Raw genomic sequence first — 53,232 nt, 5'->3', positions numbered from 1 at the left:
ACATCCGCGCCATGGCCGGTGAGGCCGAATGACGCTCGCTCACTTCCTCGACGGCCTGCGCTGCGCCTGCTGCGGCCAGCTCAACGCCCTCTGGCTCGACCCCGTCCGCGCACTGGTCGAGTGCCGCGAATGCGGTCAGGCCGCGCTCATCGTCCTCGACGAAGGGAGGCCCGTATGACACCACGCCCTGTGCGAATCACTCAGCCTCTGGCCCGCGAAGTGGCCGAAGAGGTCGCCAAGCTCCATGGCGCCTGCATCCGCCCCATCGCCCTCAAGCGCCTCGACACCCGCAACGGCAAGCAAGAGATCATCGACGTTCCATGTGGCGCCTCGCTGGAAAGCAAGTGCCCGCCTTGTGCCAAGCGCAACCGGCACCTTCGGATGGCCCAGTGTCGCGAGGGCTGGCACCTCGCTGAAGAGCCCGTCACGAGTGAGACAACCGAAGAACAGCGCTGGCTGGTCGAGTTCCGCGCCGACATGCAAGCTCAGCGCGACGCGGCGGCCCAAGCCGACCAAGACACCACCGACCTGGACGCCATCCTCGACGGCCTCGACGCGGAGATCACCGCCTCGGGCACGCGCGGCTCAGTCCTCGGCCGCACGACCCCGAAGCGATCTCGGTCCACGAAGCGGCGGCAGGACGCCCCTGACCTGCCCAAGCGCCGCATGGTCAAGACGACGCTCGGCCGTACCTTCGAAGCGCCGGACGGGAACGTCTACCGGCCGTCCCTGTTCGTCACCCTGACGCTCCCGTCCTACGGCAGGGTTCGCAACGGCGCTCCCGTCGATCCGGACGCCTACGAGTATCGGCGCGCGGCCCGCGACGCGTTGCACTTCTCCAAGCTCGTAGACCGCTTCGTTCAGAACCTCCGGCGCGTGGCAGGCTACGACGTCCAGTACTTCGCCGCTGTCGAACCACAGAAGCGCCTGGCCCCGCACCTGCACATGGCCATCCGGGGAACCCTGCCTCGCGCCGAGATCAAGCAGATTGCCGCGGCGACGTACCACCAAGTGTGGTGGCCACAGGCTGATGAGGTCCGCTTCGACGGCGACCACCTGCCGGTCTGGGAAGACGGTTACCTCGACCCCGAGTCCGGCGAGTACCTGCCCACCTGGGACGAGGCACTCGACGACCTGGGCGCCGAACCCATGCACGTCATCCGCTTCGGCGACCAGGTGGACGTCAAGGGTGTGCTGTCCGGAACCCCGGACGCCGACCAGTGCATCCGCTATCTGTCCAAATACCTCACGAAGTCACTCGGTGAAGACTTCGCGGGACGGCAAGACCACGTGGACCGGTTCGTCGATGCCCTGCGCTACGAACCGTGCTCACCGACCTGCCCCAACTGGCTCCGCTACGGCGTCCAGCCCAAGAACGCCCGGCAGGGGATGCTTCCCGGCCACTGCCGCTCCAAGGCCCACAAACCCGACCACCTCGGCTACGCCGGCCGCCGCGTCCTGGTCTCCCGCAAGTGGTCCAACAAGACCCTCACCGTCCACAAAATGGACCGCCGCACCTGGGCACTGGAGGCCCTCGGTCAACCCGATGAACCCAGCGACCCCCATCGCTACATCTGGCGCCCGGTCAAACCCGGCGACCCCGACCTCCCCCCGCTCGGCCTGCGCCTGCTACGCAGCATCGCCCGCCGCCAACAACAACGAGCAGAACTTTCGGCAACCGAAGGGGAGGCGGCATGAAGCTCTTCTACCGCCCCAAGGAAGCCGCCGCCGTCCTCGGCATGAGCCGGACGGCGATCTTCCGCCTCCTTAGCTCCGGCGATCTGCGCTCGATCAAGCACGACGGTTACCGCCTCATCCCTGCGAACGCGCTGATCGAGTTCGCCGAGTCCCTCGAATCCAAGGAGGTCGCGTGATGGCCAAGAAGCCGGATGGCCGTTCCTCGATCTACTTCGGCAATGACGGTTACTGGCACGGCTGGGTGACAGTAGGCACGAAGCCTGACGGCTCTCCCGACCGCCGCCATCGGATGGCGAAGTCCGAACCTGAGGTGACTCGCAAGGTCGCCGAGTTGGAGACTCAGCGCGACACCGGCCAGGTAACCAAGTCCGGCAAGGTCCCGACGCTGGCCGTGTGGATGGGGGAGTTCCTCGATGTCATCTGCGAACGCCTCGTGGCCTCGAACAAGATGGCGCCCCGCACCCTGGACGACTACCGATCGAAGAACCGCCACTGGATCGTCCCGCTTCTAGGTCGCCACCGGTTGAACCGGCTCGAAGCCGAGCACCTCGACAAGGCGTACACGATCATGCTGGAACGCGGGCTGGCACCGGCGACCGTGCTGAAGATCCACCGCATCCTCTCCAGGGCGCTCAAGCTCGCCCTGAGGCGCGGCAAGATCACGCGCAATGTCGCGACCCTTCTCGACGCGCCGACCGCGGAAGAGAGTGAGATAGAGCCACTGTCGCGCGAGGAAGCGCGCCGCATCCTCGACGTCGCGAAGACCAGGCGGAACGGCGCGCGCTGGTCCGTGGCGCTGGCGTTGGGCATTCGCCAGGGTGAGGCTCTTGGTCTGCGCTGGTCGTTCGTTGATTTGGAGACCGGAGAGATCCGGGCCTGGTTCCAGGTGCAGCGGCGCCCATGGCTGCACGGCTGTGACGACCCGCAGAAGTGCGGCGAGAAGTGGCACCGCCGCCCCTGCAAGAAGCGCTGCCCTATCCACAAGCACCGCTCGACCTGCAAGCCGGACTGCGCCCAGTCGGGTCATACCTGCTACAAGCGACCATGCCAGAAGGATTGCGCAGCACACGCGGACAAGTGCCCTCTGCGCAAGGGCGGCGGCATCGTGTTCCGGCAACGCAAGGGCAAGCGCAAGCTGACCCTCCAGTGCCCGGCCGCGCTCCTGGGCGTGCTTCGCGAACACCACGCCATGCAGCTCAAGGAACGTGAGATAGCCGGCGACCGATGGACCGACCTGGATCTCGTGTTCCCGACCAGGTACGGCGGGCCGGTCGAACGCACAGAGGACTGGAAGACCTGGAAGGCCATCCTCAAGGAGGCGAAGGTGAGAGACGTCCGGGTCCACGATGCCCGCCACACGGCGGCGACCCTCCTGATAGAGCAAGGCGTCCACATCCGCGTCGTCCAAGAGGTCCTCGGCCACACCCGCGTGACGACGACCGAGCGCTATACCCACGTCGCAAGCCCGCTCATGCGCGACGCCGGCGAACGACTCGCGTCCGCCCTGTGGGGAGACAGTTGCAACTAGGTCTGCAACTACGACAGCCATGAAGATCAAAAGGCCCTCCCTCGGTGTTCGAGGAAGGGCCTCTGTACTGCGGAGGCTCGGGGATTTGAACCCCGGATGGGCGGTAAACCCAAACCGCATTAGCAGTGCGGCGCCATAGACCTGACTAGGCGAAGCCTCCCGGTAGCCACTTGGCTCCCGACAGCGTACCGGCCTTCTGCCAAGGCAGCAAAGCGGTTACGTGAGGCATGTTGTCCACCGCCTGTGGATAACCCTGTCCACACCTGTGGACAGGGCACGCACCGAGCGCCGGCTACGCGGGATTCGCCTCGCCCTCGATCTCGATCTTGATCTTCTTGCCCACCAGGACGCCGCCCGCCTCCAGCGCCTGGTTCCAGGTGAGGCCGAACTGCTCGCGGTCGAACTCGGCGCTGATGCTGAACGCCCAGAGCTGCTGCCCCCAGGGGTTGGTGCCGGCGCCGTTGTACTCGACCTTGAGCTCGATCTCCTTGGTCACGTCGCGGATGGTCAGGTCGCCCACGACCGTGAACTCGTCGCCGGAGTGCCCCGTGACCCGGGTGGTCTTGAAGGTGAGGGTGGGGAACTTCTCGGCGGCGAGGAAGTCTTCGCTGCGGAGGTGGTTGTCGCGGTCGGGCTGGCCCGTGGTGATGCTCTCGGCCTTGATGGTGAGCTCGGCGGAGGACTCCAGCGGGTTGTCCGCGATGGTCACGGAGCCGTCGAAGTCGGTGAACTGGCCGCGTACCTTGCTGACCATCATGTGCTTGGCCGTGAAGCCGACGTTGGTGTGGGCGACGTCGAGCTTGTAGGTGCCGGCGGCGGGGATGTCCAGGCCGTCCCAGGTGCGGGTGCTCATGGCGGGTCTCCTTGCGAAGTGTTCTTCCGGGTAGATGCTTGCGTCAACAAATGTCTACACGAGGAATATTCCTCACGTCAACTATCGTCGGGTAAGGTATGAACGTGAGCCCCTTCGACGACCCCCGACTGACCGCCATGGGCCTGATCACCGAGGTCCACGCAGGTCTGGCCGCACGTATGAATCCGGTGTTCCAGGCAGCCGGCCTGTCCTGGATCGACTTCGAGACCTTGATCCGGCTGTCGCGCTCTCCCGAGCATCGCCTGCGGATGACCGATTTGGCCACCCAGACCGGCCTTTCCACCAGTGGCGTGACGCGTGTGGTCGACCGGCTGGAGCGTGAGAACTTCGTGGCCCGGATGGCGTGTCCCACTGACCGCAGAGCCTCCTACGCCGTGCTGACCGACGAGGGACGGCGCCGGCTGGCCGAGGTTCTGCCGCGCCACCTGGCCGACATTGACGCGTGCTACACCAACCTCCTGGATGAGGGCGAGCGCGCGGCGTTCCTGTCCGCGCTCAGGAAGATGCGTGCCGTGGTACGGCCCGGCGCTACGGCAGGGGCGTCTGCTGCTCGGGAATGCACAGCTCAAGCCTGAGCTTGGCCATGCCTCGCGAGACGGTGCTCTTCACGGTCCCCACGCTGATCCCGAGCGCGTGGGCGATCTCGGGCTCGCTCATGTCCTCGTAGTACCGCAGCATGATCGCCTCCCGCATACGGGTGGGCAGGCGGTCCAGGGCGTCCTCCAACCGCAGGTGAAGCTCGCAGAACGCCTCCTCGAAGCCCGGGGCGGAGGTCTCCGGCAGTTCCTCCGACGGGTACTCCTCCACCCGGCGCCGCCGCCACTGCGAAATGTTGATGTTGACCATGGCCCGCCGTACATATCCGTCAAGCGCGCCCCTGTCCTCGATGCGGTCCCAGGCCAGGTAGGTCTTGGCCAGCGCGCTCTGCAGCAGGTCCTCGGCGTCACACGCGTGGCCGGTGAGCTGGTGGGCCGTGCGCAACAGGGCAGGACCGCGAGACCTCACGTACTCGCGGAACTCCTCTTCCCGGCTGGCAGTCTGCATCGTGGCCAGAATCGCAGGGCAAGCCCCTCTTCGGGCTGAACCGGAATTCACGATTCGGTCCGTCAAACCTAAAGGTCACCCCATGCCGGTGGCGGATTGTTCGCCACCGGGTGTCTACACCTTCCCCCGGGGTTGCGTATTTTGCTCTCATCTGGGATGTCCAGACCCTGCCGTACCGGATCTCGTGTGAGGCTATGCCTGTGGGGTTTCCGAGTGTTGAGCGGCGCAGGGCACTCGCCGCGGCCGCGCTGGGGCGCGAGGCGGGCGTGCCGGGCCCGGATCCCGGGGACGGCGCGCAGTTAACCGCGGTGGCGGGTGAGATTCTCGACGTCAGCCCGCATTTGATCATTATCGAGACCGCAGACGGCGCCGAAGAACGGCTGGTCATCGCGCCGTGGGCGACCGCGTGGCGGGGCGGCGACGTCGCGCCCGCCGATCTTCCGGTGGGCCGGCGGGTCATGATGCGGGCCCTGCGCGACGGGCGGGTGGTCGATCGCATCTGGGGTGATACCACCCGGATGACCGGCACCATCGTCTCCGTCGAAGGCCGCAAGGACCTCACGGTCGAGCTCGACTGCGGCACCCACCGCGGCCGCCGCACCGTCGTCATCCCCTACCGCGCCACCGGGCGGCTGCGGGTGCGCCATCCGCAGTTCGAACCCGGCTATCTGTTCGACGCCATCGGCATCAGGGACGCGGGCGAGGCGCGCGCCCTGCTGCCGGCCACCTCGCAACCCGCTTATCCGGCGAAGTCGGTGCCCGCGCCGCCACCCGCCTACGCCGGGCAGCAGTCGCGGATCTCGGGGACCGCGACCTGGGCCGACGCCTTCGACGAGGACGAGCGGGGCGCGGCCTACCCGATGCTGGAGCGTTCCGACGCCAGTTGTCCGGATTCGGCCGTGAGCTGCATCGGCCTGCCGTACCTTTCGATCGGATCGTTGGTGCAGGTCAAGAACCTGTGCTCCGAGCGCAGCGCGAACGTCCCGATTGTGGCGTGCGGTTGCCTGGCCGGTCGGTTTTGCGACCGTTGCGTGGAGTGCGGCACCTCTCCGCGGGGGCGGATCATCGAGTTGTCGCCTTCGTCCTTCGTGGAACTCGGGGGAGAGTTGACCAAGGGCTGCTTCAACGCGCAGATCGGATTGGGGTGACATACGTGCTGGAGTCTCAGCTACCAGTACTGATCGTCCTTCTCGTCATGGGTACGGTGGCCAAAGTCGCGACGGTCCGGACCGGCGGCGAGCCGGGCGCCCTCAGCCGGCTGGGGCCTGCGGTTCTGGTGCCGGACAGGCTGCAGGCCCCGGCGCTGCTCACCTGCGCGGCCGGCGAGGTGATGCTGGCGGCGGGGCTGCTGCTGACCACGAACCAGTTGTTCCGCTGGGGAACGGTCATCTTCTTCGCACTCTCCACCTACGTCCTCCTGGAACTGCGCAGGCGCCGCCCGGACGTGGGCTGCGGCTGCTTCGGCGAGGTCAGCTCGGCCCCGGTGGGCCGCCGCTCGATCGGCCGCACGGTGGTGCTGACCGGCATGGCGCTCATGTCGGTCTGGGCGCCGGTGCCCGGTTGGATGGTTTTCGCCCATCCCTCGACGCTGATGCTCGCCGGGGTGGCGGTGCTGGCCGTACTCTCGCCGGAGATCGAGGAGACGATCAACCGCATCCGCTTCCGCGCGCCGTGCGAGCAGCGCCCCGGCCCGCCGGAGAGCCAGACGCTGTCGCGCCTGCGGGCCAGCAGCGCCTGGCGCGCACATCGCGACGAGCTCACCTCGGCCGAGCCGTACGACAGCTGGCGCGAACTGTGCTGGCGCTTCTTCGCCTTCCGCAACCGCGCGGAGGACGACGTGGTCTTCGCGGTGTACCTGAGCGGCCGCCGCCCCGCCGTCCGCATGGCCGTGGTGAGCACCACGAGCATGCCGGAATATACGCCTGTATCGGCGCAGCACTAGAAAGCCCTATAGAGCGGTAGGACGGCGTGACGATGTAGCTCTATTGGGTTGTCTAGCTTCCCCACTAGACAACCCAATAGAGGTCTAGGAGTGCCGGCTAGATCGGTTGCGCACGTAGGAACCTCCCGAAATGCGGCACCGTAAACGCGATCTGACCACGCTCGGCGCTGTAGATGAGACCCTTCTTGATCAAACTGTCGCGAGCCGGCGACAGGCTGGACGGCTTACGGCCCAGGGCGTCGGCCACGTCGGAGGTGGCCACCGGCTCGTCACCGATCTGTGCCATCGCATGCATGTAGTCACGCTCGGCCGGGGTCGCGCGTTCGTAGCGGCTGCCGAAGAAGCCCACCGCGAGCTCCTCCTCCGCCTCCGGCGCCGCCACCTTGACGTCCTCGGCGGTGATCGGGCTGCGCGGGGCCAGATCCCACGCCACCTTCCCGTAAGCCTGGACGAAGTACGGATAGCCGTCGGCCGCCTCGTAAAGGGCGTCGAGCGCCTCCGGGGTGAACTCCACCTCTTCTTCTCTGGCCGGGAGGATCAACGCCAGATCTGCGGCATCGCGGTCGAGCTTGTCGATACGGGCATAGCGAAACAGGCGCTCGGAGTAGCTCTTGCTGGCCGACAGCACGCTCGGCAGGTGCGGCAGCCCGGCGCCGACCACGATCAGCGGCCCGCCGGTCTGCGACAGCTCGTGACAGGCGGCGCAGAGCGCGGAGATGTCGGCGGGCTGCACGTCCTGCATCTCGTCGATGAACAGGGCCACGCCCACGCCGAGATCGGTGGCCACGCTGGCCGCGTCGACGAACAGCTCGGTGAGGTCGATCTCGAGGTCGCCGGAGTCGGCCCGGCCACGGCTGGCCGGCACCTCGATGCCGGGCGACCAGTGCGAGGTGCCCTTGGCGGCGGCCGGATCGCGCATCGCGAACGCCTTGAGCACGCCGAGGAACTCCTCGATCCGCTCGGGCGCCCGATGGCGCGGGGCCAGCTCGCGAATGGCCATGTGGAGCGCGGCGGAGACGGGGCGGCGGATCGACTGATCGGGCCTGGCCTCGATCTTGCCGGTGCCCCACAGCCGCTGCATCGCCATGGACTTGAAGGTGTTGAGCAGAACGGTCTTGCCGACGCCACGCAGCCCGGTGACGACCATGCTGCGCTCGGGGCGGCCGCGGGCCACCCGCTCCAGCACGACCTCGAACTGCTGCAGCTCTCGATCACGGCCGGCCAGCTCCGGAGGACGCTGCCCGGCCCCGGGGGCGTAGGGATTGCGCACGGGGTCCACGCTCTCGGACTTTATTGCGGGGTATAGCGGTCGTCGTAGATTTGGGAAGAAACAGCTACGGCGTGTCTGGACGAGCATGGCACCCCCTCTCACCTGGCCGAACCCGTGTTCGATTCGATACCCAGAACTGTAGCGCGCACTCGAACACCTGCGCGATGCTTTCGAGTAAAGATCTTCGCAACAGAACCCCCGCACCGGCCCTGCCTGCCGCCCGAGCCGCGGGACGCAAGGGAGATCTCACCGGCGGGCCACCTGAACTTGGCACCCATCCCGGCCGCCCAATAGCGTTCCGCCCATGCGGACCTTCGCGAATGTTCAGGAACTCAAGGCGAGCATCGGCGAGACGTTCGGCCCGACCGAGTGGCGCACCGTCACCCAGGACCAGGTCAACCTCTTCGCCGACGCCACCGACGACCACCAGTGGATCCACGTGGACGTGGAGCGCGCCAAGGAGAGCCAGTTCGGCGGCACGATCGCCCACGGATACCTCAGCCTGTCCCTGCTGCCGTCGTTCATGGTCGAACTGCTCGACGTGCAGAGCATCGCGATGGCGGTCAACTTCGGGCTGAACAAGGTCCGCTTCCCCAAGCCCATCCCCGTCGGCTCGCGCATCCGCGCCACCGCGGAGCTGGCCGACGTCAAGAACAGCCCCGCCGGCCAGCTCACGACGCTGAAGGTGAGCATCGAGGTCGAGGGCGAGCGCCGCCCGGCCTGCACCGCCGAGGTGCTCTTCCTCTACATCCCCGCCTAAACCGTGCAACAGAAGCACCCGCTCGCCGGTCCCTGGATACGTGGACCACACTGCTGATTTCGACGAGTTCGTCCGAGCTCGGGGGATGCCCTCCTCCGGTACGGCTACGTGCTGTCCGGCAACTCGGAGGACGCGGCGGATCTCGTCCAGGAGGCGCTGGCACGCCTGGGTGACGCCTGGCATCGCGTGCAGAACAAGCAGAACCCCGAGGGGTACGTGCGCACGACGATGACCCGGCTGCACATCAACGCCTGGCGCCGGCGACACAGGGAGGACCTTGTCGCCGACGTACCGGAAGAGGGCAGATCCGACAGGTACGGCGACGCCGACCTGTGGGCCGAGCTCCAGGGGCTGCCGCGCAAGCAGCGAGCGGTGCTCGTGTTGCGCTACTACGAAGACCTCTCCGATGCCGAGATCGCCGACATTCTCGGCGTCTCGCGGGGAACCGTGCGCAGCCAGGCGGCCCGTGCCCTGGACAAGCTCCGCATCAAGCGAGTGCTTCAGGAGGCACGATGAGAGACGAACAGGACCTGCTCAGAACCCTGCACTCCGCCGCCGACCAGGCCCGATCCGTGCCGGGCGGCCTGACGGAAGCGGTCGCGGCCCGCCGGCGCCGGCGCCGCGTCCGCCAGCGGGCGCAGGTGACGCTGGCCGCCGCCGCGGTGGTGCTGGTCGCGGGTGGTACGGCTGTCGCCCTGTCGCGCGGGGGCGGACAGCCGGCGGACCCGGCGGCCCAGGCGACCACGATCGCCACGGCGGTCCCCTCTTCGGACGACCCGGCGCCCACGTCGGCTCCGCCGGAACACGTGACGAAGCTCTGGCCAGAAGCCATCACCAAAATCCCGAAAAAGGCGGACAACGGGTGGAAGTACCGCGTCGCCACCGCCCTCAGCCCGACCGAGATCCTGCTGACGACCGAGAAGTCCTTCGAGAAGGCGGGCCAGGTGCTGATCTACGACACCCCGGCCAAGTCCGCACGCCTGCTGGGTGAGGTCCCCTCACCACGCAAGGGCTACTTCGCCCAGGATTTCGTGGCCGACGACCAGTCCGTCGCCTGGTGGGGAGAGACGCCCAACAACGACGACGTCTGGGCGGATCTGTGGGTCATCCCCCGGGCCGGCGGCGAGGCCCGCCAGCTCAAGGAACTGACCGGCGACGCCGCGGAGATCGAGAACCTGAACGTCACCGCCGACCACGTCGTCTGGTCGGCGCGCAAGGGCGGCGTGTACCGGATCCCGCTGGCCGGAGGCGAACCGGAGAAGATCCAGAACAGCGACGACCTCCACCTCGGCCGGTGGCCGTGGGCGTACGCGCTCGGCCCGGGCAAGCTGGGCGAGCGCAACCACTCCCGCCTGGTCAACCTGGAGACCGGCGCGACGATCGCCGTCAAGGTGGGCGAAGGGGACAGAGGCGTCCTCTGCACCCCCGAACAGTGCGTCGGCTCGAACGGCGACACCTCGTTCACGCAGCGGCCGGACGGCAGCGACCGGCGGAACCTGCCGACCGAAGTCGGCATGCAAGGCCCCGAGGAACGACTGGAGGGCGACGTCATTCCCGCCATGGGCACGCACGACGCGATCCCCCTGGCCTACGACCTGAAGAGCGACCGGATCTTCAGCTTCGGCAAGTCGGGCGTCAGCTACGGGCGCCTGCCGGGGGTCCTGTGGTGGGACGACGACGCCAGGATGGTCGAGACGTGCGACACCTCGTGCACGAGCACGGAGAAGGGCGGCAAGGAGTACACCGTCGTCAACCTGCTCGCCATCCCCAGGTAGCTAACTTCCCTCCGAGTAGTAGATGGCCGCCTGGACCCGGCTGCGCAGCCCCAGCTTGCTGAGCACCCGGCTGACGTGGGTCTTGGTGGTCGCCTCGGCCATGTCGAGTTCCTTGGCGATCTCGGCGTTCGACAACCCGCGCGCCACGCAGGCGAGAACCTCTCGCTCGCGTGGCGTCAGGTTGCCGAGTTCCTCGGGTTCACGCTTCTCGGGTTGCTGGGCGAAGGCGGAGATCAGCCGCCGCGTCACCGAAGGCGAGATGAGCCCGTCGCCCCTGGCCACGAGGCGCACCGCGGAGACCAGGGCGTCGGCGTCGGTGTTCTTGAGCAGAAACCCCGCCGCACCGGCCCGCAACGCTCCGAAGACGTACTCGTCCAGATCGAACGTCGTGAGGATGAGGACATCGCACACCCCGGCCAGTTCCCTGGTCGCCGAAATGCCGTCCATCCGCGGCATCCGCACATCCATGAGCACCACATCCGGCCGCAGCTCACGCGCCATGTCCACGGCCTGAACACCGTCGGCCGCCTCCCCGACCACCTCGATGTCATCCGTGCCGCCGAGAATCAGCACGATTCCCGTCCGCACCGCCGCGTGATCGTCGGCCACCAGCACTCTGATGCCGCTCATCCAGCCTCCTCCACCGTGGGCAGCCTGACCTTCACCCGCCATCCGCCGGCCCGCGGACCCGCCTCGATCTCGCCACCCACCAATGCGGTCCGCTCCGACATCCCGACCATCCCCGCCCCGGCCCCCGGCAGCCGCGCCTTCCTCCCGTTGACCGGATTGTCAACGGTCACGACTACATGCCGGGGTTCGTACTCCACCCGCACCCGGGCCGACAGGTCCCCGTGCTTCAGCGCGTTGGTCAGCGCTTCCTGCAAAATCCGGTACCCGGCCAGATCCACCGAAGCGGGCAACTCCCGCGCCTCCCCCACGACCTCGAGCTCCGCGGCCATCCCCGCCTGCCGTACCCGATCCACCAAGCCCTCGGCGTCGGCCAGCCGCAACCGCATGGCCTCGCTCTCCTCGCCGTCCTGACGCAGGAGCCCGATCATGGTGCGCATCTCGTCCAGCCCCTTGACGCTGTTCTCCCGGACCGACTCCATGATCGTGCGAATGGTCTGCTCGTCGAGATCCCGCCGCGACAACGCCGCCGTCGACTGGATCGCGATCGCGCTGAAATGGTTGGCGATCATGTCGTGCAGCTCGCGCGCCATCCGGTTACGCTCCGCCGAGATCGCCGCCAGCCGATCCAGCTCCGCCAGCCTGGCCACCTCCTCCGCCCGGGCCCGCTCCGCCGCCGCCCGATCCCGCTGCTGCCGCAACACCTGCGCCGTCGTCACCGGAACCACGAGCAACAACCCGAGCTGCACCATCATCACCGGCAGCCCCCACAGATTGGTCGCGATGAAGCCCCGGTTGAGCAGGAAGGCGGCCCCCGCACCCCCCAAGATCGCGACCGTGGCCGTGACCACCAGCAACCACCGCGACAACCGCGCCGGCCCGTACAACGCCGCCGCGTAAAGGTTGTCCGTGAACACCAGCGCCGTAGCCAGCGAAGGCCCCACCACAAGATCCATCCCAAACCCGGCGACCCCCAGCGCCAGCGACAGAACCGGCGCCCGCGTCCGCACCACCACACCCGCGCAGACGATGGCCAGCGGGATGAACAAGATCCACTGCGGGTCACCCCGGAAGTACGCGCGCCCCTCGATCAGCACCACGCCCACGACAAAGGCAAGGCCCGCCCCGAGTGCCGCACGTTTCATACCCTTATCCCATCACTCTCCGTCGGCACTTCCCTCCTTCGCCCGGCCACCCTCGGGGTACACCGTTCGATGTACGCACAGGCGCTGGGGCGTTGGCGTAACTGGTTCGAGGCACACCGCAGAGTCCGGTATGCTTTCTAACGAAGCAGGCAGCCGTAGCTCAATGGATAGAGCATCTGACTACGGATCAGAAGGTTGGGGTTTCGAGTACCTCCGGCTGCGCCACAGTTCAAAGGCCCTCAGGGATCATCCCGGAGGGCCTTTGTCGTGTCTGTACAGCTTTCGTAAGGCTCCAGCGCCTTGCGGGTCTCGGACGATGGGGCCTGAGGGTAGATGTCCGTGGTCATGGAGATCTGGGAGTGCCCGAGGATCTGCATCGCCGCTTGAAGATCACCCGAGTCGCTCGTTCTGCCCCTCGTAGGAGCGATGAGCACCGGAACGCTGCTCCTCACGTTCGGCTTCGGCGTACCGGCCAGGGAACAGGTTGTCTTCGTGTGCACGCCCCGGCCCACCTCTCGGTCCGGGCTCACCCATTGCCGACCTGATGTCCCGGTGAGATTATCCGGCAATGGGTGTGAAACTGTTGCATCGCAATGGATCCCGCCTCCTCCGGACCCTGGTTGCAGTCGTCCTCTGCATCGCATCCCTGGGCCTGGCCACCCCGGCAGCCGCCGACGTTGCCGACGGCGACAACTGCTGGTACGCCGCGCCGGGCAGTCCACCGAGCAAGACCGTCAACTACAGCGCGACGGTCCAGTGCGACGGTCCAGTGCGCCGCATCGACGCCACCCCGGCATCCGCCGCCGATCCTCCCGACGGCCACTTCTGCGAGTGGGTCGCGCCGGGCAGCCCGCCGCGCAAGATCGACGCCAAGACCGTCAACTACACCGCGGCGGTCCAGTGCGACGGCCTGGTGCGACGCATCGAGCTCACCGTGGAGCTGCTCTACCACGGGCTGCTCGTCGGCCCCGGCGTCACCGTGAACGGCCGCACTGAGGTTCGGCTGAACACCACCACGTGGGGCCTCGGTGTCACCACCCCGGGCGCGTGCGAGTCCGGCTATTACTCGGGCCGGGCGACCGGCACGGTCCAATTCCTGTCGGGGTATCCGGAGTTCATCACCGCATCGACGGATTCTCATCCGGTACTGCTCGACTGCCCGCCGCCGGACATCCCCATACCCCCGCCGGCGATGACGGTCGTCAACCCGGGCACCCAGGTCACGTTCGTCCTGGACAGCGTGCAGCTGCAGATGCAGGCCACCGGCGGGAGCGGGTCCTACACCTGGTCGGCGACCGGTCTGCCGCCCGGGCTGAGCATCGGCACGAACGGCTTGATCACCGGCGTGCCCCGCACGGTAGGACGCACCAACGTCACGGTCACGGCCGTCGGCGGCGGCCAGGCAAGCACCACCTTCACCTGGAGCGTCCGGCGCGAGGTCTGCCCCACCTGCTGATCTTCTGCTCTCAACGGACCTGCCGGCGACCACATGAGGGCTGTCAGGGCCGAGGAGGCGTTCACTCACCTCTGCTGTACAGGGCACGGAGCCGATCCTCGACAAGGGCAAACGCGGCGTTCGCCTGCCCGGTGACGGACCGGTGCTCCTGGAAGGCGCCGACGTGCGGATCACCGGTGGATACGTCGACTGGAAGCCCGATCTGAAGCTGCCCACGGAGTGCGCAGCCAAGCCGGCGATCTTCGAGGTGAATCCCTTCACGCCGCTCCGTTAGCGACGAGCGGCCCGTCACTCACCGGCAGGTCCCCCGGTCTCCAGCAGCCGCCCGCCGGACAGCTCCAGCCAGCGCTCCACCTTGATCTCCGCGAGGAAGCGCTCGTCGTGGCTGACCACCACGAACGCCCCCTGGTACGCGCCCAGCGCGCTCTCCAACTGCCCCACGCTGACCAGGTCGAGGTTGTTGGTGGGCTCGTCGAGCAGCAAGAGCTGGGGTGCGGGCTCGGCGAACAACACGCAGGCCAGCGTCGCGCGCAGCCGTTCGCCGCCCGACAGAACGCCTACCGGCAGGTGAGCACGGGCGCCGCGGAACAGGAAGCGGGCGAGCAGGTTCATCCGTTCGGCTTCCGGCAGACTGGGGGCGAACGCGGCGAGGTTCTCGGCCACGGTGCGCTCGACGTCGAGCAGGTCGAGCCGCTGCGAGAGGTAGGCGACCCGGCCATCGGCCCGGCTGATCGCAGCGCCGCCGGACTCCGACCCGCCCGGCGCCAAGCCACCCGGCGCCACACCGTCCGACTCCACACCGTCCGACTCCAGGTCGCCGCTGATCAGGCGCAGCAAGGTAGATTTGCCCGCGCCGTTCGGCCCGGTCAGCGCGATGCGCTCGGGTCCGCGGACGGTCAGGTCGAGGCCCGGCTCGGCGAACAGGCCGCGGACCTGCAGGCGCTCGCCGTGGAAGACCGTACGGCCGGCGGGCACGTTGGTTCCCGGCAGCTCCAGCGCGATCTTCTGGTCGTCGCGCAGCGCCCGGCCGGCCTCGTCGAGCCTGGCCTTGGCGTCGCCGACTCGGGCGGTGTGCATCTGGCCCGCCCGTCCGGCAGCCTCCTGGGCGCCCCGTTTCATGTTCCCGGCGAAGATCCGCGGCAGACCGGCGCTCTTGAGGTTGCGGGCGGCGTTCCCGGCCCGGCGCTCGGCGCGTTCGCGGGCCTGTTGCATCTCCCGTTTCTCGCGCTTGAGCTCCTGCTCGGCACTGCGCACGTTGCGTTCGGCGGCCTCTTGCCCGGCGCGGACGGATTCCTGGTAGGCCGTGAAGCTGCCGCCGTAGAAGCGAACCTCGCCGCGGTCCAGCTCGGCGATGCGGTCCATGCGGTCGAGCAGCGCTCGGTCGTGACTGACGACGAGCAGGCAGCCGTTCCAGTCGCCGAGCACGGCGTCGAGCCTGCGGCGCGCACCGAGGTCGAGGTTGTTCGTCGGCTCGTCGAGCAGCAGAACGTCGGGCCGCTTGAGGAGTTGCGCGGCGAGGCCGAGCGACACGATCTGGCCACCGCTCAGCATGCTGAGCGTGCGGTCGAAGGTGAGGTCACCGAGCCCGAGCCGGTCGAGCTGGGCGCGGGTGCGCTCCTCGATGTCCCAGTCGTTGCCGATCGTGGTGAAGTGTTCCTCGCCGGCATCGCCCGATTCGATGGCGTCCAGCGCGGCGATCACCGGGGCGATGCCGAGGACGTCGGCCACGGTCAGGTCACCGGTCAGGGGCAGGCTCTGCGGCAGGTAGCCGAGGACGCCGTCGACGGCAACGCTGCCCCCTCGAGGCACGAGGTCGCCGGCGATCAGCTTGAGCAAGGTGCTCTTGCCGGCGCCGTTCGGGGCGACCAGGCCGGTACGGCCGGCGCCCACGGTGAAGGACAGATCGCGGAAAACAGGCGTGTCGTCAGGCCAGGAGAAGGACAGGTGGGAGCAGACGATGAACGCATCGGACATGCGAGAGACCTCGTAGAGAAGGCGGGCGCGCCAAAGGGGCCCGGGGAAAGGGACGTGGATTCGGGAAACGACGATCAGCGGCCACGCCGGCAGCGGTGCCGGGGCCGATCAACCTCCGGTATCACCCGGAGATGTCGTCGTCACCTGCCACGTCTGGTCTCCTAGCTTCCGATCTCAAGCGTTTTCACCATAGCAGTCGGTGGAATGGACTCCGAAGTCCAGTCTGGAGAGCCGTCATGCGTACTCTGACCCGCAAAGGGGCCGCGACGCGGCAGCGCATTCTCGAAGGCGCGGCGGCGCACATCCGCGAGTACGGCGTGGCCGCCACGACGCTCGACGATGTGCTGGCCAGGACGGCGACGAGCAAGAGCCAGCTCTTCCACTACTTCCCCGGCGGCCGTGAGGAACTGCTGCTGGCCGTGGCCCGCTTCGAGGCCGCCCGCGTGCTGGACGACCAGCGGCCCCAGCTCGACGAGCTCACCTCCTGGCCCGCCTGGCAAGCGTGGCGCGACAAAGTCGTCGACCGCTACCGGCGGCAGGGCCGTCTGTGCCCGCTCAACTCCGTCATGTCACACCTGGGCAGCCAGACGCCCGGCGCCCAGGCCGTGGTCACCGAGCTGATGCGCCGCTGGCAGGACGAGATCGCCGCCGGTGTCCGGCACATGCAGCACGTCGGCGAGATCGACCGGAGCCTGGACGCCGACCGTGCGGCGGCGGCCCTGCTCGCCGGAATCCAGGGTGGCGTACTGATCCAGATGTCGACCGGCGCGACCGACCATCTGGAAGCGGCCCTCGACCTCGGCATCGCGCACCTGCGCGCGCACCGCGCCTGAGCGAAGCAGCCATTTTTGGACTTGACAGTCCATTTTGGCAGCAACCTCATCGACACCGCGGATTTCTACACCGGCGGCGCATGGATCGAGCGGGACTGGTTCGAGCTGCGCGCCGAGCTCGGCGAGGCGAGTTCCACGCCGCCTCCGTCGGTCTACCAGATGTTCACGCCGGGCTATCAGGGCTGGCTGGTGAGTCCGGGCGCCAAGGTCGGGGACAAGCCGGTGGGATACCGCCCCGCCGTACAGAACTGGAGGTGAGGCGGGTTGAGGCCGACGCGGCCGTTCGGGGTTTCGGCTGACGCCTAATGGTGGAGCAGAAGCGGGCGCGGGGTTCAGGCTCCTTCCATGAGGACCTTGTGCGTTGCCGCTCCCGCGCTGCTCCTGGCCTACGGGCTCATCCGGCTCATCGACGGCCTCGACGGTGTCCATGGTCCCGGGTGGGCCTGGACCGCCGGGCATCTGGCCTTTCTGGGGAGTTCCGTCCTGTTCGGGGTGCTCTTCTGGCATCTCGTACGGCTGGCCGTCCCGTACGGCGGAGCGCGGCGGGCCGTCGCCGGGCTCGGCGTGGCACTCGGGTGGTTCGGGGCGCTGGCCACCACCGTCATGGCGGTCGTCGACCTGGTGGCCGGGTTCGCCGGCGACAGGGAGCGCATGGGCGAGGTCATCGACCTGGTCCAGAGCGTGCCGGGCGTCCTGCCCGCCGTCTACCAGGTGGGGCCTTCGCTGCTGTACGTCGGCATGATCGTCATGGTCGCCGCGTTGGCGCCGCGGCGGGTGCCGTACTGGAGCCCGGTGCTGATGGCGGGCACCGCGATCATCCCCCTGAGCCTCGACCTCATCCCGGTCGCGGCGGTGTGCGTGTGGCTGGCGCTTCTGCCGGTGGCCTACCGGGACGCAGACAGGCTTCGTACACCGCGGTGATCCGGTCCACGTCGGCCGGGGTGGGGATCTCGGGGCCCAGCAGGCGGCGCATGGTGCCGATGCCCAGGAAGACGGCGGTGGCCAGGTGAGCTCGGGCGTGGGCGTCGTCGCCTTCCAGGTGGGCGGACAGCGGGCCCATGATGGAGTTGCGCAGGCGTTCGCGGACGAGTTCCTGGATTTCCGGGTCGCCGGCGGATCGTTCCAGGGAGCGCAGGATGGGGCTTTCCGGGTCGGAGTGCATGCGTTGGGCGGTGTATTCGCCCAGCCTCCTGGGCAGGCCGGCGGGGTCTCCGCCGATGACGCGGGTGATCGTGGGTTCGCCGGCCAGGACTTCGCCGAACAGTCCTGCTTTGGAGCCGAAGTAGCGGCCCACGAGGGCGATGTTGGCGTCGGCGGCCGCGGCGATCATGCGGACGGTCACCCGCTCGTAGCCGTGTTCGGCGAAGAGGTCGCGGGCGGCGGCGAGCAGGCGCTGCCGGGTCGCCTCCCGGTCGCGCGGCTTGGCCTCCGTCGGCGCCTGGGCGTTCATGCCCGCACTCTATCCAAGCGACATCCGGGCGAGGTCCGAGCGAAGTCCGGGCGAGATCCGGGCGCGGCCTGGGAAGACCCCTACTTGCCGCCCGGCTAGTAAACGTGCGTATACTCGACGAGATGGACGCAAGGCGGCAGTATTCGCACCGCGAGATCCTCGAGGTGATGGCCGGGCTCATGCTCGCCATGCTCACCTCGATGATCTCCACCTCCGTGGTGGGCACCGCGCTGCCCACGATCGTCGGCGAGCTGGGCGGGCAGGATCAGTACTCCTGGGTCGCCTCGGCCACCATGCTCACGATGACCGTCTCGACCCCGCTCTGGGGGAAGTTGTCCGACCTGTTCGGCCGGAAGCTGTTGTTCCAGGGCGCCCTCGGGTTGTTCGTCGCGGCGTCGCTGGCCGCCGGGCTCTCCCAGGACATGGGGCAGCTGATCGCGGCGCGAGCCGTACAGGGGCTGGGTGTGGGCGGGTTGTCCGCGCTTTCGCAGGTGATTCTCGGCGACATCGTCTCGCCGCGCGAGCGTGGGCGGTACTCCGGCTACATGGGCGCGGTCTTCGGGCTGTCCACCGTGGCGGGGCCGCTGCTCGGCGGGTTCATCGTGGACACCGACTGGCTGGGCTGGCGCTGGTGCTTCTACGTGGTGGTGCCGTTCGCGGCGGTGTCGTTCTTCGTGATCCAGCGTTTCCTGAAGATCGAGCACGTCCGGCGGGACACCACGATCGACATCTGGGGCGCGTTCACGATCACCGCGAGCGCGAGTGCGCTCATGCTCCTGCTGACGCTCGGCGGGCAGGAGTTCGCGTGGAACTCCTTCTGGACTTACGCCCTGGCCGCGATCAGCTTGCTCATGCTGGCGCTGGCGATCCTGGCCGAGCAGCGCGTGGGGAACCCGATTCTGCCTCCCCGGCTCTTCCGCAACCGCACGTTCGTGCTCACCAGCGCGGCCTCGCTGCTGGTCGGCATGGCGATGTTCGGCGCGATGATCTACCTGCCGCAGTACCTGCAGATCGTCAAGGGGCTCAGTCCCACCAACTCCGGGCTGATGACGCTGCCCATGGTCCTGGCGTTGTTCGTGGCCGGCGTGATCTCCGGCAAGATCGTCACCAGCACCGGGCGGTGGAAGGTCTTCCCGGTGGCCGGTCTGCTCATCGTGGCGGTGGGGCTCTTCCTGCTGTCGCGGCTGCACGTCGACTCCAGTGAGTGGCTGATCGGGTTCGACGTGGCGGTGCTGGGCATCGGGCTCGGGCTGTCGATGCAGATGCTGATCCTGGCCGCGCAGAACGGCGCGGAGCTGCGGGACATGGCCGCCACGACCGCGGGCGTCTCGTTCTTCCGCTCGCTGGGCGGCGCCGTGGGCGTGGCCGCGTTCGGGGCGATCCTCACCAACCGCCTCAAGGACGAGATGGCGAAGATGCTGGGGAACCCCACGGCGGGCGCGCCCAAGCTGGGCAGCCCCGAGGCCATCCAGCATCTGCAGGAGCCGATCAGGGGCATCGTCCTGGAGTCGTTCACCCGGGGGCTGGAGACGGTCTTCCTGGTCGGCGTGCCGATCGCGCTGCTCGGCTTCCTGGCCACGCTGTTCCTCAAGGAGCTGCCGCTGCGCACCGGCCAGCCGGTCGCGGCCCCGCAGCCGCTCACGAAGGACGACATGGTCCTGGCCGGGCTGCTGCTCGAGCTCATCGCCCAGCGGGTCGAGCACCTGAACGGCCGGCCGTCGGCCCTGCTCAGCGCGGTCGCGCGGATGGCGCCACCGGACGGGCGCCCCGAGCGCGAGCGCGCCAGATCCGTCGCGCGGGACGTGCTGCGCCCGACCTCGCGGGTGCTCCTCGCGCAGGCCACGCCGCCAACGCAGAAAGAGAGTGTCACCCTATGATCCGCAAGTTCATCGGCGCGGTCACGGCCGCCCTGGCGTTGATCGCCGGGTTGTGGCTGATGATCGCCCCGTTCGCCCTGGGCACGCAGCCCGAGGGCGCCGATTGGACCGACACCACCACCTCGGAGTTCTTCACCGGCCTCGGCGTCGCGCTCGTCGCGCTCGCCGGTGTGGCCGCGTTCGCCGCCGCCCTGCACGAGGAGCTGGTCGCGCGGGGTCTGGTGACGGTACGGCAGCGCCCGGCCGAACCGGAGCCCGCCCCCGCGCCCAGCCCGGCCGGAACCTCCTCGGCGGAACTGGCCACCATGCTGGCCCCGCTGGTCGAGGCGTTGCGCGAGGACATGAAGACCCGGCAGAACGGCGCCCTGGCAGAGGAGAAGCGATGAAGGCCAAAGCGGGCGTCGCCGCCCTCGTCCTGGTGTTCCCCGGCGGCCTGTGGCTGGTGGCCGCCCCGTTCGCGGTCGGCTACCAGCCGCGTGGCGCCGCCTACGCCGACGCGACCGTCAACGACATGTGGGTCGGCGGCGTCCTGGCCGCGTTGTCGTTCGCCACCCTGGTCGCCTACGCGGCCGACGCGCTGCGCGAGCTGGCCCGCCGCGGCCGCCACGTCGCCGAGAAGCGCTGACCCGAGACATGCCGTGCATCCCCAAGGGGAGCCGCTGGCCGATTCCGGGTTCGAGATCGGCAAGGACGGCGCCGGCCTGATCGTGGTCGGCTACGACGGTACGGGCCCGAGCCGCAACGCGCTCGCGTACGCGGCCGGGCTCGCCCGGCGCGACCACGCCGGGCTGCTCATCGCCTTCGTGGAGTCGCTGACGAGCGCGACGTTGTGGTTCTACGCCGGTGCGCCGTTCGTCCCCGACCCCGCGGGTGATCTCGCGGAGGACCTGCGGGAGGAGTTGCGCGGCCTCGCCGTACCTTGGCAATTTGTTGCCATGCGGGGTGACGCGATTCGGGCGCTGGAGTCGCTGGCCGATGCCAGCATGGCCGACGCGATCGTGGTCGGGCGCTCGCGCTCGATGTGGCATTCGGTGGCCGTCGGACTCGCCAGACGCTCTCGCCGTACCGTCCTCATCGTCCCGTGACGCGTATCGTGGCTGGATGAGTGGCTGGATGAATCGCGCAACGGGCCTGGTCATGCTGCTTGCGACGGCCGCGTGCGCGGCGGGGCAGGAGAGCCCGGTCGCCTCCGCCGCCCCGACCGAGCCGCCGCCGGCCCCGACTCAGACACCGGCCCCGAGCCCGACGCCCACCCCGGCCGTCAGCGAAACGCCCACCGGTCCACCGGAGTTCACCGCCGAGGTGTCCAGGCTCAAGCGCGAGCAGGTGCCGTACTCGTGGCGCCCCGGCTGCCCGGTGCCCCTCGGCGACCTGCGGCTGATCACCATGACGTACTGGGGCTTCGACGACCGGGCGCACACCGGCGAGCTGGTCGTGCGCGAGACGGTCACCGACGACGTCGTGGCGGTCTTCAGGAAGTTGTACGGCTGGCGGTGGCCGATCAGGAAGATGGAGCTGGTCGACGCCTACAAGGCCGACGACTACGACTCGATCGACGCCGACAACACCTCGGCCTTCAACTGCCGTCAGGCGACCGGCTCCAGCAACTGGTCGAAGCACGCCTACGGTGAAGCCATCGACATCAATCCCCGCGAAAACCCATATGTACGAGCAGACGGCGGCACCGCCCACCGAAACGCGAAAAAGTTCACCCGTCGGCCACTCGAGGGTAAAGGCGTTGTAAATCCTGCCGACAAAGTTGTCAAAGCTTTCCAGAACGTTGGCTGGGAGTGGGGCGGCGACTGGTCCGGGACCAAGGACTACCAGCATTTCTCCAAGGGCGGAGGGTGACAGAATATTCTTATGGCGGCGAAAGACGGCGACGGCTGGGCGGAGTGCGGACTCGGGCATCGGCACTGGGGCCTCCACGGGGCATCGGGGCTGCTGGCCGTACACCACGACGAGCACGGCACCCCCCACGTCCTCATGCAGAAGCGCTCCTGGTGGAGCCACCACGGCGGCACCTGGGGCCTGCCCGGCGGCGCCCGCGACAGCCACGAGGACGCGGTCGCCGGCGCGCTGCGCGAGGCCCGCGAGGAGGCCGCGCTCGGCGCCCACGACCTGCGGGTACGCGGCGTCTACCTGGACGACCACGGCGGCTGGACGTTCGAAACCGTGATCGCCGACGCCGCCACCCTGCTGGCCGCCGTCCCGGCGAACGCCGAGAGCTCCGAACTGCGCTGGCTGCCCCCGGCCGAGATCGCCCGCATCAAGCTGCACCCCGGCTTCGCCGCGACGTGGGGGGAGATCCAGGGCGTGCTGGTGCCCGAGATCGTGGTGCTGGACGTGGCCAACATCGTCGGCGCCCGCGCCGAGCACGGCTGGTGGAACGACCGCCTCGGCGCCGCGACCCGCCTGGTGCGGGACGTGGCCGAGCGCCGCGGGCTCACGCACCCGCTGCTGACCCAGTGGTACCCGCGGATCGTCGCCGTGGTGGAGGGCGCCGCTGGTCACACCCCGCCGGCGGGCGACGTGGAGGTCGTCAGGGCACCGGGCAGCGGTGACGACACGATCGTGGAGCTGGTACGGCGGGCCAGGCCGTGGGAGCGGGTCCGGGTGGTCACCGCGGACCGGGGCCTCAAGGAACGCGTGACCGCGCTCGGCGCGGAAACCTCCGGCCCGAAGTGGCTGCTCTCGCAGCTGTAGCGGGGTGGCTGCCAGCCGATCTCCCCGCTAGAGGTGCGTGACGCCGCGCTCCTCCTCCAGTACGGCGGCGGCCACCAGGTCACCGACGCGGGGGAACGCCTCGTGGGCACGGGCCGCACTCACGACATCCGCCCATATATCCCCCGCCGCCCGATAAATCCGGGAAGCCGGAGCGTTCCCCACCTCAGCCAGGAAGTCGCTGAACAACGGCCGGGACGCCGCCGGAGCCGTGTACTCCTCGTCCAGGCACACGGCCAGCCGATCCAGCGCCACCGCCGGATCCGGGAACCTCCTGGCCCACCCCTGCTTGGTCGTCGTGTCCCGGAGCTGCTCGGCCAGCTTCCGCATCCCCGACAGCCCGAAGTTGACGTCGAAGTTGTTGCCCAGCACCGGCCCGGTCAGCCGTGCCGCCGTCTCCTTGACCGCCCCGGCCACGTCAGGCCACCCGCCGGCGTCTCCAAGGATCTCGATGAGCTGGTGCTTCTCCTTCTTGGCCCCCGACCAGGCGGCCAGGAACGCCTCCAACGGCAGAGACCCCTGGTCGAGCTCCACCAGATCACCGGAAATCCCCAGGACGGCCACGTCGACGGGCTCCGGGAAGGGGAAGTCCGGCCGCCACGGCAGCCGGTGCCGGTCCACCCGGCAGATCACCAGGTGCCCCGCCTCCAGCGCCGCCCGCAGAGTGCGCTCGGCCACCTTGACCGAGCCCGTCCGCCGGAACTCGTGCGGCACGCCGGCCCGATCCAGCGCCCGCGCGACCATCGGCTCGGGATGCGCCTGCGCGATCACCGACAGGTGCGCCGGCTGCCCCGTGTACTCGAACACGAAGTACATGAAGCCGATCCCGCCGCCCAGCCCGAACCACATGGCCTCGGACAGCTCCCCGCCGACCACACGGCGCAGGAGAGCGGATTCGTGATGGACGGTCATGGTGACCTCACCGGGTAGAAGACGGCCTTGAGACCGGTGACCTCGAGCACGCGCTGCAGGATCCCGTGGACACCGGACAACCGCATCGTCCCACCCAGCGTGCTGAGCCGGCGATGGTGCTCCACCAGCACCCATAACCCGCTGGAGTCGCAGAAGTCGAGCGCCGTCACATCGACCACGAGCTCGTGGGGACCTGCCGTCGCGAGCTCCACCAGAAGCCCTCTCAGCCGAGGGGCTGTCAGCTTGTCGAGATCCCCTTCGAGCCGCACCAGCACGGCTTTGCCAGCGTGTTCGACCTCAACCTTGAGATCCACCTCCCGAACGTACCCCGAGCACCGGGACCGGAACAGCCGCTAAGGTGGTGTGCGCACTGGAGGGTTCGCATAGTGGACGAGTGCAGCCGCCTTGAAAGCGGCCAGGCCAGCGATGGTCTCGTGGGTTCGAATCCCACACCCTCCGCCAACCACCCAGGTCACCTGCCCGGCGGCGAGCTTGGCGTCGGTTCGGAGCAACCGGATCCGGGCGATCGCCGGCAGGACCAGCGCCTGGAGCCGGTCCGCCTCCGCGCGTTCCCCGCGACCGCGATCACGCTCGCGAGGAAGGCGTTCACGTCCGCTCAGAAGGAGTTCGAGGGCTGCGCGGGCCCGGCGAAGCCGTCGCCGATGCAGGCCGCGAGCTGGAGGTAGGACTCCCTGGTCGCCTCCTGCAGCCGGTCCAGGTCGATCTCGGCGCCCTCCTCGAGGTGCGGGTCGTACGGCACGCGGATCACCGCCCGGCACCGGGCGGCGAAGTGGGCCTCCAGCTTCTTGATGTCCACCGCCGACTTCGAGCGCGGCCGTACGCTGCACAGCACCACGGTGGCCTCCCTGACCAAGTTGCCGTAGTGGTGCGCCTCCAGCCAGTCGAGCGTCGCCGAGGCCGCCCTGGCGCCGTCCACGGAGGGCGAGCTGACCAGCACGATCTGGTCGGCCAGGCCCAGGACGCCGCCCATGGCCGAGTGGAGCAGGCCGGTGCCGCAGTCGGTGATGCAGATCGAGTAGAAGTTCTCCAGCACCTGGGCGGCGGCCTGGTAGTCCTCGCCGGAGAACGCCTCGGAGACCGACGGGTCACGGTCGGAGGCCAGCACCTCCAGCCGCGAGGGCGCCTGCGAGGTGAAGGCCCTGATGTCCACGTACCTCTTGACCTGGGCGCGCTCGTTCAGCAGGTCGCGCACGGTCGCCGAGGTCTCCAGCTCCAGCTTGTCGGACAGGGTGCCGCGGTCGGGGTTGGCGTCCACGGCGATCACCCGGTCGCCGCGCACCTGCGCCAGCGTCGCGCCGAGCCCGACCGTGGTCGTGGTCTTGCCGACCCCGCCCTTGAGGCTGAGTACGGCGACGCGGTGGTGACCGGTGGCGACCGGCGTCCTGGCCCGGTTGAGCAGCTCGCGGCGGCGCCGTACCTCCGCGGGTTCGCCCGGCTTGATCCAGCCGCCCGACGCCTTGTACACCAGCCTGCGCCAGCCCTTCGACGGGGCGTTGCGGCGCCCGCGCAGCAGTGACTCGGGGTCGAGGCTGTCGGCGGTGGGCTTGCCGCTGACCGGCGGGCGGGGTGGGGCGGTGAAGACCGGAATGGGCGCGGCCGACCTGCGACGCGGCCGCTCGGCCGGGGCGGGCTCGGTGTACGCCGGTGCGGGGGCGGGCGGGGGCTCGGGGTCGGTGAAGGCGTCCTTGGCGAACGGACGCTCGTCGCCAAAAGCACCTGAAGCACCCGAAGCACCTGAAGTACCCGAAGCACCTGAGCCGCCCGTGCGCTCACCCAGCGGACGCTCGCTGAAGGCGCCCTCCCCGAAGGGACGCTCGGCGAAGGGGCGCTCACCCAGCGGACGCTCATCGGCCGCCCGATCCCCGGTGCCACGATCCGGGGCCCCACGATCGGCAACTCCCCGACCGGCAGGCCCGCGCTCAGCGGCCGCGCGCTCGGCGGTTCCGCGCTCGGCGACCCCACGATCGGCGACCCCGCGCTCGGCGGTCCCGCGATCGGTGGGCTCGTGCTCGGGGGCAGGCCCCGTGCCGGGCCCGTAAGCACGCTTGGCCGCATCGTCGAACAGGTCGTTGCGCGGCTCCCAGTCCGGCTTGAACGCCTCGAACCGCTTCTGCAGCCGCTCCTCCTCGTCATCCGCCCCGGCCGCCGGCGGCGCCTCTGCCACGGGCCCGAAGGGTGCCTCGGGCAGGTCGATGGTCTGCGAAAAGTCGCTGCTCTTGGGCAGGTCGAACGCGGACCGCGACCACTCGGCCGGCTTCGGCCAGGCGTTGTCCGGCTCGGTGTCGGCCTCGACGTACTCCCCCTTGGGGGCGGGCTTGGGCGTCTCGTCGGGGATCGGCGGGAGCTTGAAGGCGGCGTCGGTGTCGTCCGGCCGCGGCAGCGGCTTGAGCGGGGCCAGGAAGCTCTCGGCCTCGTCGTCGTCACCGGAGGGCGCCGGAGGCTCGGTGGTGGCCTCTTCGCCCAGCCATTCGGCGGCCTCGGTCTCGGTCGCGGGCAGTTCCTCCGCGGCGGCCGGGCCGTACACGGAGTCGACGGCGGCGCGGAACAGCGGCGGCGTGGGCGTCTCCTGGGCGGACGGCACCGACAGCCACGGGTCCTTCGGGTACGGCGAAGCCGCGGTCTCGGCGGTGGCGCTGACGCCTACCGGCGTCTCTTCCGTCTCCTTGATGGCGTCGAGCCAGGCCAGCTGCTCTTCTAGCGATTCTTCGCGATCGTGCCTTGCCACCGTGTTCCCCCTCGGGTGGGTCTAAAGGGGCAGCAAATACATTGCAGGTTAACGTCAAGAGTTCCCTCGGACGGCGGCAACCCTCAACTTCCCTGCCCGGCTAGGTTGGTGAGCATGCGAGCGATAGTGATCTCCAAGATCGGCGGGCCGGAGGTTCTGGAGTGGCGTGAGGTGCCCGATCTCCGTCCTGACCGGGGGGAAGTGCTCATCGACGTGGCCGCGTCCGCGGTCAACCGGGCTGACGTGCTGCAGCGTCTCGGCTTCTACAACCCTCCTCCAGGCGACTCGGCCTATCCGGGGCTCGAATGCTCCGGCGTGGTGGCCGAGGTGGGCGCTGACGTGGAGCACTTCAAGGTCGGCGACCGAGTCTGCGCGCTCCTGGGCGGCGGTGGATATGCCGAACAGGTGACAGTGCCGTGGCAGCAGGTGATGCCTGTGCCGGAGAACGTCTCCCTGGCCGCGGCGGCGGCGCTGCCCGAGGTGGTCTGCACGGTGTGGTCGAACGTGTTCATGACCGCCCGGCTGCGGCGTCAGGAGACGCTGCTGGTGCACGGCGGGGCCAGCGGCGTGGGGACGATGGCGATCCAGCTCGCGAAGGCGTTCGGCTCGCGGGTGATCGCGACGGCCGGGACGGCGGAGAAGCTGGAGCGGCTGCGGGAGCTGGGCGCCGACGAGGTCATCAACTACCGGGAAGAGGACTTCGCGGAGAAGGCGGAGGCCGACGTCATCCTGGACATCATGGGCGCAAAGTACCTGTCTAGAAATATCAAAGCTTTGCGGACGGGCGGGCGGCTCGTGGTGATCGGACTCCAGGGCGGCACCTCGGCCGAGCTCGACCTGCGCATGCTGCTCAACAAGCGCGCGGCGGTCCACGGCACCACCCTCCGCTCCCGGCCCGCGGACGAGAAGGGCGTCATCGTGCGCGGTGCCGTCGACAACGTGTGGCCGCTGCTCAGCGCCGGTGCGGTCAGCCCGGTGATCTACGCCGAGGTACCCCTGGCCGAGGCCGCCCGGGCGCACGAAATGCTCGATTCGGGGGAACACGTCGGCAAGATCCTGCTAGTACGGTGAGACCTATGAATGCTGAGGAGAACAACACCCCCCACATCGTGGTGGTCGGGCCCGACTTCCAGGGACAACAGGGCGACGGTGAGGAAGAGCGTTCGGTCGCGAGCCTGGTCGAGCAGCCCGCCAAGGTGATGCGCATCGGCAGCATGATCCGCCAGCTCCTCGAAGAGGTTCGCGCCGCTCCCCTCGACGAGGCCAGCCGCAAGCGGTTGAAGGAGATCCACCAGTCCTCCATAAAGGAGCTCGAGGACGGCCTCGCCCCGGAGCTGGTCGACGAGCTGGAGCGGTTGTCGCTGCCGTTCACCGACGACAACGGCGCCCCGCCCAGCGACGCCGAGTTGCGCATCGCCCACGCCCAGCTGGTCGGCTGGCTGGAGGGGCTGTTCCACGGCATCCAGACGACGTTGTTCGCCCAGCAGATGGCGGCCAGGGCCCAGCTGGAGCAGATGCGCAGGGCGCTGCCCGGGGTCCCGCAGGAGGGCCAGCAGCCCGGCGGCTCCGGCCCCTACCTGTAGAGCTCCTCGAGCACACGGGCCACGCCGTCGTCGTCGTTGGCCGCGGTCAGCTGACCGACGACGGCCAGGACGTCCGGATGGGCGTTGGCCACCGCGTACGACCTGCCCGCCCAGGCGAGCATGGGCAGGTCGTTCGGCATGTCACCGAACGCCACCGCCTCCTCGGGCCCGATGCCGTGCCGCGCGGCCAGCCCGGCCAGCGCGGTGGCCTTCGTGATGCCGTGGGCGCTCATCTCGATCAGCGCCCGGCCGCTGGAGTACGTGGCGGTCACCAGATGCCCCACGAGGTCGTGCACGATGCCGTGCAGCCCGCCGGCGTCCATCTCCTGATGCAGGGCGAGCAGCTTGGCGCACGGCCGCGCGACGAGCGCGCCCGGGGCGACTCCCGATCCCACGCCCGCTCGGCGGTCCAGCCCACCGAGCCGGAAATCTGACTCGTGCGCAAAACCGCCTTCGTACTCGACCGAAAAGGCCAGTCCGGGGATGTTCGCTCTTAGCTGATCCACGACCTCGGCCACCACCTCGGCCTGGATGAGGTGAGATTCAACAATCTGTTCGGTGTGAAGATCGTAGACGAGTGCTCCGTTTGCGCAGATCGCCAAACCGCGGTGCCCGATGGCCTCGGCCACCTCCCGCATCCACCGAGGCGGCCGTCCCGTGACGAGGACCAGCACCGCTCCGGATTTTTCCACTCTGGCGAAGGCCGCGGCGGTGCGCGACGAGACGGATCCGTCGGAGCGCAAGGCGGTCCCATCCAGGTCCGTTGCCACAAGGCGAGGGCTGTTCATAACGGGTTCCAGTTTGCCCGGTGATGCCGTCCACCAGAAATCTTCCTAGGGACGGGAACACCAAGGGTGCGGAATGGTGTTAGATGAGGTGGCGTTGTATTAGCTGATCCCGTAGTGAAAACCAGCATGACTTTGTCTGAGCCACCCCGGGTTGCTGCTGTACGACACACCGGGACCCACGAGGTGTGGGTCCCATAGATTCACATCCTGAGGGAGAGCTTTTATGGCTCAGGGAACCGTCAAGTGGTTCAACGCTGAAAAGGGCTTCGGCTTCATCGCTCCGGACGGCGGTGCACCGGACGTGTTCGTGCACTTCTCCGAGATCCAGGGCAACGGCTACCGCAGCCTCGAAGACGGCCAGCGGGTCGAGTTCGAGATCACGCAGGGCCAGAAGGGGCCGCAGGCCTCTGCAGTCCGCGCCATCTGACCTGTAGTTAGCGAGATAGGGCGGGGTTCGCTTCCAGCGGACCTCGTCCTTTTGCTGTCCCGGGCGTCCTGCGAGGGCCCGTTCACCGGTAGACCAGCCCCGACAGCCGCCAGGCCAGCGCCCGCTTGAAGGGCGGCAGCACGGCCAGCGCCCGGAGCACCACGTTCCTGACCGGCCGCAGGGCCCGGCTCATGTTGGCCAGCCTGGTGAGCCGCCCGGCGAAGGCCACCACCTGCTGCGCGACCGGACGCCGGCCCGCGGCGTAGGCGTCCAGCGGCACCTCGTCCCCTGTCGCGAGCGTCTCGGCCAGCGCCTCCCCCAGGGCCACGGCGTCCTGGATCCCGGTGTTCATCCCCTGCCCGCCCGCCGGGCTGTGGACGTGCGCGGCGTCCCCGGCCAGCACCACGCGCCCGGCCCGGTAGGCGTCGGCCACCCGGTGGTGGACGCGGAACCGCGAGCCCCACACCACTTCGCTGACGACCGCCCGCTCGCGCTGCGGCCCGCGCTCGTCCAGCAGCCGCTGCACGTAGGCCACGTCCGGCTCCTGGGGCGCGTCGTCGACCGTGGCCACGATCCGGAAGCTCCCGTCGGGCAGCGGGGCCACCACGACCAGCCCGGCCGGGGCGAAGTAGAGGACCACCTCCTCGCGGGGCACGCCGCCGCTCAGCCGTACATCCGCCAGCGAGAACGACTCCGGGTAGGAGGCGCCGCTGAAGCCGATCCCGGCCTGCTCGCGGACCGTGCTGTGCATGCCGTCGGCGCCCACCACGTAGCGGGCCCGCACGACGGAGCCGTCGGTGAAGGTCGCGGTCGCGCCCTCGCCGTCCTGGGTGAGACCTTCGAGCGTGTACGGCCTGGCCACCCGGCCGCCCAGGGCGGTGAGGCGGTCGAGCAGGGTCCGCTCGGTCTCCGCCTGGGAGATCATCAGCGTGTAGGGGTAGTCCGTCGGCAGGTTCCCGAACGGCACCGGCACCAGCACGCGGTCGCGGTCCCTGATCGTGAAGCGCTTGGCGTGGATCCCGCGCCCGGCCAGCCGCTCGCTCACGCCCAGCGGCGCCAGCTGCTCCAGGGTGCGGGCGTGGACCACGGCGGCCCGCGAGGTGTTGTCGCCCGCGGCCTGGTTGTCCACGACGGTCACGTCGGCGCCCTTCTGCGCCAGGGAGATCGCCACGGTGAGGCCGGTGGGGCCGGCTCCGATGACCAGGACGTCGGTGGCGGTGGGGAGCATGTCGTTCTCCTCGTCTTCATGTCAACGCTTGTTGGCATCAGTGTGGTCCGAGTCCGCTGGCTATGTCAACACTTGTTGGCCTACAATCGTTGACATGAGAAGGAGCTCCGCGGACACCAAGGCGGTCATCCTGGCGGCGGCAAGGGAGCGGTTCGCCGCCGATGGCTACGAGAAGGCCACGATCCGGTCAATCGCCGGTGACGCCGGGATCGATCCGGCCATGGTGATGCGCTACTTCGGCAACAAGGAGAAGCTGTTCGCCGCCGCCGCCCAGATAGACCTGAAATTTCCGGACTTCGCCGCTGGGCCGCGCGACCAGATCGGCGTCGCCCTCGTCAGCCACTTCCTGGACCTCTGGGAGCACAACGAGGGCCTCCAGGTGCTCCTGCGCACCGGCGTGACCAACGAGGCGGCGGCCGAGCGCATGCGCTCCGTCTTCGCCACCCAGCTCGCCCCGGCCATCGCCACGCTGAGCGGGCCACAGGAGGCGCCCGCGCGGGCCGGCCTGGCGGCTGCCCAGATCCTGGGCCTGGCACTGGCCCGCTACATCCTGAAATTCCCCCCGATCGTGGCAATGTCCCGAGAAGACGTCATCGACTGGGTCGCCCCGACCGTCCAGCGCTACATCTGCGAGTGACGCATCACGCAATGATCACGAGTGGGACGCGAAATCCCCCACCCCCCGAACGCCGGCGAGCCTCCCCCCGTCGATGAAGACATGAGGTACGCGTGGCTGTGCCACCCCGCGACCGTGTTCGCGGCCCTGCTGTTGTTCGTCAACGACCATGTCCTCAAGCAGGCGTGGCCCGGGTTCGTCACCGGCAAACTGAGCGACGTCGCCGGACTCCTCGTCGCCCCCGCCCTGCTCTCCCTGCTCCTCCTGCGACGGGCCGACCTGACCGCCACCCTGCTCACCGGCACCCTGTTCACCCTCGCCAAAACCACCCAGACCGGCGCCGAAGCAGCCTCCCAAGCCTGGACCCTCATCGCCGGCCCCTCCCGCATCCTGGCCGACCCCACCGACCTCCTCGCCCTGCCCGCCCTCGCCCTCGCCTGGTGGATCAGAAACCACAGCCACCAGGTGAAACGCCGGTGGCAGATCGCGATCGGCGTCCCCCTCGCCGTCCTGGCCGTGGCCGCCACCGGCGCCGACGCCGGCCCGCCTAGGGCGAAGACCGTCCGTGTCGAGGCTGGCGCCTTCGTCGTCTACGACTCGGGCATGCCCGGCGAACTGCGCTCCACGGACGGCGGCCGCACCTGGGTGCCGTACGAACCCGGCAGCGAGCTCCCCACGCCTCACCCCTCCGCAAGCGGCGACCCCGCTCCGGAGCCCGCCGGCCAGCGCTCCGGTTGCGTGCCCAGGCAGCCGCAACGGTGCTACCAGCTACCAGGAGGCGCACTCAAGGTCCTGAAGTCCGACGACGCCGGGGTGACCTGGGCCACGGAATGGGAGATCTCCCCCGGCCGCATGGAAGTGCTGGAGCGTGCCTACGGCTCCCGCCCCGCCTCGCTCTCCTTGGCGGTCCAGGCCACGCCGCGCGGTCACGTGGTCGTCGTGGCCAACGGGCGGGACGGCATCGCCGTACGCGACGAGGACGGCACGTGGACCCGCTACGGCTACACCGGCGACGGCAGCGCCCTGCTCACCTCTCAGGCGACGTCACTGGACGGCGGCGACTACGTGGCGGAGGAACTGGCCGCCGGCGTGCTGGGCGGGCTGTTCGTCATCATCGCCGGGCTCACGATCGCCGCCCGCACGCGGGTCCTGCGCTGGCTGGTCCCGGGCATCGGCCTGGTGGGCGCGGTCTTCTCCCTGCCGACCTTCTACGCGTCCGGGGGTGTGCACCTCCTGCTGTGGCCGCTCGCCATCGGATCCCTGATCGGCGCCCTCATCGCCGCGGCCATCGCGGCCGGGGTGGCGAAGATCGGCGCCAGCGCCACGTGGCGCGTCCTGGGCGTCGGGGTGCTGGTGGCGCTCGGGATCACGCTGCCGTTCCGCGGCTGGAGCGTCGGCTGGCCGGACAGGTACGGCACCGCGCTCGGCCTGGCCGTCTTCTTCACCCTGACGATCACGGCACTGGGACTGACCTGGATCTGGAGCAGCACACGCCACCGGGACAGAGCATGAAATACGCCTGGTTGTGCCACCCGGCAACCTTGGCGGCCACCCTGGTACTGCTCGTCAACGACCATGTCCTCAAGCAGGCGTGGCCCGGGTTCGTCACCGGCAAACTGAGCGACGTCGCCGGACTCCTCGTCGCCCCCGCCCTGCTCTCCCTGCTCCTCCTGCGACGGGCCGACCTGACCGCCACCCTGCTCACCGGCACCCTGTTCACCCTCGCCAAAACCACCCAGACCGGCGCCGAAGCAGCCTCCCAAGCCTGGACCCTCATCGCCGGCCCCTCCCGCATCCTGGCCGACCCCACCGACCTCCTCGCCCTGCCCGCCCTCGCCCTCGCCTGGTGGATCAGAAACCACAGCCACCAGGTGACACGGCAGTGGCGGATCATGACAGGCGTGCCGCTGGCCGTACTGGCTGTGGGGGCGACCTCGCCCGTGCCCGGTCCGCCCAGTGCCGACGTCGTCTATGTCACCGACGGGCACGTGGTGGTCGAGGGGTACTTCACGACCGCCTCCTCGGCGGACGGCGGGCGGACCTGGGCCCTTGGGAGCGGCCCCGCGGCCAAGGCTCCCGGGAAGCCGCAGACCCTCGCCTGCGTCGCCCGGCGGTGCTACAGGATCGCGCCCGACCGGCTGAAGGTGCTCCAGTCCGACGACTCGGGCGCCACCTGGGCGACCTCCTGGGAGCTGTCACCGGGTCGCACGGAGTGGGTGCGCCGCGCCCTGGCCGACCCCGAGCACCCCACTCCCCGCCTGCGCTCGCACGCCCTCGCCGTCCAGGAACGGCCGGAGGGCCACGTCGTGGTCGTCGCCAACGGCCGGGACGGCGTCGCCGTACGCGACACCGCCGGAACATGGCGACGCCACGGCTTCACCCCCGACGGCGGGTTGTCCACGAGCGCGGCCTCCAGCGTGACCGGCATGGGCTTGCACATCGGCGACGAGCTGCGGGTGGCCGTCCTGGGCGGGTTCTGGATCCTGGTCGCCGGGCTCCTGCTGGCCATGCCCGGGCGCCGGCGGTCCGGCGTCCTGGTGCTCGGCTTGGCGCTGATCGGGGTGGTTCTGCTGCTGCCGTGGCGGTTCGAGGAGTGGTACGGCTACGACACCCTCATCCGCTCGGCCGACATGACCCAGGCGGCGTTCCAGGTCACCGGTGGCGTTCTCGTCCTCGGCACGCTGGTCAGCGTGCTGTCGGCGGCCCGGCGAGAGCGCCTCGGGGCTGAGGCGCTCCGGCGGGTGCTGTGGGTGGCCGTGCTGGTCACGGCCGGGCTCGCGCTGCCCTTCCACGGCTGGACCCTGGGCCGGCCCGACGACTACCGGACCGCGCTGGTCCTGGCCGCCCTCTACGGCCTCGGGACCGGCGCGGCCGGGCTGACGGTCATCCGGCGGAACGCCGCACCGGCTCCAGGACGTCCAGCCCCAGGTAGGGCCTGAGCGCCTTGGGCACCACCACCGAACCGTCGGCCTGCTGGTGGTTCTCCAGGATCGCGACGATCCAGCGGGTCGTGGCCAGGGTGCCGTTGAGCGTGGCCACGTGCTGCGGCTTGCCGTCCTTGTCCCGGAAGCGGACCGCCAGGCGGCGCGACTGGAACTCGGTGCAGTTGGAGGTCGAGGTCAGCTCGCGGTAGCGGCCCTGGGTCGGGATCCACGCCTCGCAGTCGAACTTGCGCGCCGCCGACATGCCCAGGTCGCCCGCCGCCGTGTCGATGATGCGGTAAGGGACCTCGATCTTGGCCAGCATGTCCTTCTCCCAGGCCAGCAGCCGCTGGTGCTCGGCCTCGGCGTCCTCCGGCCGGACATAGGAGAACATCTCCACCTTGTCGAACTGGTGCACCCGGATGATCCCACGCGTGTCCTTGCCATAGGACCCGGCCTCGCGCCGGAAGCACGACGACCACCCCGCGTACCGCAGCGGCAGCTCACCGGCGTCCAGGATCTCGTTGGCGTGGTACCCGGCCAGCGACACCTCGGACGTGCCCACGAGATAGAGGTCGTCGTCGGGCAGCCGGTAGATCTCCTTGTCGTGCGCGACGTGGAACCCGGTGCCCGCCATGGTCTCCGGCCGCACCAGCACGGGCGTGATCATCGGCACGAACCCGGCCTCGATCGCGTGCTGCATGCCCATGTTGAGCAGCGCGAGCTGAAGCCTGGCCCCGAGCCCCTTGAGGAAGAAGAACCGCGACCCCGAAACCTTGGCCCCGCGCTCCATGTCGATCGCGTCCAGGGCCTCGCCGAGCTCCAGATGGTCCTTGGGCTCGAAGTCGAACTGCCGCGGCTCCCCCACGGTCTCGAGCACGACGTAGTCGTCCTCGCCTCCGTGCGGCGCCGCCTCCTCGACGATGTTCGGCACCGAGTGGGCCAGCTCGTCCAGCTCCCCGCCGAGCTGCTCGGCCTCGGCCTCGGCCGCCTTGACCTGCGCGGCCAACTCCTTGGCCCGCTGGAGCAGCGCCTGCTTCTCCTCGCCCTGCGCCCGGGAGACGGACTTGCCCATGGACTTCTGCTCGGCCCGCATGGTCTCGAACGAGGTCAGCGCGGAGCGCCGGCGCTCGTCGAGGTCGAGCAGCTTGTCAACGATCGAGTCGTCCTCACCCCGGGCCCGCTGCGACGCACGCAGCCGCGCAGGATCCTCACGAAGCATCCGCAGGTCAATCACACGCCAAGGCTACCCGTATCAGCAGACGAATCGTTTTGACTTTTCCAGACCCCCCGCCGCCGATCCACTCGCCGCCGATCCACTCGCCGCCGATCCGCGGGCCGCCGTTGTGGGTGTGCCTGGTTACGGCAGGCCGCCCCCACGCCACCCGCCGCCGTGGGCGGGCGCCGATCGTGGGGGTCGCTTCTCACGTCGGACACATGCCCCACCGCAACGGCCCACCTTGACCCCGCACCGTGGCCCCATCTTGCCCACCGCTGAAGGCGCCGAAGCCCACGGAACACCAGTGCTCCCGGCGCCGCCTGGCGGGGAGGCGTTGGCCATGGCGGGGAGGCGTTGGCCATGGCGGGGAGGCGTTGGCCGGGGTCAACGCGGGCCGTGACGGCGGGGACCACGTCCGACGTGAGAAGCGATCCCCCCGATCGGCGGAAACCAGCGTCGGCGGGTGGCGTGGGGGCGGCCTGCCGTAAGAGAAGCACTCGACGCGAGGTGGCCGGCCGTAAGAGAACCCCATAACGCTCCGCTGCGCTGCGCTACGCTACGGCTGGCCCTGGCGGATGCGGGTGAGCCAGTCGGTGGCCTCTGTGAACGCGCCGTCGGTTGTGGCCGGTTTGATCTGGGGTGAAACTCCGTCCGCCCGCGGATAGCTGCCCAGGAAGCGCACCTCCCCGCAGATCCGGTGCAGCCCCGAGATGGCCTCTCCCACGCGGGCGTCGGCCACGTGCCCCTCGAAGTCGAAGTGGAAGAAGTAGCGCCCGATCCCGTCGCCGGTGGGGCGGGATTCGATGCGGGTCAGGTTCACCCCGCGCACCGAGAACTCCGTCAGCATCTCCAGCAGCGCGCCCGGGTGGTCGTCGGCCAGGAACACGACCAGGGTGGTGCGGTCGGAGCCGGTGGGTTCGGGCAGCGGGCCGGGGCGGGACACGCGGACGAAGCGGGTCATCGTGTCGGTGCGGTCGCCGATGTTGGCGGCGATTTCCACCAGGCCGTAGTGTTCGCCGGCGATGCGGGCGGCGATCGCGGCGTCGTACGGCGAGCCGGGCAGCGAGACTTCCTGGGCCGCGGCGGCTGTGGACGGCGCGGAGACCACCACGGCGTCGGGGAGTTCGCGGTTGACGAAGCCGCGGCACTGGGTGATGGCGGCCGGGTGGGAGTAGACGCGCTTGATGTGCACCAGCTCGGTGTCCGGGCGGGCGAGCAGCGAGAAGCGCACGGGCAGCAGCAGCTCGGCGGTGATCAGCAGCGGCTCGCCCCAGGCGAACTCGTCGAGGGTGGTGGTGATGCCGCCTTCGAGGGAGTTTTCCAGGGGCACGACCGCGCCGTCGGCCTCACCGGACCGGACGGCGTTCAGGGCGGCACCGACGGTGGCGCAGGGCAGGCGTTCGGCGCCGGGCTCCATGAGCCGCAGGGCTTCCTCGGTGAAGGTGCCCTCAGGTCCGAGATAGGCGAGTCTGGGCATGCTTCCAGGGTAACCAGGTCAGCGGCGTGCCACCTGCGGTTCGATCTCGGGGCCGAGTCCGAGTCTGGCGGCGCGCACCGCCTCCTCCTCTTCGGGGGACAGCGGGGTCTGGCCTTTGCCGCCCACGACCGGGCGTACGTAGGTGCGGGTTTCCGAGCGGCCGTTGATCGAGGTGAGGACGAGGCCGTCGCCCAGTGCGTTGATCATGGCGATGGAGAAGGACAGGCGGCCGGTCATCTCCTCGAGGGCGTCGTAGCGGTAGACGGCGACGTCGCGGATGGCCTTGAGGTCGCCGCCGGTGGTGCTGCTGACGGCGGCCTGCCGGGCGAGCATCTGCTGGCAGTCCTGGACGGCCAGCCTGGCCTGTTTGAGGGCGACGTAGCCGATGACGACCCCGCTGACGCCGGCGAGGACACCGATCATGACCCATACGGTAACGAGCACAACACCCAGGGTAATCAGTTGGTCAAGGTCGTGCGGCGTTTGGGCAACCATGAGGCCAGAAGCCAGACGAGCACGATGGCGCCGAGCCCGTAGCCGTTCTGCACGATCTTGCCGAGCACCGGGCTGATCACCGGGATCTCCAGGGCCTTCAGCGACACCCCCCACCAGGGGATCGGCACGACATAGTACAGCCAGACCCCGGCCGCGACCCACAGCCTGACCCGGTCGCGGGCGTCGCCGACGACGGCGCCGAGGACCACGACGACCCAGGCCAGGTGGTGGATCCAGGCCACGGGCGAGAGCAGCACCGCCATCAGGCCGACGAGGGCGACCGCGGTGACGTGGTCCTTCGCCTGGTAGGCCCGGTAGGCGCCGCGGAAGCCGTACCAGCCGATGGCCGCGACGATCGCCAGCCAGAGCGCGGACGTCAGCAGGTCCGGGAGATACAGGCGGATGAGCATGCCGCGCACCGACTGGTTGGTGGTCGCGGCGTTGGCGCCGAGGCGGTTGGGGTCGAGCAGGGCCTCGAACCAGAAGGCGAAGGCGTCCTGCGGGATGACGGCGAACGGCAGCAGGGTGAGCGCGGCGGTGACCGTGACGGCCATCCAGAACGTCCGCCACTGCCGGGTGACCAGCAGGTAGATGAGGAAGACGCCGGGCGTCAGTTTGACCGCGGTGGCCAGGCCGATGAGGAAGCCACGCGGCCATCGGGGCTTGACCGCCAGGATGTCGGCCACGCACAACGCCACGAGCAGGATGTCCACCTGCCCGAAGCGCACCTGGTCCCGGATGGGCATGAGGTAGGTGCAGCAGACCATGGCCAGCGCGAACAGCAGCGGCTTCCTGTCCACCGCCGCCTGCCGGAAGGAGAACCAGACGGCCACGGCCAGCGCCGCGAAGACGCCGATCGTCCACACCCATTGGGCGGTGGTCCACGACATGACCGCCAGCGGCATCGCCAGCAGCCCGGCGATCGGCGGGTAGGTGAACGGCAGCAGTTGCGGCGCCGGGGTGAAGTAGTCGTAGAGCGGCCGTCCTTCGCGCAGCACCTGCCCGCCGGAGCGGTAGACGTCGAGGTCGACCAGCCGCTGGTCGTCCGGGTTGGTCAGCCAGAACTCGACCAGCGGCCACGCCGCCAGCGCGACGATCGCCGCCGCCAGCAGCCACGCCTGCCATTGCCGCTTGCCACCTGTCACGGTCTGGCACAGTACCGTGGCTGCAGTCGATCGAGGACGGGGGTTGCGTTGATGGCTCGTCGGTTCCTGGCCGTTCTCCTGCTGGGCGTGGTGCTGGCGGGCGTCCTCGGTTCCGGTACGGCTGCCGCCGCGCCGCGTGGCCGGGTGGTCCTGATCGGCGTGCCCGGTCTGGAGTGGGGTGACCTGGACGCCGCCACCACCCCCAACCTGTGGACGCTGGTGGGCCGGGGTGGTTCGGCGTCGATGTCCACCCGGGCGGTGCCCCCGCCGGATCGGGGCATCACGTGCCCGGTCGCGGGGTGGCTGACGGTGTCGGCGGGGCAACGTGCCGGTACGGCGGGGCGGGGTTGTGCCCCGGTTCCGGTGCCGGTCGACGGCCGGGTGCCCGGCTGGGAGGCGCTGGCGGCGCGCCAGGCCACGACGGGGTTCTCCGCTTCGCTGGGGACGCTGGGGCAGCTCGTGACGGACGCCGGCGGGCAGGTGGCGGCGGTGGGTCCGGGTGCCGCGCTGGCCGCGGCGGACAAAGGCGGACGGGTCGCGAAATATGCCGAAGAGGTGGAGGCTCTGGGTGACCTGACCCCCTACTCCCTTGTCGTGGCGGGGATCGAGGACCTGGCCACCGCCTGGACCCGGCAGCCGCTGGACGAGTACGGCGTGCCCGCCTCGCTGCCCGCCGAGCTCAGGAAGGCCGCCGTCGCCGCCGCCGACCGCCGGGCCGGCAGCGTGCTGGCTCGTGTCCCGCAGGGCACCACGGTCCTCGTGGGCGGCATTTCCGATACCTCCCCGGCCGCGCACCTCCACGTGGCGATCGCCTCCGGCCCTTCACCGGACGGCCCGCCGTACCGGACGGGGCTTCTCACGGCGAACTCCACCCGCCAGGACGCGCTCGTCACGATCACCGACCTGACCGCCACCGCCATCGCCGCCCTCGGCCTGCAGGCGCCTCGCGGGGTCGTCGGCCGGGCCTGGACCGACGACGGCGCCGGGCCCGCGAGCACCGGCGAGAAGGTCGCCGAACTGGCCGGCGAGGACCTGGCCAGCCAGGTGCTGCGGGACGTGAGGGGGCCGTTCTTCGCCGTTCTCGTGGTGGCGCAGCTGCTGTTCTACCTGTTCGCCGCCCTCGCTCTGCGGCGCCGCCGCTCGACGGGTGACGCCGCCACCTCGCGGCTGCTGGTCGTGGTCCAGGTGGTGTCGGTGTTGTCCGGGTCCATCGCGGTCTCGACGTTCCTGGCGCAGCTCGTTCCGTGGTGGAGCCTTCCGGCGCCGATGCTGGCGCTGATCGGCACCATCCTGGGCGCGGCGGGCCTGATCACCGCCCTGGCGTTCGCCGGGCCGTGGCGGTCCGCGGTGCTCGGGCCCCTGACGGTCGTGGCCGGCGTCACCTCGATCGCGTTGCTCGTCGACGTCATGACCGGCTCCCGCCTCCAGGTCAACGCGGTCAGCGGGTACGAACCGGTCACCGGCGGCCGCTTCTACGGCTACAGCAACATCGCCTTCGCCATCCAGTCCACCGGCACGATCCTGGCGTTGTCCGGGGTCGCCTGGGCGCTTCGGGCACGCGCCTGGGCCATGCTGGCGGTGTGCGCGGCGTATGGGCTGTTCGCGGTCTTCGCAGACGGCTGGCCCGCCTGGGGCGCGGACTTCGGCGGCGTTCCCGCGTTCGTGATCGGCCTGGCCGTCTTCCTCATCCTGCTGTCGGGCCGCCGGGTCTCGGTGGTCAAGCTGGTCGCCGTCGGCGCCGTGGGCGCGCTGCTGATCGGCGCGATCGCGGTCTTCGACTGGCTGCGCCCGGCGGCGCAGCGCACCCATCTGGGGAACTTCGTGCAGCAGATCCTGGACGGGCAGGCGTGGACCGTCGTCGCCAGGAAGTTCGGCGCCATGGTCGGCGTGACGGTCGGCAACTGGTCGCTGACCCTGCTCTCGCTGGTGGCGCTGGCCTTCCTGTTCCTCGTGCTGGACCGGCCCTCCCGCTGGGGCGCCTCCGCGCTGGGGGCGGCCTACCGGCTGACGCCGCCTCTGCGCGCGGGCCTGTTCGGCGCGCTGACCACCGCGTTCATCGGCTTCCTGATCAACGACTCGGGCATCGCGATCCCGGCCATGGCGCTCACGGTCGCGGTGCCGCTGGTCGTGGCCGCCTCCGTGCGCGCGCTGCAGTTGTCCACGCCCAACCGGCCAGACCCAGCGTCAGCGCCAGCAGCGCCCATGGCGCCACCTGCTGCCTGACCACGAGCCGCAGCCACTCCAGATCGAGCGGCTGCATCTCCACCCGCGCCGGCAGATAGGCCAGCGACAACACGATCAGATGCCCCGCGGCGAACCTGTCCACCGCCGAGGCCCCCGCCAGCGCCAGCATCGCGAAGGCCAGCCCGTCGTACCACGGCAGAATGTACGGCGTGGCGAACACGTAGGCCACCGCGAGCACGGCCGCCACGGCCAGGGCGTCCCGCTCCGGCAGCGCCCGGAACATCACCCACGCCAGCAGCACCAGCACGAGCACCGACCCGATCTGGATCTCGGCCCGATAGGCGCTGCCGACGCCCACGACGCTCTGCAGGAACCCCTGGAACGACTTCCAGAACGAGGCGTGCGCGACCGCCTTGCTGGTCCTGGTCACCGGGCCCAGCGCCGCGGGCCCGGCCAGGGCGTACCCGGCGGCCACCACGGCCACGGCGACCCCCGCCATGACCGCCAGCCGACCCGGCCGCCGCCGCAGCTCCCAGGCGGGCCCGAGCGCCACGAGCCCGGCGTTGAGCTTGACCGCCACCCCGAGCCCCAGCAGCGCCCCGGATCCCGCGGGACGCCCTCTGGCCAGCAGGGCGGCGACCATGCAGGCGATGGCCAGCGTGTCGATGTGCATCCCGGCGACGAGCTGGTAGATCAGCAGCGGGTTGGCCGTCCACAACAACGCCGCCCGCAGCCGCCGCGCCGGGTCGTCACGGGTGAACCGGTCGAGGAGCAGCCCGGTGCCGGCGAACGCCGCGGCGTTGACCAGCGCCAGCACGAGAATCGTCACCCGGAGCGAGTCGCCGCCGATCCAGCTCGCCAGCGCCTGCACCGCGGTGGCCACCGGCCCGTAGACGCTGGCCTCCTCCCGCCACGGCGCCTCGACGGCCGCGGCGATCGGGTCGCCCGGCAGGTCCGCGGCGCCGTGGGTGTAGGGGTTGAGGCCGAGGGTGACCATACGGCCGTACGCCGCGTAGTTGAGGTGGTCGGCCGAGCCCGAGGGGGGCAGGAAGGCCAGCACGGCCGCCGCCGTACCACCGAAGGCGACCAGGGCCCGCGCGCCCGCCCGGGAGCCGAGCACGAGCCCGCCCAGCAGCCCGAGACCGCCCAGCACGATCGCGGCCGCGGCCAGCCCGACCGCCAGGTGGGGGGACACCCCCGCCGAGGGGCCGCCCAGAGCGGGCACGACGGCCGACGGCCCGAGCAGCCCGATCACGATGGTGAGCAGGACCGACAACACGCTCGCCGCGGTGGACGCCACCGCGCCCGGGGTCCTGCTCTGGGAAGTCACCCGCAAATTTCAGCACACCTGACGAAAGTCGGGGGCATCGGCTGCCGAACGGGCGATCCGGGGAGACCTGCCGGATTTCTACGTTTTAGCCATGGCAATCACCGCGCTGACCAGCGCCCTCATCATCTCTCTCACCGGCGGCGCGGGACTCACCACCGAGACCGTCGACACCTACGTCAAGGGCTACGTGGAGCGCACCGGCCTGCCCGGCGCGATGGTCACCGTCACCAAGGGCGACAAGGTCATCCTCGCCTCCGGTTACGGCCACACCTCGGACGGCACGGCGATCACCGCGGACACCCCGATGCCGCTGGCCTCGCTGTCCAAGTCGTTCACCGCGCTGGCGGTCATGGACCTGGCCGAAGCGGGCAAGGTCGAGCTGGACGCCCCGGTCAGGCGGTACCTGCCGGAGTTCACGATGGCCGACCCGCGAGCCGCGAAGATCACGGTCAGGCAGTTGCTCAACCAGACCTCGGGCATGTCCGACCGCAGCTTCCCCGAGCTGCGCCTCGACGCCCCCGCCACGCTCAAGGACTCGGTCGCGATGCTGCGCACCGCCGGCCTCAGCGCGGAGCCGGGCAGCACGATGTACTACCACAACCCCAATTACTTCATCCTGGCCCGCCTGGTCGAGTCCGTGAGCGGCAAGCCGTTCGACCGGCAGCTGGCCGACGGCGTCTTGCGCCCGCTCGGCATGACCGCCACCACCACCGTCGACACCAGCCGCGAGCTGCCCGGCACCGCCGAGGGCTACGTGCGCGCCTACGGCCAGGTGGTCAGGCGCGCGCACCCCACGTGGTTCGTCAACGGCAGCCACGGCGTGGTCTCCACGGCGAACGACATGGCCCGCTGGCTCACCGCCCAGAACGGCTCGGCGCCCTCGGTCAAGGCCACCCACCAGCCCTCCGGCGTCGGCGCCTACGCCATGGGCTGGTACACCGGCAAGACCCCCGGCGGCGCCCCCATGCTCAGGCACACCGGCTGGCTGCTGACCCACAACTCCGCCCAGATCGTGCTCCCCGGCAGCGGGTACGGCATCGCCGTCGTCACCAACACCGGCATGATGTCCGGCGACGACGCCGCCATCCTCGCCGAGGGCCTCGTCGACGTCCTCGAAGGCCGCCCCGACCAGCAGGGTGCCCCCTTCACCGACTCCGCCGACCTGTACCTCGCCGGATTCACCCTGCTCACCCTGGCCCTGGGCGGCCTCGGCCTCTACCGCGCGCGCACCTGGGCCCGCCGTCGCGCCGGCCGCTCCTTCTGGCGAGTCACGGTACGGCTGGCGCCGTACGCGCTGCCGGTGGCCTTGTTCGCCGGGCTGGCGGAGCTGTTCGGCCTGCTGATGAACCGCTCCGGCACGCTGGCCCAGATCTCCTACGCCTGGCCCGCGCTGTTCGTCTGGCTGGGCACGGCGGCGCTGGTGAGCGTGGCGGTGGCCGCGACCCGGATCGTCCACCTGGTGCGCGCCCGCTAGTCGCGGGGGATGGCCTCGATGCGGGCCATGTGCTCCTCGCCCCAATCCCCGAGCGGCATCAGCGCGGCGAGCAGGGAGGAGCCGAAATCGGTCAGCGAATATTCGACCCTGGGCGGGATCTGGTGGAAGTCCTCACGGGACACCAGGCCCGCCTTGTCCATTTCCCGTAGCTGCAGGGTGAGGATGCGCTCGCTGATGCCGGGCACCTCGCGACGCAGCTCCCCGAACCGCCGCGGGCCGTCATACAGGCCCCACAGGATGAGGACCTTCCACTTGCCGCCCATCACGTCCATGGCAGCGTCGAGACCGCAGGTGTAGCGCGACTTCTTCACACTAACAAAATAGTGGGTACTTGATGAAATGTGCGCTTCCTCGACAGCATGGTCGCATGACACCAGTAACGATCATCGGCCTGGGCGCCATCGGAACCGCCCTGGCCAAGGCATATGTCGCCGCCGGGCACCCGACGACCGTGTGGAACCGCTCCGCCTCCCGGCCCACGCCGCCGGGGGCCGTACGGATGGATCGCATCGAGGACGCGGTGGCCGCCGGCGACCTGGTCATCGCGATCCTGACCACCTTCGAGGCCGCCAGGCAGGCGCTGGAACCGGCGGCGGGCGCGCTGGCCGGCCGTACGTTGATCACGTTGAACACCGGGACCCCGGCCGGGGCGCGGGAGACGGCGGCGTGGGCGGCCGAGCGCGGCGCGGACTTCCTGGCCGGCGCGGTCAAGAACGTGCCGTCGAACGTGGGCCTGCCGGACACGCTGTTGTACTACAGCGGCCCCCGGGCGCTTTTCGACCGGCACCAGGAGACGCTGCAGGTCATGGGCGGCGACACCGTGCACCTCGGTGAGGAGCCGGATCTGTCCGCGTTGTACGAGCTGGCGGTGGGCGGCACGCTGCTGCCGACCATCCTCGGCTTCCTGCAGGGCGCGGCGCTGGTCAGCGCACGGGGACTGCCCGCCGCCTCACTGGTGCGGTACGAGGCGAAGTGGCTGGAGATGATCATCCAGTTGCTGCCCTCGCTGGCCGCGGCCGTGGACACGGGCGACTACGCCAACCCGGAGTCCTCGCTCGGGATCTTCCACGAGGGCATCCCCTACGACCACGAGATCGGCAGGGAGGGCGGCCTGGACGTGTCCTGGCACGAGCCCATGCACGACCTCCTGCGCCGCGCGGTCGCCGAGGGACGAGCCGACCAGAGCATCGCCTCCCTGGTCGAACTCCTCCGCAAGCCCTGACCGTAAACCGGTTGGCGCGACCGGAACCCCGAGTTTTAGGGGCCGGAACCGGGTTAACGTGTCGGCCGTTTGGGGAGGGCGCCCCTGATCGCCGGCTCCCGCGCCACCAGCGCGCGCGCCACGTCCCGCAACTGCTTGGCGCGGTGCAGCTGGGCGCGCCAGTCGTTGCCCGTGGCCCGATGGACCATCTCGACCTCGACCTCACACACCCGGAACCCCTTGCGCAGCAGGTCGATCGTCAGCCCGGTCTCCACGCCGAAGCCATGGGCCAGCGGCCGGGCCGCCTCGAACGCCGCCCGCGTCAGGCACCGCTGCCCGTTGAGCGGCTGCGTCGCCTCGAACCCGGTGGCCCGGCGGATGCCGTCGCGGGCCACGCGCACCACGATGCCGTGGCCGCCCAGCTTCACCCGCGTGGCGAAGACCGCGATCGCCATGTCCGCCTTGCCCGCGCGCACCGGCTCGACCAGGGCCGCCGCCGTACGCGCGGACTCCCCCAGATCGGCGTCGAGAAACAGCAGGTGACGCGGCGTGTCGCCGTCGAGGAGACGGACCGCTTCCGAGCCCGTCTCCATGGCGGCGGCCTTGCCCCGGTTACGGCTGTGGCGCACCACGCGCGCACCCGCCGCACGGGCCACCCGGCCCGTCTGATCGGTCGAGCCGTCGTCGACGACCACCACGAGATCGACCCCGGGCAGATCCAGGGCCGCCTTCACGGTCGCGCCGATGCGGTCGGCCTCGTTCCTGGCCGGAATCACCACCGCGGTGTCGGGCGTCATGACCCCTCGGAGATCAGAAACTCCCCGGGCACCTCGTCATGCACGGTGAACACCGAATCAAGCCCGGTGACCTGCAGAATCTTGCGTACGGCAGGGCGCGGCGCAGCCACGTCGAGCCGGCCGCCCTGCTCCTTGACGCGTTTGAGGGCCGACAGCAGCACGTTCATCCCGGTGGAGTCACAGAACTCCACGAGGGACATGTCGATGACCACGCGTTTGGGCCCGTCCTGCAGAAGTTTGGTGAACTCCTGCTGCAGGCGGGGCGCCGTATAGAGGTCGATTTCACCGGCGATCGCCACGAGTGCATGGCCGGCATGTGATCGAGTCGAGACCTTGAGCTCCACATGGGCAGGCTAGCGGGGCGAAGCCCTCTGGTCACGTTCTCACGCCGATAGGGGAACGCCGGGTTTTTGTCTCGCGTTTGGGCTCCACGAAAACGGAGAGTACGCGAAGCTTGACACTGTGACACCGGCAAGTGCCGGAAAGGGGGGTAGCCCGGGCCCTCCTGTCCACATCACCGCATCACAGAAGGACATGGGCCCGAGCGTTCAGATGAAGACACATCATTCCGAAGATCCCCAGCGTCGGCGTGTGCGCGAGATGCTGGAAGCCATCCTCACCAGCACCGAGAAGGCCAGCTCCTGGCACGACGAGGCGGGACGCCTGCGCACCCTGCTGAACAACGACGGGTACGTCCCCGTCCGCGCCCGCCTGGCCAGCGAGGACCTCGACTTCCTCGGCATGGCCAGGGACAACATGCTCACCTTCGCCGAGCTGGGCCTGCGCCTGCTCGACCTCCACCAGCCCCGGGACGCCGGGGGCATCACCAGCGACACAGCACACCCGATCCTGCGCTGCCGAAGCTGCATGTGGCGCTGGCCCTGCCCAACCTTTCGGGCTATGTCCGAATCCTTTGGGGCAACTCCGGCGGCTCCGGTCCGCGTCTGACAGGCATGGCCCTCCCCCTTGAGGCGCTGCGCGCCTGGAGGGCCCGACCTAAGTGGGGGGCCGAGCCCCCCACAACCCCCAGCCGGGGCTCGTGATGAACGCATCACCGTCGATGACCGGCGCCTCTGGCCCGGATGAACGACGCGGCCTAGCGTCGAGGTCGTGATGGCGCTGCGACGGGTGGCTGTGGTGGTAGGCGTGGTCATGCTGGCGGGGATGCCGGTTGTCCCGGCCCGGGCCGAGGTTTCCTACTTCTGCTTGTCGGTGTCGAGATTTCCGCCGATCGGGCAGGCGTACGAGGTGCATGGGCTGCTGTGTCATGGTTCGGGAACCACCGACGTGACCATCGCGGGCGGCGGCACACCGGTCACACACTTCTGCCGCGCCGCCACGCTCACGGGAAGCACCCTGAAGGGCACCGACTGCCGCCAGGCGGACTCCTAGCGCCTAGACCTCGTCAGGGCTGAGGGCGTCGAGGATCAAGGACAGGCCGCGCTCGAACGCGTCGGTGTAGTCGTAGTCCGGTTGAAGCGCCTGCGCGGTGACGACCTCCATGAGGTGGGGATAGGCGCCGGCCGGCAGGTCGCCGGCGATGCCCGCCGTGACCTCGTCGAATTCGGCGCTGCTGGTGAACGGCAGGCTCAGTTCCTGCAAGACGAACCCGTACACATAGCTGTCGATCACCAGGAGGGCATGGGCTGCCCCGGTGACGGAGAAGCCGGCCGTACGCAAGATGCCCAGGACGGTGTCGTGGTGGCGCAGGGTCGCGGGGCCGGGGCGGGTGCGCGAGTCCATCAGGCCGACGGCCCAGGGGTGACGGCGAAGCGCCGCGCGTGCCGAGGCCGCCCGCTCACGCATGGCCGGCTTCCAGTCGGCGGCGGCCGGTAGGGCGATCTCGGCGAACACGGCGTCGACCATTCCGTCGAGGATGCCTTCGCGGCCGTTGACGTGGTTGTAGAGCGACATCGCCTCGACGCCCAGCTCGGCCGCGACGGCCCGCATGGTGACCCCGGCCTGCCCCTTCGCGTCGGCCAGCCCCATCGCGGCGGCGACCACGCGCTCGCGGCTGAGCGGCTCCCGCTCCGATCTGGCGCGTCGGCCGGTGCTGCGCTCGGGCATGGTGCTCCTCCTGCTGCCGCTTGACGGACTTACAGTGTAAGCGTACGTTACTTACAACGTAAGTCTCGCAGGAGGACGCATGGGAAGCACGAACCAGATACGCAAGGTCTGCATCATCGGCGCCTCGGGCAAGCTCGGGCAGTACATGGTCCGGCACGCCCTGGAGCGCGGCTACGAAGTCGTCGGAGTGTGCCGCGAACGCAGCGTCCCCAAGCTCGCCGAGTTCGCCGACCGGATCACGATCGTCCCCGGCCCCACCAACGACCGCGACGTCATCCGCCAAGCGGTCGCCGGATGCGACGGCGTGCTGACCGTGCTGGTCCCCTGGGGCGTCCAGCAGTACTCCTCAGGTACGGCACAGGCCGTACTCGACCACGCCGAACCCCACGCGCGCCTGATCTTCTCCTGCGGCTGGCACATCACCCGCGACGGCAAGGACCAGTACTCCTGGAAGTTCAAGACCGCCCTCCAACTCGCCACCCGCCTGGGCCGCCTCCTGCGCGCCGTCGAAATCGACGACCAGGTGGAAGCCTGCCGGCGCATCTTCGCCAGCAACCGGCTGTGGACCGTCGTCCGCGGCAGCGACCTCGAGGAGGGCGAGAGCCAGGGCCTGCCCGAATGGAGCCACCACATCGGCGACCCGATCCTCGCCAGCAACCTGACCCGGCGCGTGGACTTCGCCCTGTTCATGATCGAAGCCCTCACCGACGACCTGCTCATCCAGGAAGCCCCGGCCATCGTCGGCCGCCTCACCACCAGCGCCCAAGCCCACGCCTGACCCGGCCAGCGAGACCACTCGAACTCGGGCCGCAACCGGCTCAAACAGCGCCTCGGCCGCCTGGTCGTCGGCGGGGTGACGGGGGTCTTCCAGACGGGCCGCGCCGGTCTACATACCGATCAAGGGGGTCATGCGGTGCGTTCCTTCGCGGGACCGCGTCTCCCGGCTGACTGCTTTGAGGTCGGGCCGCCAGCCGGGCCTCTGCGGGCGCGCTCAGCGCCCGTCGAGCTTGGCTTGCTCCTCCAGCCGTGGTTTTAGCCCCGACAGATCGGGGGCCAAGAGCACCAGAAGCACGCCGCGCCGGTAGTCCTCATCGGACAGGATCTGGTGACGGCGTGTGGCGGCTACGCCCCGAGCCAGGTCGGGGAAGAACTCCCACACACCCCCGTACCTGGCTTGCAACTCCGTGAGCGTCATCCGGCTCTCAGCTCCGCATGCGGCGGCATCAGCTTGGCCACCTGTTCGGGCTCGCCCAGGGGGACTATGCGGACCACCGTGGGATCTGTCGGCAGCGACACCAGGAAAGCCCCCGAACGCGCCCTCACGGTCACCTCGGCGACCTTGGTCCCGTCCGGCCCGTACACCAGCAGTTCGGGAGTCATCGGCCGGACCTCGCCTTCCCCGCCGCCGCGCCTGCCGTGGCTGTGCAAGCACAGGCTGACCCGAGACACCCACCGTGTATCCAGCCCGAGAGCGGTGAGAAGGTCTCGCACCTTGGCCAAGTCGGCCTCATACCGCTCGGCGAGGCGGTCGGAGAGAACTTCTGGATTGTCCTTGCTCTGCGCTGGGTTCTGTGTGGGGGCCATGCTTCGACGGTAGGAGCGGCTGCGAGCCTGACTCAATGAGTTTGCAGCAGATTGCGTGAGGTCAGTCTCCGCGTACCCGCTCCAGGGCATGGCCTATGAGCGAGCGGGCTTGCGCGCCATACACTGCGAGCCCGCTAAGGCCATGGAACGCCTTAGCGTACAGAGCAACCTCACGGGGTTGAGTTATGGCTAGTTCGGCCGAAATGGCTTCAACATGGATCATCCGCTCATCGAACATGATGAATTGGTTCGATGGCACTTCATAGGGGGCGTCAGACGGGATGATTCCTAGGCGGACCCGCGCTAGGGATGAGACGGCAAGAAGGCGGTCTAGTTGGCCGATCATCACCTCTGGGCCGCCTACCATGGTTCGTAGCGCCTGCTCGGCCATGATGATGTGAAACCGATGGTCGCCTTTATAGAGAATTTGCTGCCTCTCCATTCTCGCGGAGACGCCTGCATCGAGATCGTCGGGAATGTCGTAGAAGCCAATCACTTTGGACATGACCGCCGACGCGTATTCAGCAGTGTGCAAGATGCCTGGAATGAGCACAGGCTCATACCACCGAAACAGCTTCGTCTCGGCCTCAAGTCGTATAGATGCCTCTTGCCGCTTCCTTGTTCCCGTCTGAAGGTTGCGACGCCACTCGATATACATCGTTTCAATGTTCCGGACCGTGGCTATCAGATCGGGGACCTGGTCCAGTGCGGAACAGAGCTGACACCAGTGCTGTATATCGGTTTCCGAGGGCGCCTGCTTGCCATATTCGATCCTTGACACCTTGGAGCTGTGCCAACCGGCTAGCTCAGCTAGCTGCTTGCCGGTCAGCTCCGCATCCTTGCGGAGGTCGCGGAGCCTATGGCCGAGGGCTTCCCTCGCCTGATGAATAGTACTCGACAAGGAACACGCTCACCCGGCAACGTACTCGGAGTGCGGAATCGCCAAATTCCACGTGTCCTGCTGGGCCTTCCTGCAGAGGGAGACCAGCTCGGCATAGCGCGCCTCTACGCCACCAACAAATGCCCCATCCGTCTCGAAAACGGTGAAGACAAGTCGTTCTTCATCAAAAAGCCAGAAGTCATCTGCCGGCAGGGGCACTTCACTCACCAAACCACGAGGAAGCCAACGAATATCCTCTCCGGCTTCGATGTTCAACGGGGCAACCGTCAGACCCCAGCGCGTGTAGTCGGTGTGTGGTTGCGAGACGATACGCACCCGATTGATCCGCCGATTTGGTGTAGTGATCTCGCGAACAAGCTTCAGCCAGGGCCGATGCCAAGCGAAATCATCAGATTCCCCATCGAGAAAGAGCTTGAAGGGCCCTCTTTCTTCCGGGGTGTTGTACGAGTCATGCAGCTCCAGATGGAACGCGGTCCGCTTGAAATTGCGGAAGAGATTCTCGAACTCTTCACCCCTCAGCAGTTCCATACGGGTTGTCCTTCGGTAGGTGCTTCATGAGCCTTTTCGGGACCGCCATGATGATCTCATGGTCTGGGAAGTCGAACTGGGCCAGGATCTCAGGGTCGGTGATCTTCCATCCCTGAAGGAGGTAGATCTCCTCATCATTCATGGTCTCGTCCGTGTCGTACAGGGTGGGAGACCCTCCGCCCTGGGTCGCCTTGCCGAGGAACCGTACTCGCATGTCTGAGCCTCCTAGAATCGGATTGCAGACGATTGTGCGACGTCCTGGCGATCGTCGGTCGAATGTGCGCAAACGTCAACCCCCTCAAGAGGCTTGGCCGGCACACTGCCGACGAACGACCGTGAGCAACGGCAAACACTAGGAAGCCCCCGACTCACGGTGTAGGCCGTGGGCTGGGGCGATGTCCCTTTTTTGTGACCTGGTGAGGGACTCCATGCCACGCGGAGAGCGTGTCGTTGGTGTCGGAGTAGCTCCAGTTCGCCCCCGGCTCGCACCGAACCTGCTCCTCCGGCAGCCTCGCCCGGGCGCCATGACCGCCACCGGCCGCAATGCCCGCGGCACCTGGATTCCGCCTCTCCCCGGCACCGCTCGGGGGTCCGGGGGCGGGGCCCCCGGCTGGGGGTCGTGGGTGGCTTGGCCCCCCGCTCAGGACAGCCCGACCCCACCAGGCGCGTAGCGCCCGAAGGGGAGGACCTTGCCTTTCAGGGGTGTCAGCCGGAAGCCAGGGGAAGGCGGATTTCGAAGCGGCATCCCGGCCCCGAGTTCACCACCCCGATCTCCCCGTCATGGGCCTCCACGATGCCCTGGGCGATCGCCAGCCCCAGCCCCGCCCCGCCGTCCGCCGACGGCGTCCTGGCAGCCTCTCCACGAAAGGCCACGTCGAAGACCCGGTCCAGGTCGGCCGCCGGAATCCCGCCGCACGCGTCGGCCACCGCCAGGTACGCCATCCCGCCCGACACCCCCGTGCTCACCGTCACGGTCCCGTCAGCCGGTGTGTGCCGGATGGCGTTGACCACCAGGTTCGCCAACGCCCTCCCCAGCGCCCCCGCGTCAGCCTCGACCGGCACCGCACCAGGCACCGGCACCGCACCAGCCAGCCGTACCCCCTTGGCCGCAGCCACCGCCTCAACCCCCGCCAGCGTGTCCGCCACCAGGTCGGCCAGCCCGATGTGGCTCCGGCTCAGCCGCAACCCCCCGGCATGAATCCTGGACAGCTCAAACAGATCGTCCACCATCGCCGACAACCGCTCGACCTCATGCCGGATCCGGCTCACATACCGAAGATCGGTGACAACCCCGTCCTCCAGCGCCTCAGCCATGGCCCGCATCCCGGCGAGCGGAGTCCGCAGGTCGTGGCTCACCCACGCGACCAGTTCCCGCCGCGCCCCCTCCAGCGCACGTTCGCGCGCGTATGCCTCTTCCAGCGTGTTGGCGATGATCTGCAGCTCACTGGGCAATCCCTGCGGCGCCACGAACGGCACGGACCGTACGGCGTCCACCAGCCGCCGGCTCTCCCCCACCACCCTCCGCGACACCACCGCTGCCACGCACAGCCCGACCAGCGCCCCGACGGCCACGACGCCCAGCACCACGAACCGCGCCGACCCCTCCAGCACCATCTGCAGGGTGATCGCGGCAACTCCGGCGAGCGTCGCGGCCACCGCCGCCACGACGACGACCGCCATCAGCGCCCCGATGGACTGTGTCCGCCGCCATCGCGACACCCAGATCCCGGCCAGGGCCACCAGCACCCCGAGCCCGGCGGCCGCGATCAGTCCGAGCCCGGTCATGTCAACGGCTCATACCTATACCCGACCCCCCACACGGTGACGATCCGCTGCGGCGCGGTGGGATCGGGCTCGACCTTCTCCCGCAGCCGCCGCACGTGCACCGTCACCGTCGAGGAGTCCCCGAACGACCACCCCCACACCTGGTCCAGCAGTTGCGCCCGGCTGAACGCCTGCCGGGGATTGCGCAGCAGATAGGCCAGAAGGTCGAATTCCCGGGCGGTCAGCAGAATCTCCCGCTCGCCCAGCCGTACCTCATGAGCGCCCACGTCCACGACGAGGTCGCCGTCACGCAGCACCCCGGTGCCCGCCGTGCCGGTGGCCCCGCGCGCCCGCCGCAGCACCGAGCGCACCCGCAGCGCCAGCTCGCGCGGGCTGAACGGCTTGGTCACGTAGTCGTCGGCCCCGGTCTCCAGGCCGACCACGCGGTCGATCTCCTCGCCGAGCGCCGTCAGCATGATCACCGGCACCGGCCAGCGCTCTCTGAGCTTGCGGCACACCTGCAAGCCGTCGATCTTGGGCAGCATCAGGTCGAGGACCATCAGGTCGGGCGGCGTGGCCAGCGCGCGGCGCAGCGCCTCGGCGCCGTCGCCGACGCATTCGACCTGGTGACCGTCGCGCTCGAGGTACCGGGCGACGACCTCGGCCACCGTGGGGTCGTCGTCGACCACCAGGATGCGGGTGTTCACCCCTTCACGGTACGGCGGGGCGGTACGCAAACGATATGAACGTCACAGAGCCGTAAGACGGCGGGAGGACGTACCGTGGTTCGCATGGGTCGCATTGTCGCGATGGCACTGGGCACGGTCGCCGCTGCCTTTGTGCTGTT

General features: G+C 69.4%; 63 protein-coding genes and 3 tRNA genes (2 of these 66 cut by a window edge). 37 read left to right on the top strand and 29 right to left on the bottom strand.

Annotated elements, in window-relative coordinates:
• The 5 genes in view from FVE25_RS19955 to FVE25_RS19935 are tightly spaced (each overlapping or abutting the next) and all read left to right on the top strand, a layout consistent with a single transcriptional unit that may run on beyond the window.
• On the top strand, window positions 1-32 hold the 3' end of the coding sequence (locus tag FVE25_RS19955; RefSeq protein ID WP_157248519.1) for an FtsK/SpoIIIE domain-containing protein. 1,378 nt of this gene lie to the left of the window's left edge; 32 of the gene's 1,410 nt are visible here — the last part of the coding sequence; the start codon falls outside the window, past its left edge; the stop codon is at window positions 30-32.
• Window positions 29-178, top strand: coding sequence for a hypothetical protein (locus FVE25_RS19950; RefSeq protein WP_157248518.1), 150 nt, complete (start codon window positions 29-31; stop codon window positions 176-178). Before FVE25_RS19955 ends, FVE25_RS19950 begins: the two co-directional genes overlap by 4 nt.
• Window positions 175-1,698: a replication initiator gene (locus FVE25_RS19945; protein WP_157248517.1), complete on the top strand. Its 1,524-nt coding sequence runs from the start codon at window positions 175-177 to the stop codon at window positions 1,696-1,698. The genes FVE25_RS19950 and FVE25_RS19945 overlap by 4 nt, the downstream gene beginning before the upstream one ends.
• Window positions 1,695-1,874, top strand: coding sequence for a helix-turn-helix domain-containing protein (locus tag FVE25_RS19940; protein ID WP_157248516.1), 180 nt, complete (start codon window positions 1,695-1,697; stop codon window positions 1,872-1,874). The genes FVE25_RS19945 and FVE25_RS19940 overlap by 4 nt, the downstream gene beginning before the upstream one ends.
• Window positions 1,874-3,226, top strand: coding sequence for a tyrosine-type recombinase/integrase (locus FVE25_RS19935; protein ID WP_281367877.1), 1,353 nt, complete (start codon window positions 1,874-1,876; stop codon window positions 3,224-3,226). Before FVE25_RS19940 ends, FVE25_RS19935 begins: the two co-directional genes overlap by 1 nt.
• 70 nt (window positions 3,227-3,296) lie before the next feature.
• On the opposite strand, the gene FVE25_RS19930 is transcribed toward FVE25_RS19935, so the two are convergent.
• Window positions 3,297-3,386 (bottom strand) — tRNA-Ser (locus tag FVE25_RS19930).
• A 132-nt stretch (window positions 3,387-3,518) separates the two neighbouring features.
• On the bottom strand, window positions 3,519-4,079 hold the full coding sequence (locus FVE25_RS19925; protein WP_157248515.1) for a YceI family protein: 561 nt from the start codon (window positions 4,077-4,079) through the stop codon (window positions 3,519-3,521).
• A 98-nt stretch (window positions 4,080-4,177) separates the two neighbouring features.
• On the opposite strand from FVE25_RS19925, the gene FVE25_RS19920 reads away from it, so the two are divergent.
• Window positions 4,178-4,675 (top strand): MarR family winged helix-turn-helix transcriptional regulator, encoded by a 498-nt coding sequence (locus FVE25_RS19920; RefSeq protein WP_157248514.1) that lies wholly within the window; start codon window positions 4,178-4,180, stop codon window positions 4,673-4,675.
• On the opposite strand, the gene FVE25_RS19915 is transcribed toward FVE25_RS19920, so the two are convergent.
• Window positions 4,629-5,144, bottom strand: a complete 516-nt coding sequence (locus FVE25_RS19915; protein WP_157248513.1) for a SigE family RNA polymerase sigma factor — start codon at window positions 5,142-5,144, stop codon at window positions 4,629-4,631. The two genes, FVE25_RS19920 and FVE25_RS19915, sit on opposite strands and share 47 nt — an antisense overlap.
• 200 nt (window positions 5,145-5,344) lie before the next feature.
• Here FVE25_RS19915 and FVE25_RS19910 point away from each other — a divergent pair, with 200 nt between their 5' ends.
• On the top strand, window positions 5,345-6,292 hold the full coding sequence (locus FVE25_RS19910) for a hypothetical protein (RefSeq protein ID WP_425489495.1): 948 nt from the start codon (window positions 5,345-5,347) through the stop codon (window positions 6,290-6,292).
• A gap of 5 nt (window positions 6,293-6,297) precedes the next feature.
• Window positions 6,298-7,086, top strand: coding sequence for a MauE/DoxX family redox-associated membrane protein (locus FVE25_RS19905; RefSeq protein ID WP_246267215.1), 789 nt, complete (start codon window positions 6,298-6,300; stop codon window positions 7,084-7,086).
• 97 nt (window positions 7,087-7,183) lie between these two features.
• Here the strand turns inward: FVE25_RS19905 and FVE25_RS19900 are convergent, their stop codons facing one another.
• On the bottom strand, window positions 7,184-8,365 hold the full coding sequence (locus FVE25_RS19900; RefSeq protein WP_157248510.1) for an ATP-binding protein: 1,182 nt from the start codon (window positions 8,363-8,365) through the stop codon (window positions 7,184-7,186).
• A 295-nt stretch (window positions 8,366-8,660) separates the two neighbouring features.
• Here FVE25_RS19900 and FVE25_RS19895 point away from each other — a divergent pair, with 295 nt between their 5' ends.
• The 3 genes from FVE25_RS19895 to FVE25_RS19885 all read left to right on the top strand — a co-directional run bounded on the left by FVE25_RS19895 (window position 8,661) and on the right by FVE25_RS19885 (window position 10,891).
• Window positions 8,661-9,116, top strand: a complete 456-nt coding sequence (locus FVE25_RS19895; RefSeq protein WP_157248509.1) for a MaoC family dehydratase — start codon at window positions 8,661-8,663, stop codon at window positions 9,114-9,116.
• Window positions 9,117-9,224: 108 nt separating this feature from the next.
• Window positions 9,225-9,632 (top strand): SigE family RNA polymerase sigma factor, encoded by a 408-nt coding sequence (locus FVE25_RS19890; protein ID WP_157248508.1) that lies wholly within the window; start codon window positions 9,225-9,227, stop codon window positions 9,630-9,632.
• Complete coding sequence (locus FVE25_RS19885) at window positions 9,629-10,891, top strand: TolB-like translocation protein (RefSeq protein ID WP_157248507.1); 1,263 nt, start codon at window positions 9,629-9,631, stop codon at window positions 10,889-10,891. The genes FVE25_RS19890 and FVE25_RS19885 overlap by 4 nt, the downstream gene beginning before the upstream one ends.
• Here FVE25_RS19885 and FVE25_RS19880 read toward each other — a convergent pair whose 3' ends face one another.
• Together FVE25_RS19880 and FVE25_RS19875 are read right to left on the bottom strand one after the other, a co-directional pair.
• Complete coding sequence (locus FVE25_RS19880; protein ID WP_157248506.1) at window positions 10,892-11,521, bottom strand: response regulator; 630 nt, start codon at window positions 11,519-11,521, stop codon at window positions 10,892-10,894.
• A complete protein-coding gene (locus FVE25_RS19875; protein WP_246267213.1) occupies window positions 11,518-12,663 on the bottom strand; it encodes a sensor histidine kinase in 1,146 nt (381 codons plus the stop codon). The genes FVE25_RS19880 and FVE25_RS19875 overlap by 4 nt, the downstream gene beginning before the upstream one ends.
• Before the next feature lie 149 nt (window positions 12,664-12,812).
• Here FVE25_RS19875 and FVE25_RS19870 point away from each other — a divergent pair.
• From FVE25_RS19870 to FVE25_RS56325, 3 genes are all read left to right on the top strand, one after another.
• A tRNA-Arg gene (locus FVE25_RS19870) sits at window positions 12,813-12,888 on the top strand.
• A gap of 343 nt (window positions 12,889-13,231) precedes the next feature.
• Entirely contained in the window at window positions 13,232-14,119 is an 888-nt protein-coding gene (locus tag FVE25_RS19865; protein WP_157248505.1) for an Ig domain-containing protein, read from the top strand.
• A gap of 142 nt (window positions 14,120-14,261) precedes the next feature.
• Window positions 14,262-14,393, top strand: coding sequence for a hypothetical protein (locus FVE25_RS56325; RefSeq protein WP_281367866.1), 132 nt, complete (start codon window positions 14,262-14,264; stop codon window positions 14,391-14,393).
• 14 nt (window positions 14,394-14,407) lie between these two features.
• On the opposite strand, the gene FVE25_RS19860 is transcribed toward FVE25_RS56325, so the two are convergent.
• Window positions 14,408-16,093 carry an ABC-F family ATP-binding cassette domain-containing protein gene (locus FVE25_RS19860; RefSeq protein ID WP_157248504.1) on the bottom strand — a complete coding sequence of 562 codons (1,686 nt, stop codon included), beginning with the start codon at window positions 16,091-16,093 and terminating at the stop codon, window positions 14,408-14,410.
• A 236-nt stretch (window positions 16,094-16,329) separates the two neighbouring features.
• Here FVE25_RS19860 and FVE25_RS19855 point away from each other — a divergent pair, with 236 nt between their 5' ends.
• From FVE25_RS19855 to FVE25_RS19845, 3 genes are all read left to right on the top strand, one after another.
• Window positions 16,330-16,926 carry a TetR/AcrR family transcriptional regulator gene (locus FVE25_RS19855; RefSeq protein WP_157248503.1) on the top strand — a complete coding sequence of 199 codons (597 nt, stop codon included), beginning with the start codon at window positions 16,330-16,332 and terminating at the stop codon, window positions 16,924-16,926.
• A gap of 21 nt (window positions 16,927-16,947) precedes the next feature.
• Window positions 16,948-17,184 carry a hypothetical protein gene (locus tag FVE25_RS19850; RefSeq protein ID WP_157248502.1) on the top strand — a complete coding sequence of 79 codons (237 nt, stop codon included), beginning with the start codon at window positions 16,948-16,950 and terminating at the stop codon, window positions 17,182-17,184.
• 87 nt (window positions 17,185-17,271) lie between these two features.
• Window positions 17,272-17,847, top strand: a complete 576-nt coding sequence (locus FVE25_RS19845; RefSeq protein WP_157248501.1) for a hypothetical protein — start codon at window positions 17,272-17,274, stop codon at window positions 17,845-17,847.
• On the opposite strand, the gene FVE25_RS19840 is transcribed toward FVE25_RS19845, so the two are convergent.
• A complete protein-coding gene (locus tag FVE25_RS19840; RefSeq protein WP_157248500.1) occupies window positions 17,762-18,376 on the bottom strand; it encodes a TetR/AcrR family transcriptional regulator in 615 nt (204 codons plus the stop codon). The genes FVE25_RS19845 and FVE25_RS19840 overlap by 86 nt on opposite strands.
• Before the next feature lie 122 nt (window positions 18,377-18,498).
• Between FVE25_RS19840 and FVE25_RS19835 the strand changes: the two genes are divergently transcribed.
• Genes FVE25_RS19835 through FVE25_RS19810 form a run of 6 tightly spaced genes read left to right on the top strand, consistent with a single transcriptional unit; the run spans window position 18,499 to window position 22,959 of the window.
• Window positions 18,499-20,253: an MDR family MFS transporter gene (locus FVE25_RS19835; RefSeq protein WP_157248499.1), complete on the top strand. Its 1,755-nt coding sequence runs from the start codon at window positions 18,499-18,501 to the stop codon at window positions 20,251-20,253.
• A complete protein-coding gene (locus tag FVE25_RS19830) occupies window positions 20,250-20,639 on the top strand; it encodes a hypothetical protein (protein ID WP_157248498.1) in 390 nt (129 codons plus the stop codon). Before FVE25_RS19835 ends, FVE25_RS19830 begins: the two co-directional genes overlap by 4 nt.
• Window positions 20,636-20,878 carry a hypothetical protein gene (locus FVE25_RS19825; RefSeq protein ID WP_157248497.1) on the top strand — a complete coding sequence of 81 codons (243 nt, stop codon included), beginning with the start codon at window positions 20,636-20,638 and terminating at the stop codon, window positions 20,876-20,878. Before FVE25_RS19830 ends, FVE25_RS19825 begins: the two co-directional genes overlap by 4 nt.
• Before the next feature lie 13 nt (window positions 20,879-20,891).
• Entirely contained in the window at window positions 20,892-21,338 is a 447-nt protein-coding gene (locus FVE25_RS19820) for a universal stress protein (protein WP_157248496.1), read from the top strand.
• Between the two features lie 28 nt (window positions 21,339-21,366).
• Window positions 21,367-22,104: a M15 family metallopeptidase gene (locus tag FVE25_RS19815; protein WP_246267211.1), complete on the top strand. Its 738-nt coding sequence runs from the start codon at window positions 21,367-21,369 to the stop codon at window positions 22,102-22,104.
• A 12-nt stretch (window positions 22,105-22,116) separates the two neighbouring features.
• Complete coding sequence (locus FVE25_RS19810; RefSeq protein ID WP_157248495.1) at window positions 22,117-22,959, top strand: NUDIX hydrolase; 843 nt, start codon at window positions 22,117-22,119, stop codon at window positions 22,957-22,959.
• Between the two features lie 27 nt (window positions 22,960-22,986).
• Here FVE25_RS19810 and FVE25_RS19805 read toward each other — a convergent pair whose 3' ends face one another.
• Both FVE25_RS19805 and FVE25_RS19800 read right to left on the bottom strand, forming a co-directional pair.
• Entirely contained in the window at window positions 22,987-23,889 is a 903-nt protein-coding gene (locus tag FVE25_RS19805) for a BtrH N-terminal domain-containing protein (RefSeq protein WP_181019643.1), read from the bottom strand.
• Window positions 23,886-24,203: an STAS domain-containing protein gene (locus FVE25_RS19800; protein WP_157248493.1), complete on the bottom strand. Its 318-nt coding sequence runs from the start codon at window positions 24,201-24,203 to the stop codon at window positions 23,886-23,888. Before FVE25_RS19800 ends, FVE25_RS19805 begins: the two co-directional genes overlap by 4 nt.
• 58 nt (window positions 24,204-24,261) lie before the next feature.
• Here FVE25_RS19800 and FVE25_RS19795 point away from each other — a divergent pair.
• A tRNA-Ser gene (locus FVE25_RS19795) sits at window positions 24,262-24,351 on the top strand.
• Window positions 24,352-24,505: 154 nt separating this feature from the next.
• Here the strand turns inward: FVE25_RS19795 and FVE25_RS19790 are convergent.
• Window positions 24,506-26,635, bottom strand: a complete 2,130-nt coding sequence (locus FVE25_RS19790; protein WP_246267208.1) for a nucleotide-binding protein — start codon at window positions 26,633-26,635, stop codon at window positions 24,506-24,508.
• A gap of 114 nt (window positions 26,636-26,749) precedes the next feature.
• Between FVE25_RS19790 and FVE25_RS19785 the strand changes: the two genes are divergently transcribed.
• Window positions 26,750-27,706 (top strand): NAD(P)H-quinone oxidoreductase, encoded by a 957-nt coding sequence (locus FVE25_RS19785; RefSeq protein WP_157248492.1) that lies wholly within the window; start codon window positions 26,750-26,752, stop codon window positions 27,704-27,706.
• A gap of 5 nt (window positions 27,707-27,711) precedes the next feature.
• Window positions 27,712-28,218: a bacterial proteasome activator family protein gene (locus FVE25_RS19780; RefSeq protein WP_157248491.1), complete on the top strand. Its 507-nt coding sequence runs from the start codon at window positions 27,712-27,714 to the stop codon at window positions 28,216-28,218.
• On the opposite strand, the gene FVE25_RS19775 is transcribed toward FVE25_RS19780, so the two are convergent.
• Complete coding sequence (locus FVE25_RS19775; protein ID WP_157248490.1) at window positions 28,209-29,006, bottom strand: HAD family hydrolase; 798 nt, start codon at window positions 29,004-29,006, stop codon at window positions 28,209-28,211. The two genes, FVE25_RS19780 and FVE25_RS19775, sit on opposite strands and share 10 nt — an antisense overlap.
• A 223-nt stretch (window positions 29,007-29,229) precedes the next feature.
• Here FVE25_RS19775 and FVE25_RS19770 point away from each other — a divergent pair, with 223 nt between their 5' ends.
• Window positions 29,230-29,433 carry a cold-shock protein gene (locus FVE25_RS19770; protein ID WP_157248489.1) on the top strand — a complete coding sequence of 68 codons (204 nt, stop codon included), beginning with the start codon at window positions 29,230-29,232 and terminating at the stop codon, window positions 29,431-29,433.
• An 82-nt stretch (window positions 29,434-29,515) separates the two neighbouring features.
• Here FVE25_RS19770 and FVE25_RS19765 read toward each other — a convergent pair whose 3' ends face one another.
• On the bottom strand, window positions 29,516-30,661 hold the full coding sequence (locus tag FVE25_RS19765) for an FAD-dependent oxidoreductase (RefSeq protein ID WP_157248488.1): 1,146 nt from the start codon (window positions 30,659-30,661) through the stop codon (window positions 29,516-29,518).
• A gap of 94 nt (window positions 30,662-30,755) precedes the next feature.
• Here FVE25_RS19765 and FVE25_RS19760 point away from each other — a divergent pair, with 94 nt between their 5' ends.
• The 3 genes from FVE25_RS19760 (at window position 30,756) to FVE25_RS19750 (ending at window position 34,216) form a co-directional block, all read left to right on the top strand.
• Complete coding sequence (locus tag FVE25_RS19760; RefSeq protein WP_157248487.1) at window positions 30,756-31,298, top strand: TetR/AcrR family transcriptional regulator; 543 nt, start codon at window positions 30,756-30,758, stop codon at window positions 31,296-31,298.
• Between the two features lie 81 nt (window positions 31,299-31,379).
• Window positions 31,380-32,789 carry a hypothetical protein gene (locus FVE25_RS53890; protein WP_181019642.1) on the top strand — a complete coding sequence of 470 codons (1,410 nt, stop codon included), beginning with the start codon at window positions 31,380-31,382 and terminating at the stop codon, window positions 32,787-32,789.
• On the top strand, window positions 32,786-34,216 hold the full coding sequence (locus FVE25_RS19750; protein WP_181019641.1) for a hypothetical protein: 1,431 nt from the start codon (window positions 32,786-32,788) through the stop codon (window positions 34,214-34,216). The genes FVE25_RS53890 and FVE25_RS19750 overlap by 4 nt, the downstream gene beginning before the upstream one ends.
• Here the strand turns inward: FVE25_RS19750 and serS are convergent.
• The 4 genes from serS to FVE25_RS19730 all read right to left on the bottom strand — a co-directional run bounded on the left by serS (window position 34,161) and on the right by FVE25_RS19730 (window position 38,534).
• Complete coding sequence (gene serS / locus FVE25_RS19745; RefSeq protein WP_157248485.1) at window positions 34,161-35,435, bottom strand: serine--tRNA ligase; 1,275 nt, start codon at window positions 35,433-35,435, stop codon at window positions 34,161-34,163. The genes FVE25_RS19750 and serS overlap by 56 nt on opposite strands.
• 538 nt (window positions 35,436-35,973) lie before the next feature.
• Entirely contained in the window at window positions 35,974-36,894 is a 921-nt protein-coding gene (gene pheA, locus FVE25_RS19740) for a prephenate dehydratase (protein WP_157248484.1), read from the bottom strand.
• A gap of 18 nt (window positions 36,895-36,912) precedes the next feature.
• On the bottom strand, window positions 36,913-37,317 hold the full coding sequence (locus FVE25_RS19735; protein WP_246267207.1) for a DUF4446 family protein: 405 nt from the start codon (window positions 37,315-37,317) through the stop codon (window positions 36,913-36,915).
• Window positions 37,318-37,352: 35 nt separating this feature from the next.
• Window positions 37,353-38,534 (bottom strand): glycosyltransferase 87 family protein, encoded by a 1,182-nt coding sequence (locus FVE25_RS19730; protein WP_157248483.1) that lies wholly within the window; start codon window positions 38,532-38,534, stop codon window positions 37,353-37,355.
• A gap of 51 nt (window positions 38,535-38,585) precedes the next feature.
• Between FVE25_RS19730 and FVE25_RS19725 the strand changes: the two genes are divergently transcribed.
• Window positions 38,586-40,757 carry a hypothetical protein gene (locus tag FVE25_RS19725; RefSeq protein ID WP_157248482.1) on the top strand — a complete coding sequence of 724 codons (2,172 nt, stop codon included), beginning with the start codon at window positions 38,586-38,588 and terminating at the stop codon, window positions 40,755-40,757.
• On the opposite strand, the gene FVE25_RS19720 is transcribed toward FVE25_RS19725, so the two are convergent.
• Entirely contained in the window at window positions 40,639-42,048 is a 1,410-nt protein-coding gene (locus FVE25_RS19720) for an MptA/MptB family glycosyltransferase (RefSeq protein WP_246267206.1), read from the bottom strand. The genes FVE25_RS19725 and FVE25_RS19720 overlap by 119 nt on opposite strands.
• 91 nt (window positions 42,049-42,139) lie before the next feature.
• Here FVE25_RS19720 and FVE25_RS19715 point away from each other — a divergent pair, with 91 nt between their 5' ends.
• Window positions 42,140-43,522, top strand: coding sequence for a serine hydrolase domain-containing protein (locus tag FVE25_RS19715; RefSeq protein ID WP_157248480.1), 1,383 nt, complete (start codon window positions 42,140-42,142; stop codon window positions 43,520-43,522).
• On the opposite strand, the gene FVE25_RS19710 is transcribed toward FVE25_RS19715, so the two are convergent.
• On the bottom strand, window positions 43,519-43,854 hold the full coding sequence (locus FVE25_RS19710) for a winged helix-turn-helix transcriptional regulator (RefSeq protein ID WP_157248479.1): 336 nt from the start codon (window positions 43,852-43,854) through the stop codon (window positions 43,519-43,521). The genes FVE25_RS19715 and FVE25_RS19710 overlap by 4 nt on opposite strands.
• A 56-nt stretch (window positions 43,855-43,910) precedes the next feature.
• On the opposite strand from FVE25_RS19710, the gene FVE25_RS19705 reads away from it, so the two are divergent.
• Window positions 43,911-44,765 (top strand): NAD(P)-dependent oxidoreductase, encoded by an 855-nt coding sequence (locus FVE25_RS19705; RefSeq protein ID WP_246267204.1) that lies wholly within the window; start codon window positions 43,911-43,913, stop codon window positions 44,763-44,765.
• A gap of 53 nt (window positions 44,766-44,818) precedes the next feature.
• Here the strand turns inward: FVE25_RS19705 and FVE25_RS19700 are convergent, their stop codons facing one another.
• Both FVE25_RS19700 and FVE25_RS19695 read right to left on the bottom strand, forming a co-directional pair.
• Window positions 44,819-45,541 (bottom strand): glycosyltransferase family 2 protein, encoded by a 723-nt coding sequence (locus FVE25_RS19700; protein ID WP_157248477.1) that lies wholly within the window; start codon window positions 45,539-45,541, stop codon window positions 44,819-44,821.
• Window positions 45,538-45,885, bottom strand: a complete 348-nt coding sequence (locus FVE25_RS19695; RefSeq protein ID WP_157248476.1) for an STAS domain-containing protein — start codon at window positions 45,883-45,885, stop codon at window positions 45,538-45,540. Before FVE25_RS19695 ends, FVE25_RS19700 begins: the two co-directional genes overlap by 4 nt.
• A 256-nt stretch (window positions 45,886-46,141) precedes the next feature.
• On the opposite strand from FVE25_RS19695, the gene FVE25_RS19690 reads away from it, so the two are divergent.
• Together FVE25_RS19690 and FVE25_RS19685 are read left to right on the top strand one after the other, a co-directional pair.
• Window positions 46,142-46,489: a hypothetical protein gene (locus tag FVE25_RS19690; protein ID WP_246267288.1), complete on the top strand. Its 348-nt coding sequence runs from the start codon at window positions 46,142-46,144 to the stop codon at window positions 46,487-46,489.
• Between the two features lie 162 nt (window positions 46,490-46,651).
• The gene (locus tag FVE25_RS19685) at window positions 46,652-46,933 is read left to right on the top strand and encodes a hypothetical protein (RefSeq protein WP_157248474.1); all 282 of its coding nucleotides are present in this window, start codon (window positions 46,652-46,654) and stop codon (window positions 46,931-46,933) included.
• A 3-nt stretch (window positions 46,934-46,936) separates the two neighbouring features.
• Here FVE25_RS19685 and FVE25_RS19680 read toward each other — a convergent pair whose 3' ends face one another.
• Window positions 46,937-47,608, bottom strand: a complete 672-nt coding sequence (locus tag FVE25_RS19680; RefSeq protein ID WP_181019640.1) for a TetR/AcrR family transcriptional regulator — start codon at window positions 47,606-47,608, stop codon at window positions 46,937-46,939.
• A 79-nt stretch (window positions 47,609-47,687) separates the two neighbouring features.
• On the opposite strand from FVE25_RS19680, the gene FVE25_RS19675 reads away from it, so the two are divergent.
• Window positions 47,688-48,386: an NAD(P)-dependent oxidoreductase gene (locus FVE25_RS19675; protein ID WP_157248473.1), complete on the top strand. Its 699-nt coding sequence runs from the start codon at window positions 47,688-47,690 to the stop codon at window positions 48,384-48,386.
• A 213-nt stretch (window positions 48,387-48,599) separates the two neighbouring features.
• On the opposite strand, the gene FVE25_RS19670 is transcribed toward FVE25_RS19675, so the two are convergent.
• From FVE25_RS19670 to FVE25_RS19640, 7 genes are all read right to left on the bottom strand, one after another.
• Complete coding sequence (locus tag FVE25_RS19670; protein ID WP_157248472.1) at window positions 48,600-48,803, bottom strand: hypothetical protein; 204 nt, start codon at window positions 48,801-48,803, stop codon at window positions 48,600-48,602.
• Window positions 48,800-49,192, bottom strand: coding sequence for a hypothetical protein (locus FVE25_RS19665; RefSeq protein WP_157248471.1), 393 nt, complete (start codon window positions 49,190-49,192; stop codon window positions 48,800-48,802). The genes FVE25_RS19670 and FVE25_RS19665 overlap by 4 nt, the downstream gene beginning before the upstream one ends.
• Before the next feature lie 61 nt (window positions 49,193-49,253).
• Window positions 49,254-50,093 carry a helix-turn-helix domain-containing protein gene (locus tag FVE25_RS19660; protein ID WP_157248470.1) on the bottom strand — a complete coding sequence of 280 codons (840 nt, stop codon included), beginning with the start codon at window positions 50,091-50,093 and terminating at the stop codon, window positions 49,254-49,256.
• A gap of 9 nt (window positions 50,094-50,102) precedes the next feature.
• A complete protein-coding gene (locus tag FVE25_RS19655; RefSeq protein ID WP_157248469.1) occupies window positions 50,103-50,621 on the bottom strand; it encodes a DUF6879 family protein in 519 nt (172 codons plus the stop codon).
• Window positions 50,602-50,835, bottom strand: coding sequence for a hypothetical protein (locus FVE25_RS19650; protein ID WP_157248468.1), 234 nt, complete (start codon window positions 50,833-50,835; stop codon window positions 50,602-50,604). Before FVE25_RS19650 ends, FVE25_RS19655 begins: the two co-directional genes overlap by 20 nt.
• 491 nt (window positions 50,836-51,326) lie before the next feature.
• Entirely contained in the window at window positions 51,327-52,406 is a 1,080-nt protein-coding gene (locus FVE25_RS19645; protein WP_157248467.1) for a sensor histidine kinase, read from the bottom strand.
• Window positions 52,403-53,092, bottom strand: a complete 690-nt coding sequence (locus FVE25_RS19640; RefSeq protein ID WP_157248466.1) for a response regulator transcription factor — start codon at window positions 53,090-53,092, stop codon at window positions 52,403-52,405. Before FVE25_RS19640 ends, FVE25_RS19645 begins: the two co-directional genes overlap by 4 nt.
• Window positions 53,093-53,176: 84 nt before the next feature.
• On the opposite strand from FVE25_RS19640, the gene FVE25_RS19635 reads away from it, so the two are divergent.
• Window positions 53,177-53,232 carry the start of a hypothetical protein gene (locus FVE25_RS19635; RefSeq protein WP_157248465.1) on the top strand. Its footprint extends 115 nt past the window's final position, so only the first 56 of its 171 coding nucleotides appear in the window; the start codon lies at window positions 53,177-53,179; its stop codon lies beyond the right edge, outside the window.

The sequence above is a fragment of the Nonomuraea typhae genome, from assembly GCF_009760925.1.
Classification (GTDB): domain Bacteria; phylum Actinomycetota; class Actinomycetes; order Streptosporangiales; family Streptosporangiaceae; genus Nonomuraea; species Nonomuraea typhae.
This window is presented reverse-complemented; position numbering and strand designations above follow the sequence as displayed.

Bases quoted from the DNA above. Each gene is read 5' to 3' on its own strand.
- FVE25_RS19950 (WP_157248518.1), top strand. From the start codon at position 29: ATGACGCTCGCTCACTTCCTCGACGGCCTGCGCTGCGCCTGCTGCGGC.
- FVE25_RS19945 (WP_157248517.1), top strand. From the start codon at position 175: ATGACACCACGCCCTGTGCGAATCACTCAGCCTCTGGCCCGCGAAGTG.
- FVE25_RS19940 (WP_157248516.1), top strand. From the start codon at position 1,695: ATGAAGCTCTTCTACCGCCCCAAGGAAGCCGCCGCCGTCCTCGGCATG.
- FVE25_RS19935 (WP_281367877.1), top strand. From the start codon at position 1,874: ATGGCCAAGAAGCCGGATGGCCGTTCCTCGATCTACTTCGGCAATGAC.
- FVE25_RS19925 (WP_157248515.1), bottom strand. From the start codon at position 4,079: ATGAGCACCCGCACCTGGGACGGCCTGGACATCCCCGCCGCCGGCACC.
- FVE25_RS19920 (WP_157248514.1), top strand. From the start codon at position 4,178: ATGAACGTGAGCCCCTTCGACGACCCCCGACTGACCGCCATGGGCCTG.
- FVE25_RS19915 (WP_157248513.1), bottom strand. From the start codon at position 5,144: ATGCAGACTGCCAGCCGGGAAGAGGAGTTCCGCGAGTACGTGAGGTCT.
- FVE25_RS19895 (WP_157248509.1), top strand. From the start codon at position 8,661: ATGCGGACCTTCGCGAATGTTCAGGAACTCAAGGCGAGCATCGGCGAG.
- FVE25_RS19885 (WP_157248507.1), top strand. From the start codon at position 9,629: ATGAGAGACGAACAGGACCTGCTCAGAACCCTGCACTCCGCCGCCGAC.
- FVE25_RS19880 (WP_157248506.1), bottom strand. From the start codon at position 11,521: ATGAGCGGCATCAGAGTGCTGGTGGCCGACGATCACGCGGCGGTGCGG.
- FVE25_RS19875 (WP_246267213.1), bottom strand. From the start codon at position 12,663: ATGAAACGTGCGGCACTCGGGGCGGGCCTTGCCTTTGTCGTGGGCGTG.
- FVE25_RS19865 (WP_157248505.1), top strand. From the start codon at position 13,232: ATGGGTGTGAAACTGTTGCATCGCAATGGATCCCGCCTCCTCCGGACC.
- FVE25_RS19860 (WP_157248504.1), bottom strand. From the start codon at position 16,093: ATGTCCGATGCGTTCATCGTCTGCTCCCACCTGTCCTTCTCCTGGCCT.
- FVE25_RS19855 (WP_157248503.1), top strand. From the start codon at position 16,330: ATGCGTACTCTGACCCGCAAAGGGGCCGCGACGCGGCAGCGCATTCTC.
- FVE25_RS19845 (WP_157248501.1), top strand. From the start codon at position 17,272: ATGAGGACCTTGTGCGTTGCCGCTCCCGCGCTGCTCCTGGCCTACGGG.
- FVE25_RS19840 (WP_157248500.1), bottom strand. From the start codon at position 18,376: ATGAACGCCCAGGCGCCGACGGAGGCCAAGCCGCGCGACCGGGAGGCG.
- FVE25_RS19835 (WP_157248499.1), top strand. From the start codon at position 18,499: ATGGACGCAAGGCGGCAGTATTCGCACCGCGAGATCCTCGAGGTGATG.
- FVE25_RS19830 (WP_157248498.1), top strand. From the start codon at position 20,250: ATGATCCGCAAGTTCATCGGCGCGGTCACGGCCGCCCTGGCGTTGATC.
- FVE25_RS19825 (WP_157248497.1), top strand. From the start codon at position 20,636: ATGAAGGCCAAAGCGGGCGTCGCCGCCCTCGTCCTGGTGTTCCCCGGC.
- FVE25_RS19815 (WP_246267211.1), top strand. From the start codon at position 21,367: ATGAATCGCGCAACGGGCCTGGTCATGCTGCTTGCGACGGCCGCGTGC.
- FVE25_RS19810 (WP_157248495.1), top strand. From the start codon at position 22,117: ATGGCGGCGAAAGACGGCGACGGCTGGGCGGAGTGCGGACTCGGGCAT.
- FVE25_RS19805 (WP_181019643.1), bottom strand. From the start codon at position 23,889: ATGACCGTCCATCACGAATCCGCTCTCCTGCGCCGTGTGGTCGGCGGG.
- FVE25_RS19785 (WP_157248492.1), top strand. From the start codon at position 26,750: ATGCGAGCGATAGTGATCTCCAAGATCGGCGGGCCGGAGGTTCTGGAG.
- FVE25_RS19780 (WP_157248491.1), top strand. From the start codon at position 27,712: ATGAATGCTGAGGAGAACAACACCCCCCACATCGTGGTGGTCGGGCCC.
- FVE25_RS19775 (WP_157248490.1), bottom strand. From the start codon at position 29,006: ATGAACAGCCCTCGCCTTGTGGCAACGGACCTGGATGGGACCGCCTTG.
- FVE25_RS19770 (WP_157248489.1), top strand. From the start codon at position 29,230: ATGGCTCAGGGAACCGTCAAGTGGTTCAACGCTGAAAAGGGCTTCGGC.
- FVE25_RS19765 (WP_157248488.1), bottom strand. From the start codon at position 30,661: ATGCTCCCCACCGCCACCGACGTCCTGGTCATCGGAGCCGGCCCCACC.
- FVE25_RS19760 (WP_157248487.1), top strand. From the start codon at position 30,756: ATGAGAAGGAGCTCCGCGGACACCAAGGCGGTCATCCTGGCGGCGGCA.
- FVE25_RS53890 (WP_181019642.1), top strand. From the start codon at position 31,380: ATGAGGTACGCGTGGCTGTGCCACCCCGCGACCGTGTTCGCGGCCCTG.
- FVE25_RS19750 (WP_181019641.1), top strand. From the start codon at position 32,786: ATGAAATACGCCTGGTTGTGCCACCCGGCAACCTTGGCGGCCACCCTG.
- pheA (WP_157248484.1), bottom strand. From the start codon at position 36,894: ATGCCCAGACTCGCCTATCTCGGACCTGAGGGCACCTTCACCGAGGAA.
- FVE25_RS19735 (WP_246267207.1), bottom strand. From the start codon at position 37,317: ATGATCGGTGTCCTCGCCGGCGTCAGCGGGGTCGTCATCGGCTACGTC.
- FVE25_RS19725 (WP_157248482.1), top strand. From the start codon at position 38,586: ATGGCTCGTCGGTTCCTGGCCGTTCTCCTGCTGGGCGTGGTGCTGGCG.
- FVE25_RS19715 (WP_157248480.1), top strand. From the start codon at position 42,140: ATGGCAATCACCGCGCTGACCAGCGCCCTCATCATCTCTCTCACCGGC.
- FVE25_RS19705 (WP_246267204.1), top strand. From the start codon at position 43,911: ATGACACCAGTAACGATCATCGGCCTGGGCGCCATCGGAACCGCCCTG.
- FVE25_RS19700 (WP_157248477.1), bottom strand. From the start codon at position 45,541: ATGACGCCCGACACCGCGGTGGTGATTCCGGCCAGGAACGAGGCCGAC.
- FVE25_RS19690 (WP_246267288.1), top strand. From the start codon at position 46,142: ATGCTGGAAGCCATCCTCACCAGCACCGAGAAGGCCAGCTCCTGGCAC.
- FVE25_RS19680 (WP_181019640.1), bottom strand. From the start codon at position 47,608: ATGCCCGAGCGCAGCACCGGCCGACGCGCCAGATCGGAGCGGGAGCCG.
- FVE25_RS19675 (WP_157248473.1), top strand. From the start codon at position 47,688: ATGGGAAGCACGAACCAGATACGCAAGGTCTGCATCATCGGCGCCTCG.
- FVE25_RS19670 (WP_157248472.1), bottom strand. From the start codon at position 48,803: ATGACGCTCACGGAGTTGCAAGCCAGGTACGGGGGTGTGTGGGAGTTC.
- FVE25_RS19665 (WP_157248471.1), bottom strand. From the start codon at position 49,192: ATGGCCCCCACACAGAACCCAGCGCAGAGCAAGGACAATCCAGAAGTT.
- FVE25_RS19655 (WP_157248469.1), bottom strand. From the start codon at position 50,621: ATGGAACTGCTGAGGGGTGAAGAGTTCGAGAATCTCTTCCGCAATTTC.
- FVE25_RS19650 (WP_157248468.1), bottom strand. From the start codon at position 50,835: ATGCGAGTACGGTTCCTCGGCAAGGCGACCCAGGGCGGAGGGTCTCCC.
- FVE25_RS19645 (WP_157248467.1), bottom strand. From the start codon at position 52,406: ATGACCGGGCTCGGACTGATCGCGGCCGCCGGGCTCGGGGTGCTGGTG.